This is a genomic window from Puniceibacterium sediminis (assembly GCF_900188035.1).
GTDB classification, from domain to species: Bacteria; Pseudomonadota; Alphaproteobacteria; order Rhodobacterales; family Rhodobacteraceae; genus Puniceibacterium; species Puniceibacterium sediminis.
On record NZ_FZNN01000003.1, the window covers coordinates 230,687 to 277,636 of the forward strand.

Genomic DNA, 46,950 nt, shown 5'->3' on the forward strand with positions numbered 1-46,950 from the left:
GCACGACGGTCAAGGACTACGGCCATATGTTCCGCAACGACCCGCTGGCCGCGGATGCCGCCCGCGTGTCGGGCATCGCCAAGGACATAAGCGAAGTGCTGATGGATCTCGACCTGCCCGAAGGCTCGGATCAGGGTCTGACGGTCGCTTATCATGCCGCCTGTTCTCTCCAGCACGGTCAGAAGATCAAGACCTTTCCCAAGGACCTGCTAAAGCGCGCCGGGTTCAAGATAGTCGAACCGTCCGACCCGCACCTATGCTGTGGGTCAGCGGGTACCTATAACCTGATGCAACCCGAAATCTCGAAACAGCTCAAGACGCGCAAGGTCCGTACCCTGGAAGCGAAAAAGCCGGATGTGATCGCTGCCGGGAACATCGGCTGCATGATGCAGATCGGATCAGGTACCGGCATTCCGGTGGTGCATACGGTTGAACTTCTTGACTGGGCGACAGGCGGGCCAAAACCGCCGGGGCTGCACCGCGACAGCTGAGACAGCGTTTGAACCTCTTCGGGATCGTCGCCTTCGCGGCGACCCCGAGGTCTTGAAACGCCTCATTCTCCTACCCATCTTATGTCCATCGGGATGCCGAATGTCGGGTCCCGAACGAACTGCGCCTGTCCCATGACGGGAAGGCGTGACATCGAAAATGGTATCGCTCACTGGAGGATGACCCATGAGAAGCTTTGATTTTGCACCCCTTTACCGTGCCACTGTCGGATTCGACCAAATCGCAGACATGATGGACCGGGTTCTGGCCAATGACGGCGCACAGCCGACATATCCCCCCTACAACATCGAAAAGACCGCCGATGACAGCTACCGCATCTCGATCGCGGTTGCCGGTTTCGCGGGCTCTGACCTTTCGGTCGAGATGAAAGAAAATGCGCTGGTCGTTTCTGCCCGCAAGGCGGATGAGGACGGTCCCCGCGCCTATCTGCATCGCGGCATCGCGACACGCGCGTTTGAACGCCGGTTCCAGCTGGCCGATCATGTGCGCGTCATCGGAGCGAGCCACGCCGACGGTATGCTGCACATCGACCTGACCCGCGAAATCCCCGAGGCGCTGAAACCCCGCCGGATCGAGATCGCGGCCGCCGGTCCGGTGGAAAAGGATGTCCTCGACGCGAAGGCCGTGAACTGATCACGCCTTTGACCGAGGTCAAACACTGATACGCAGCCCCCGGCAGTTTGTACTGCCGGGGGCTTTTGTTTGGAAGATCAGATGGGGCGCGAGCCTCAGAACGCTTCAGCAACGTCCTGATGCAGTTTTCAGGCAGCTTCCAAAAGGCCGCGTCCGCCAACGGAAATACTAATTCCGCCCCTCGCGCAGCCAGGCACCTACAATCATCGCAGTGGCAAGCAACAGCACCAGCCAGGCCGGGAGCATCGGGGTCTGCGTGACATCCCGAGTCTCATAGGCATTGCGCGGTGTCAGACCAATCCAGCCACGCCCGGCAGCAGGCCGACCCATGCCAACTTCGCGGATTGACGGGATGCCATCTTCCAGAGGCAGTACACCGCCACGCAGGGTATCGATGACCGGTTCCAGCAACTCGCCAGTCGCGATGGTCTGCTCAAATTCGCGCGGGGCGGCGGGGCCCAGACCAATGACCGCGGTCTGATCACCCTCGGAAAGCCGGTAGAGCCCGATGTCGGGGCCGTCAAACAGGGCTTCGAACCGTCCCGGGCTGACCTCTTTCAGCTCCACCTCTTCGGTGGATCCATCGGGCCGGGTGACTGTCACCGCGCCGACCTTATCGGACAGAGTCCGGCGGATGATGCGCATGGTTTGGCCGGTGGCCTCAGCGAACAGCGCTTCCTCCTCAAGCTCGGGCTCTTTCATCATCCAGTGCGCCAGCCTGCGCAGCAGATCAAGCTGGGGGCCGCCGCCCTCGAACCCGCGTGACCAGAGCCAGGCCTGATCCGACGCCATCAGCGCAACGCGCCCCTCGCCCACGCGGTCGAGGATCAGCAGCGGGCGGTCGTCGGCACCGGACATCACCACTTCGCTTTCAGGGGTCGGCGTCACCTCGATCTGGCGCATCCAGCGGCCCCAGGTGTCTGCGCCCAGAAGGCCAGAGGTGACCGGATGGCGCTGGCCAAGATCGGTGATCGCGGGGCGATAGCCTTCGTCAACGACACGGGCGGTCGGTTCGGCCGGCAGGATCGATGACAGGGGCGAGCGATAAAGGCTGTCGGCGCTGGCATAGTCGGGACCGGCGGCGATCAGCAGGGCACCACCCTGTTCGACATAGTTGCGTACATTGTCCAGATAGATCGACGGCAGGATCCCGCGCCGCTTGTAGCGATCAAAGATGATCAGGTCGAAATCCTCGATCTTTTCAAGGAAAAGCTCGCGGGTCGGAAAGGCGATCAGCGACAGTTCGGTGACCGGCACGCCATCCTGCTTTTCCGGGGGTCTGAGGATCGTGAAATGGACCAGATCCACGGAGCTGTCGGATTTCAACAGGTTGCGCCAGGTTCGCCCGCCCGCGTGCGGTTCACCCGACACCAGCAGCACGCGCAGCCTGTCGCGCACACCGTTGATCTGCACAAGGGCGGTGTTGTTGCGGTCGGTCAACTCGCCGTCTGCTTCGGGCACGGAGAACTGGATCACGTTGCGCCCGCCATGCGGCAGGGTGACCGGCAGTTCAAAAGCTTCGCCCGTGGGGATGTTGAACACCTGCGGCTCGCCGCCATCGACCGAGATTTCCAGCGGAGTCACTCCGGCGGTCGGTCCGGCGCCTTCATGCTCGACCATCACAGTCAGGGTCACAGGCTCGCCCAGAATGGCAAAGGCCGGGGCATTGCGAACGATCAGGCGACGATCCCAGTCGGTTTCGCGGCCCGTCATCAGCAGGTGCATGGGCGCGGGCAGGTTGGGCGCGCGTTCCAGATCATGCAGGCGGCCATCCGACAGCAGCAGGATGCCGGCGATCCTTGCGCGTGGCTCTTCGGCAAGCGCTGCATTCAGCGCCGACATGAGCAGGGTACCGGCGTCCTCCTCGCCGTCGCCCACATTGATGCGCCGTACTTCGGTGTTGGGGCGGCCCGCCAGACGCGCCTCTAGCGTGGTGGCGGCGTCTTCGGTGACACCGGCGCGTTCGGCCAGTGTCTGGCTCGCGCTTTGGTCGACGAGCATAAGAACAATGTCTGAAAGCGGCGTGCGATCCTCGACCTGATAGGACGGCTGGGTCAGCGCCCCGATCAACACGACCCCCGCCAGCGCGCGCAGCGCCCAGCCGGACAGCCCCCGCCACAGGGCCAGAACAACGCCGGTCAGCGCACCCACGCCAAGAACGGCGATCACCGCCCAGGGCAGCAGCGGATCAAAGACGATACTTCCGGTCATTGGCCCAGCCTGTCGAGTAGTGCAGGCACGTGGACCTGATCGGATTTATAGTTCCCGGTCAGCACGTGCATGACCAGATTGACGCCGAAACGATAAGCGATCTCGCGCTGGCGTTCGCCGGAAAATCCACGCCCGACAGGGGCCAGAGGATTGCCGCGTTCATCCATCGCCCAGGCTGCGGCCCAGTCGTTGCCCCCGATCACCACCGGCGTCACATTGTCGTTGAGGTTACGAAACGGCATGCCATCGATCAGTTCGGCGTCTGGCGGCGCCGCTTCGACCCAGACATCGCGGGCGTCGTAGCGGCCGGGGAAATCCTGCAAAAGATAGAAGGTCCGGGTCAGGACATGATCCGCCGGGATCGGTTCCAGCGGCGGGATGTCCAGCGGCGCGGCAAGCTGTTGCAGCTTGCGGCCATTGACGCTTGATGTGCCAAAGCTTGCCACATCGGCGTCGCGCGTGTCGAAAAGGATCATCCCGCCAGAACGCAGATAGGTATTGAGCTTGGCATAGGCGGCGTCCGACGGGGTCGGCTGGCTGGGCGTGACGGGCCAGTAAAGCAGCGGAAAAAAGGCCAGTTCATCGGTTTCAAGGTTCACGCCCATCGGATCGGACGGCTCGACCGAGGTGCGAAAAAACAGCGTTTCCGACAAGCCCACAAGGCCGGCGTGGGCAAGGTCGTCAAGCTGTGCATCGCCCGTGATGACATGGGCCAGGGTGACCTCGGCTGTTGCGGCGATGGCAAAGGCGTCGGAGGACGCGCTCCCCTGCGCCTGCAAGGTGTGGGGATACAGGGACGCGAACATCAGCGCCGCAATCAGTGCGGTGGCGGGACGGGCACCGCGCAACCGGCCCGACAGGGCAAGCGACGCGATGACATCGGCCAGAAGCATGGCAATCGCCAGCGCCAGCAGCCACCCCGCCAGCGGTGTTTCCTGCGGTCGGCTCAGCCCCTCGACCACGATGCGATCAGGCCAGTTGACCGCTGTCAGTTCCGTCTCGGAGGTCACCACGTTGCGGGCCAGACTGCGGTCCTCCCCCTGATACAGGCCGGGGCGCAGATCGGGGCCAAGAGGATCACCGGCTAGCAAAGCGCCGTCCACACCGGGCAGGTTTCCGGCATCCCGCGGGCTGCCAAAGGCGTCCAGAACGACCTCGGGCTGCCAGACTGTGCCTTCCAGATCAGCGGCTTCGGGCTGCGTCGGTGTTGAGGAGACGGCGAGCCGCTCGAGCATCTGCACGAACAGGCCTGACAGCGGCAGCGCGGACCATTCCGCATTGGCGGTGACGTGGAACAGTACGACCTGCCCCTGACCAATGCGTTTGCGGGTCACCAGCGGGGTGCCATCGTCAAGCTGAGCAACGACGCGGTCGGCAAGGTTCGGATCGGGTTGCGCCATGACCTGCGCGGTGACGGTCACGTCGGGCGGGATATCTAGGCCAAAGAACGGGCTTTCGGGGCTGAAAGCCGCAAGCGATTTCGGTTCACCCCAGCTCATGGCGCCGCCAACGGTGCGGCCCCCGGCGCGCAGGCGGACGGGCATCAGGGGGTCTTCGCTGTCGCGGCTCACATCGCTGGCAGCCAGACGCGGCCCGGCAAAGCGCAGCAACATGCCGCCCTTTTCGACCCACTCCATCGTTGCCTGCTCTTCCGCAGGACCGAGCGTGGCAACATCGGCCAGGATAATCACGTCGGGATTGGCCGGAAGAATGTCCAGAAGCACCCCGTCCAGAAGATCTGCATTGGGTTCCAAGGCGCGGGTCAGGTAATAGAGCGGTGAAAGCAGTTCCAGCCCTTCGCGGTTTTCATTCCCGGCGATCAGGGCGACTTCGCGACGGCGCAGGGAATCGTCGGGCAGGGTGACGGCCCCGGCGCTTCTCTGGCCTTCGACCTCAAACCTTGTGACGCGTGCGCGCAGTTCGGCAGGCAGCGAGAGTTCGGTTTCACCCGTCACGGCGTCGGCGGCAAAGGTCACCGGAACGCGCGCCAGAGTGGCGGGATTGCCAGCGGGGTCAAGTCCTTGAGCAACCACCGAAACCTCTGTCTCGGGGCCGGGCCGCAGGCGGCGCAGGCTCAGCGCGACATTACCGTCGCTGAAGCGCGCGGGTTCGATGGCATACAGGCTGCGCGGGCTTTCAAACACTGTCACACGCCCGCGATTTTCCAGTGCCTCCAGCAGACCGGCGCGGGTGTCGCGGGCCAGCCCGTCGGACAGCCAATAAGTATCGAATGCGCTGTCGGGCAAGACGGACATCAGGCGCGCGGTCTGCGCGGCTTGGGGTTCCCAGGGTTCGGGCAGGATGCCGGGCAGTCGGCTGCGCCAGACGTCGGCGGCCTGAAATCGGGGTTCCTCCGGGTCGGTCAGACGCACCATTGCAACGGGGCGGTTGTCGCGACCCGCGCGGGTCAGCAGCGCCTCGATCGCCTCTTGCCGGGCGCGCCAGTCGGCGGCGCTGGCCCAGCTGGCGTCCATCAGAACCATAAGCGGGGCCGTGCCCGCAGCCTCGGATTCGTTCCTCGGGTTCAGGACAGGACCAGCGAGGGCGACAATCACCGCTGCCACGGCCAGCATCCGCAGCAAAAGCAGCCACCATGGTGTGCGATCGCTGACCTGTTCATCATCCTTGAGGCCACGCAACAGGATGACGCCCGGGAACAACCGACGGATGGGCGCGGGCGGGACGGCACGCAGGATCAGCCACAGGATCGGCAGGGCAAACAGACCCAGCAAGAGCCAGGGCGCAGAAAAACCGAGCGCGCCGAAAAGGGTCATCCGTGACCTCCGTCCATCGCGCGATAGACCCACAGAAGGGCAGATTGCGCGGATGTGTTGGTATGATGGCAGTTGTACTGCCAGCCGGTGACACGGCAAAGCTGTTCCAGCCGCGCTTTGCGTTCAGCAAGGCGGGCAAGGTATCGGCCTCGCATATCGTCAGCCTTCAGTGTCTCATGCGCCATCGATTTGCCGACGCTTTCAAAGATCGTTCGCCCGTGAAAGGGGAACGCCTCTTCGGTCGGGTCCAGCACTTGCAGCAGCACGCCGCGCACGCCACGGTCGGCGGCCTTGGTCAGGGCGGCCTCGACCGGCGCCAGATCGGCAAGGAAATCCGAAATGAACATGGCGCGGGCGTGGGGCAACATGCCACGCGCTTCGGGTTCGGCGTAGTCTTCGGTGGAATCGGTGGTAAAGGCCTCGGCAAGCCGCAGGATCTGTTCGTTGCCGCGCCGGGGCGGCAGGGTCCAGCCGGTCAGGCCAACACGCTCACCGCCGCGCACCAGTAGGATTGAGGCGGCAAGGGTCAGAAGGCGCGCGCGGTCGGCCTTGGTCGGAAGATCCTTTGACGAGGCAAACCGCATCGACGCACCCTGATCAAGCCAGACGATGACGCTTTGTGCGATCTGCCATTCGTGTTCGCGAACAAACTGGCCATCGCTGCGGGCAGACCGCCGCCAGTCGATACTGCGCAGGGAATCGCCCTGTTGCAGTGGACGGTATTGCCAGAAATCATCGCCCAGCCCCGCACGCCGCCGCCCGTGTTCCCCCAGAAGAACCGTGCCTGCCAGCTTTTCCGCCCGCGCCAGAAGGGCGGGCAGACGGGCGGCTTCTTCTTCCGCTGTTTGCCGGAGGGCGAGCGCTGATTTCACGCGGCGGCCTCGGACCGCATCATGCCGACGGCGACGTCGTCGATCAGCGCGCCAAGGTCTTCGCCCCGCGCGCGGGCCGAGAAAGTCAGCGCCATGCGGTGGGTCAGGACCGGGCGGGCCATGTTCAAGACATCCTCGGGGGATGGGGCCAGACGCCCCTGCAAAAGCGCGCGGGCGCGGACGGTCATCATCAGCGCCTGTGCGGCACGCGGCCCGGGACCCCATGCGACAGTGTCGCGGACGCGTTCACCGGATGAGGGGTCCGATGGGCGGAAGGCGCGAACCAGATCAAGGATCATTTCGACCACAGCATCACCCACGGGCATGCGACGCAGCAGGCGCTGTGCGGCCACAAGTGAATCCGGATCAAAGACCTGATGCGCTTCTTCCTCGACCAGACCGGTGGTTGCCAAAAGGATGTCGCGTTCTGTCTTGCGGTCAGGGTAGGCGACGTCGATCTGCACAAGGAAACGGTCAAGCTGTGCTTCGGGCAGGGGATAGGTGCCCTCCTGCTCGATCGGGTTCTGCGTCGCAAGCACATGGAACGGCGCGCCAAGCGGTCGGTTTTCGCCGGCGACGGTCACGACCTTTTCCTGCATCGCCTGCAAAAGGGCCGACTGGGTGCGCGGGCTGGCGCGGTTGATTTCATCCGCCATCAGAAGCTGGCAGAAGATCGGCCCGGGGATGAATTTGAACGCGCGGCTGCCGTCCGCGCCGGTTTCCAGCACTTCGGACCCCAGAATATCCGCCGGCATCAGGTCAGGCGTGAACTGCACGCGGTTGCCGTTCAGGCCCATGACAGTGCTCAGCGTTTCCACCAGACGCGTCTTGCCCAGACCGGGCAGGCCGATCAGGATGGCATGACCACCGCAGAGCATTGCCGACAGGGTCAGCTCAACCACACGCTCCTGTCCGATGAATCTTTTTGTAATCGCGGTCTTGGCCTGGGCCAGTTTCGCTTCCAGTGCCTCGATTTCGGCGACCAGATCCTTGGCCTCGGTCATGACATTACTCCCTGACATGCTAACATCTTGGTACGAGTGTATCGTGCGACATGGAAATGGCAAAAGTTATGAACACACAAAATATTGTGACCCCTTCGGCAGAAGGCATCGCCGCGTCCATCAGGGCCGCAAAAGGCCGGGGACTGCCGCCGGTAGAAAAATGGAATCCGCCGTTCTGCGGCGATCTGGACATGCGCATCGCGCGGGATGGAACATGGTTCTATCTGGGCACCCCCATCGGTCGCCCGGCGCTTGTCCGTTTGTTTTCAACGATCCTGAAGATGGAGGCCGGGAAATATTTTCTTGTGACCCCGGTCGAGAAGGTCGGGATCACGGTGGATGACGCGCCGTTTGTTGCGGTCGATTTTGAGGTCGAGGGGGAAGGCCGGGATCAGACGCTCAGTTTTCAGACAAGTGTAGGTGATACGGCCACTGCGGGACCAGAACATCCGATCCGCGTGGTCCGCGACGACGCGACTGGAGAACCGTCGCCCTATGTCATGATCCGCGCCGGACTCGAGGCGCTGATCGATCGCAAGAGCTTTTACCGGCTGGTTGAGCTGGGCACGCATGACGCCGTGGACGGGGATTCGTGGTTCGGGCTGTGGTCCGGTGGGATGTTTTATCCGATGATTCCGTCGTCGGAGCTGCCCGAGTGAGCGGACTGGTTTGACAACGGCGAATTTGACAAGCCTGCCGCGATGCGAAAGATCGCAGTCAACGCGGCGCGCACTGGCGAAAGCGCCGAAACCGATCACCTGTTTGCAGATTGAGGGGGCTCACATGGGCTATGTCTACGACGATCAGAATATCTTTGCGAAAATCCTGCGGGGCGAGATTCCCAGCAGCACAGTGCTTGAGACCGAGCACAGCCTGGCGTTTCGCGACCTCTATCCGCAGGCGCCGGTGCATGTTCTGGTGATCCCGAAGGGGCCGTACGTCTGCTACGATCACTTTGCGCTGGAAGCTTCGGATGCGGAAATGGTCGATTACACCCGCGCCATCGGCAAGGTCTGCGAGATGGAGGGCGTCGCGGAGGGCGGTTTCCGCATGATCTCGAACGCGGGAGAGGTCGGCGTGCAGGAGGTGCCACATCTGCATGTGCACATTCTGGCCGGACGTCCGCTGGGCCGGATGCTGCAAAAGGCCTGATCCGGCAGTTCTGATCCCGCGGGGCGCGCCTTTGGCGCGCGCTGGATGTGTCACCCCCCGCCTGTGGCAGGGGGCTCCGCGCCCGGCGGCATCCTGACACACCGTTGAGTCCGTGCGCGTGTTGCGCAGGATCCGGGTCGCGATGAGGCCCTGCGGTGCGATAATTTCGGACCACCAGCGACATGTCAGCGGAGGTTTGAAATGATTCAGTTTGCAGGAATGCCATCATCAGATGCGCGGGCCTATCAGAGCGGTGCGGCGGATGCCTATGGGCGGGCGCCAGAGCACAAGGTGAGTGACGGGCTAGGCAGTCCCTGTCGGCATTGCCTGCGCCATGTCCCCATCGGTGCGGCAATGCTGGTGCTGGCCTACCGGCCGTTCGGCGCGCTGCAGCCCTATGCCGAAACCGGGCCGGTGTTCCTGTGTGCAGATCGTTGCGAGGCGTATCGCGCAGAGGATGGTATGCCAACGGTGCTGTCCACCGCGCCGGACTATCTGATCAAGGGGTACAGCGCGGATGAGCGGATCGTCTATGGTACCGGCGGGGTCTTCCCGGCGGCTGCGATCCGGTCAGAGGTGGAGTCGCGGCTGAGGGACAATCGCCTAGCCTTTGTCGATATCCGTTCGGCGCGGAACAATTGCTGGCAGGCGCGGGCGGCGCGGGCTACGCCGCGCTCGACCGGGTGAGGTTGAGGAAGACTTCCTCCAAGTCGGCCTGTTCGGTGCGCACGTCGCGGATGCGGATGCCTGCGTCGCGGACCAGTTGCAGGACCTCTTCGGCCTGGGTTCTGGCGGCCTGGTAGGTGAAGGCAAGGCTTCCGTCGGGGCGTGACACGACGTCGATCCCCGGCGCGGTCGGTAGTATCGTGGGCGGGGTTTCCGGCGTGATGATCATGGTGCGCGTGTCGATCTGCCCCAGCAGGTTGTGAGTGGTGTCGCGCGCGATCACCGCACCTTGCGAGATGATGGCGATTTCATCGCACATCTCTTCTGCTTCTTCGAGGTAGTGGGTGGTGAGGATGATCGTCATGCCACGTTCGCGGTTCAGGCGGCGCACATTCTGCCAGAGCATCTGGCGCAGTTCGATGTCCACTCCGGCAGTCGGTTCATCGAGCACGAGGATATGCGGGTGATGCACCAGCGCCTTGCCCAGCAGCAGACGCCGCCGCATCCCGCCTGAGAGCGTGCGGGCATAGGCTTCCGCCTTATCCGTGAGCCCGATCATTTCGAGAATCTCTTCGGTCCGGCGCTGGGATTTCGGCACGCCATAGAGGCCGGCCTGCACATCCAAGGCGCCACGCGGGGTAAAAAACGGATCAAGGTTAAGCTCTTGCGGCATAACGCCGATGGCGGCGCGGGACTGGCGCGGGTTCACATCCTGATCAAATCCCCAGATCGTCACCTTGCCGGCAGTCTTCTTTACCAGACCGGCCAGAATGTTGATCAGGGTGGATTTTCCGGCACCGTTCGGCCCCAGCAGGCCAAAGACGGAACCCGCCGGCACGGTCAGGTCGATTCCGTTCAGGGCTTCCTTGGCCGGCTGTTTGCCGCCGCCCCCATAGGTTTTGCGCAGGCCGGTAATCTTGATCGCGTCCGTGGTCATGCTGTGGCTTGCTCCCGTTCGGTCCTTCGCTCATAACGCAGGTAGTGCAAAGGCAGCCAAAAGGGAATGTGCCCGATGACGACTCAAGCGCCGGAAACCAAGGTCGTGGACAAATACCGTATCGCCTGTGATGGCGGTGAAGGCGCGCTGGGACATCCGCGCGTCTGGCTGCAGATCCCCGAAGAGACCGGTTTTGTCGAGTGCGGCTATTGCGATGCCAAGTACGTCCATCGCGATTTCGTCGGCAAGGTCTGAGGCTTATCGGCCCGTGACAGCCCACCCCTAAGGGTTGTGACCACGGCAGGATGTCGGCCAAAGTCCCAAGTGGGCGCGCCTTTTCGCGTATTTCGAAAGAGAACAAGATGGGGTGGCGGAGCTTTTCGCTCCGTGGCACCCTGTGGTCGAATTGATAACGGAGGCGCGTCATGGCGTTCGGAAAAGGCCATCACCTGCACCTGATAGATGGGTCTGCCTTCATCTTTCGCGCCTATCACGCGCTGCCGCCACTGACCCGGAAATCCGATGGCCTGCCCATCGGCGCGGTTGCGGGCTTTTGCAACATGCTCCAGCGCTATGTCGAGGGGAACAACGGTTCGGACGTGACACATGTCGCGGTGATCTTTGACAAGGGCAGCCACACGTTCCGCAACGACATGTACGACCTCTACAAGGCCAATCGCGAGGCGATGCCCGAGGATCTGCGCCCGCAGATGCCGCTGACCCGGCGCGCGACCGAAGCGTTCAACATCGCCTGCAAGGAACTTGAGGGATACGAGGCCGATGACATTATCGCCACCCTGTCGTGCCAGGCGCGTGCTGCGGGCGGGCAGGTGACGATCATCAGTTCGGACAAGGATCTGATGCAGCTGGTCGGCGGCGGTGTCGAAATGCTGGATGCGATGAAGAATCGCCGCATCGACCGCGACGGCGTGTTCGAGAAGTTCGGCGTCTTTCCCGACCGCGTTGTCGATGTGCAGGCGCTGGCCGGGGATTCGGTCGACAACGTCCCCGGTGCGCCCGGCATCGGGATCAAGACGGCGGCGCTGCTGATCAACGAATTCGGCTCGCTCGAAGAACTGCTGGATCGCGCCGAAGAGATCAAGCAGCCCAAGCGGCGACAGACCCTGATCGAGAATCGCGATCAGATCGAATTGTCGAAAAAGCTGGTGCAGCTTGATTGCGATACACCGCTGGACTTTGGTCTGGATGATCTTGAGGTGAAAGACCCCGATCCCGAGGTACTGCTGGGTTTCCTTGCCGAGATGGAATTTCGCACGCTGACCAAACGGATTTCGGATGCCTTGCACGTTGAGGCGCCCGCCATCCCCGAACCCGAAGTGCAACAAGGCGACGCCAATGCGCCCGACGCACCGAAGATTGATCCTGAAAAATACGAATGCGTCAGCGACCTGGCGGCGCTCGATGCCTGGATCGCCAGAGCCTATGCCCGTGGCTGGATCGCGGTCGATACCGAGACGACAGGCCTGAACGAGATGATCGCCGATCTGGTCGGCGTCTCGCTGTGCGTCGAGGCCGGGGAGGCCTGTTATATCCCGCTGACCCATCGTGGCGGCGCGGCGCAGAAAGAAGGGACAGAGGATCTGTTCAGCGAAAAGGCCGACGACAGTCTGGCCCCGGGGCAGATTCCGCTGGAGGCCGCACTGGCGGCGCTGAAGCCGATGCTTGAGGATCCCAGTATCCTCAAGATCGGGCAGAACATGAAATACGATGCCAAGATACTGGCGCGCTACGGTATCAATCTCGCGCCCATCGATGACACGATGCTGATGTCCTATGCGATGCATGCGGGTGAACATACACACGGCATGGACACGCTGTCCGAGCGTTACCTTTCGCATACCCCGATCCCGATCAAGGAGCTGATTGGCTCGGGCAAAAGCCAGATCACGTTTGATCGGGTTCCGATCGAAACCGCCGTCAGATATGCCGCCGAGGATGCGGATGTCACCCTGCGCCTTTGGCAGCTGTTCAAGCCGCAGTTGCACGGCGCGAAAGTGACCCGCGTCTACGAGACGATGGAACGGCCGCTGGTGCCGGTTCTGGCAAAGATGGAGATGGCGGGCATCAAGGTCGACCGCCAGACGCTAAGCCGCATGTCGAGCGCCTTTGCCCAGAAGATGGCAGGGCTCGAGGCCGAGATCCACGAGTTGGCCGGGGAAAAGTTCAACGTCGGCAGCCCGGCCCAATTGGGCGAGATCCTGTTCGAAAAGATGTCGCTGGAAGGCGGTAAACGGGGCAAGAACGGGAAGTACTCGACCGGCGCGGATGTGCTCGAAGATCTGGCGACGGAACATGACTTGCCCCGGCGCGTGCTGGACTGGCGGCAGCTGAGCAAGCTGAAATCGACCTATACCGATGCCCTGCAGGAACATATCAACAAGGACACGGGGCGGGTGCACACCTCGTATTCCATCGCGGGGGCGAACACCGGGCGTCTGGCCTCGACCGATCCGAACCTGCAAAACATTCCGGTGCGTTCCGAAGAAGGCCGCCGCATCCGCGAGGCTTTCGTCGCGGAAGAGGGCAAGGTTCTGGTTTCGCTCGACTACAGCCAGATAGAACTGCGTATTCTGGCGCATGTCGCCGGGATCGAGGCGCTGAAACAGGCGTTCCGTGACGGGCAGGACATTCACGCGATGACCGCGTCCGAGATGTTCAACGTGCCGATGGACGAGATGACCCCGGATGTCCGGCGTCAGGCCAAGGCGATCAACTTTGGCGTAATCTACGGCATCTCCGGCTTTGGTCTGGCCCGGAACCTGCGGATTCCCCGAGCCGAGGCGCAGGGTTTCATCGACCGCTATTTCGAACGCTTTCCGGGCATCAAGACCTACATGGATGACACTATCGCGTTTGCAAAGGAACACGACCGGGTGGAAACGCTGTTCGGCCGGGTGATCCACACACCTGAAATCAACGCCAAGGGACCGCGCTCTGGCTTTGCCAAGCGTGCGGCGATCAACGCGCCGATTCAGGGCACGGCGGCGGATATCATCCGACGCGCCATGATCCGGATGCCGGCGGCAATTGCCGGGCTGGAAGGCCGCGCCGTAATGCTGTTGCAGGTCCACGACGAACTGCTGTTCGAGGTCGATGAGGGCTCGGTGGATCAGCTGATCGCCATCGCCAAGGAGGTGATGGAAGGTGCTGCTGCTCCGGTGGTGCATCTGGACGTGCCGCTGATCGTGGACGCCGGACAGGGGCGCAGCTGGGCCGAGGCGCACTGATACTGGCGCCGGGCACGGCGTTTGATACCGTGCTTGCGTATTTGGAAAGAGAAGACGCCAGGTTCCAGTGCCTGTCAGCTCGGACGTGCGCCAGGTGCCTGCGCCAGACCAAGGCCATAATCCGTCGGCCCGAACTCGGGCGCAAAGCGTGCCTTTGTTGCGCTGGCGCGCAGCTTCGCCTTGATCCCGTCGGCTGTGACGTATTGGCCAGTGGTGGCAAGGAATTCGGCCCAGAGCGCGGCAATTCCGGCGGCATGGGCGCAGGCCATTGATGTGCCGTTGAGCGCCCTCAATCCCCCGCCCGAGGCAGCCGAGATGATGCCGACACCGGGGGCCGCAAGTGTCGGCGCGATGTTGGAAAACGGTGCCACAGTCAGGCCAGTATCGCCATGCGCCACCGCGCCCACCGATATCACCCGACGGGCAGCGGCCGGGGCCGAGGCGCTGACCTCAAACTCTGGCGATACGGTGCGGCGGCTGTCATTTCCTGCGGCTGCCAGCAGCAGACAGCCCCCTTCGGTCGCGGTCTGAGCGCTGAGCATATCGCTGAGCATCGCGAACATCCGAAGGTTCATCCGGTAGCTTTCCAATGCCACCGAAGTCGCGAGCAGCACAGGGAAGCCGTGCTGTTGAACCAGCGTGTCGGCAAAGCCCGCAAAGTCGAGTTTCAGCGACATGGCGATCACCCGGGCCCGGTGCGCGCCTGCCCAGCACAGGGCGTTGAACAACATGTCGGTCGATCCGCGCCCGTCGTCGGTCAGCACCTTGGCAATCAGCGCATCGGTGATGCCGGGGGAAATGCCGATCCGTACGCCATCGACGCTTCGTCCGAAAATTGTCGCGGCGACATGAGTGCCGTGACCGTTTGCATCGTGGTTGCCCGAACCGGCAAAGTCGTGCCGCGTGAGGGTCACGCCGATGAATGCCGCGTGGTCCGCGTCGACGCCGGTGTCGAGAACGGCCACGCGCACGCCGGCGCCGGACAGCGGGCAACTGTCGGCGCCGGTTGCGGCGGCGCCCCAGCCGGGCAGTGCGTCATCGGGACGGGCTTCGTCCAGGGGTTCGGGTTCGATCAGGCGGGTGGGCATGGCGCGGGCGATGGCGCAGACTTCGGGGTCGCGGGCCGCGTCGCGCAGGTCCTTGGCCGAAAGCTCAACAGTCTCGACCTCTGGCGCGAAGGGGATGTCATCGACCTCCGCCTGGCTGCTTCGAAGTACCGGACCGGACCTGGACGCCCCCCTGCGCAAAACCGGTGACGGGGGCAAAAGCCCGGCATTTCGGTCCCGCAAGAGAATGTATTTCGCCATCGAAGGCTCCGTTCCATTGGGTAGCGCAATTGCGCAGGACCGGAGCCTGAAAACACCCCGCATCCCCATTTTCAGGGTACACGGGGGGGGAAAGGGTACAAAGAAGCATAGTGTGAATACCCCGTGAATTCGGCTGCTTGGCCAGCCGACGAGGGAATGTTTTCTGTGGCTACGTCACTACCGCCTGGGGTGGCTGTGGCCTGATCTCACGCCACAGTTGGGTCAGGCCACCGGCAGACCGGCCCCCCGGAACAGGTCAGGCAGTGACGCTTCGGGGCGGGGCCCCATATGGCTGATCACTTCTGCGGCGGCGACGCAGCCCATGCGCCCGGCCGTTTCCATGTCCTGCCCGGTGGCCAGACCATAGAGGAAACCGGCAGCGAACTGGTCGCCCGCACCCGTTGCATCGACCGGGACCACCTTGGTCACCGGCACATCGGTACGCACACCGTCGCGCATGATGCTGACCCCGTCGCCCGACCGCGTGCAGACCACCAGCGGGCAGATCGCAGCCACGGCGGCAAGGTCGGATTCAAGATCGTCGTTCTGGTAAAGGGCGCGGATTTCAGCCTCGTTTCCGATGACGTAATCCAGTTCATTCTCGATCAGTTTCAGGAAATCGGCGCGGTGCCGTTCAACACAGAACGGGTCGGAAATGGCGATGCCGGCCTTGCCCCCGGCAGCGCGGCAGGCACGTGCGGTGGCGATAAAGGCCTTTTTGCCCTTGTCCTTGTCAAACAGGTATCCTTCGAGAAAGACGATTTCGGCCTGCGCGGCCACATCTTCGGATACGTCATCAGGGCCAAGTTCGGCAGAGATCCCGAGGTAGGTGTTCATCGACCGCTCACCATCGGGCGAGACAAAGATCATGCTGCGCGATGTCGGCAGTTCGCCGCCCGCCACAGGCGCGTTGGCAAAGGTGGTGCCGATCTTCTCCATCTCAGCCGCGTAGAACTGCCCCAGCGCGTCATCGTGCACCCGGCCGATGAAACCGGTGCGCAGGCCCAGATTTCCCAGCCCGGCCAGAGTGTTGGCGACCGATCCGCCAGGTGCCTGAACGCGGCCTTCCATGGCACCATACAGCACCTCGGCGCGGTCGCGTTCGACCAGCTGCATGATGCCCTTGGTGATGCCCATATGTTCGAGAAAGCTGTCATCGGAGCGGGTCAGCACATCGACGATGGCGTTGCCGATGCCGACAACCTGATAGGTTTTCATAATGTCTTTTCCTCGAATGGGCAGAGATCGCGGATCAGGCAGGCCCCGCATTTCGGTTTGCGTGCGACACAGATATACCGTCCGTGCAGGATCATCCAGTGATGCGCATGTTGTTGGTAATCAACTGGTATATTGTCCTCGATCGCGCGTTCGACGGCGATCACATCCTTGCCCGGACAGATGCCGGTACGGTTGCCGATGCGAAAGATATGGGTGTCCACCGCCTGCGCGGGATAGTGCCACCACATGTTCAGCACGACATTCGCGGTCTTGCGCCCCACCCCCGGCAGGGATTGCAGCGCGGCACGGGAATTCGGGACTTCGCCGCCATATTCCTCGACCAGAATCTGGCTCAGCCTGAGCACATTCTTGGCCTTGTTACGATAAAGGCCGATGGTGCGGATATGTTCGGTTATGCCATCCAGCCCTAGGGCCACCATCTTTTCCGGCGTGTCGGCGATCTGGAACAGCTTGGCCGTCGCCTTGTTCACCCCGGCATCCGTCGCCTGCGCAGACAGGGCAACCGCCACCACAAGGGTAAAGGCGTTGACGTGGTTCAGCTCGCCCTTGGGTTCGGGTTCGGACGCGTGAAAGCGGTCAAAGATCTCGCGGATCGTGTGATAGTCGAGCTGTTTTACCATGCCCGCCTCTATGCCCGCCCCGGTCAGGATGCGCAATATTCGGGTCGCATGCCGGGCGTCGGTCGCACTACATGGGGGATAAAATGAAACGGTTGCATCTGTCCCGCCCCGCGGTATCCGCGACCCCCTTTCGGAGAAACGGAGCCCGCGCATGACCATCACCGAGATCGACACCGGATACCACTACAACGTCATGCGCCGCGCGATTAAGGCGATTGACGAAGGTGGCCCCGGGCAAACGCTGGAACAGATGGCCGCGCGCATGGACATGAGCCCGGCGCATTTCCAACGGCTGTTTTCCCGCTGGGCCGGGGTGTCGCCAAAGCGGTTCCAGCAGTACCTGACGCTGGGCCATGCCAAGGCCTTGCTGGCCGAACGCTTCACCATGATTGAAACCGCCGATTCCGTGGGTCTGTCCGGCACCGGGCGGCTGCATGACCTTTTCATCCGCTGGGAGGCGATGAGCCCCGGCGAATACGCCCGTCAGGGTGCGGGGCTGACAATCCGCTATGGTTGGTTCGAAACTCCCTTTGGCGAAGCCTTGGCCATGGGCACGGACAAGGGGCTGTGCGGTTTGGGCTTCCTGTCCGAAACAGGGCGCGAGGCGGCAATGGCGGACCTTACGGCGCGCTGGCCCACGGCTGACTATGTCGAAGATGCAGAGGCGATTCGCCCCTGGGTCGATGCCGCCTTTGCCCAGAAGGGCGACACGGCACTGCACCTCATGGGGGCGCCGTTTCAGATCAAGGTTTGGGAGGCGCTGCTGACCATCCCTTCGGGTCAGGTCACCACCTATTCAGAGATCGCGCAGGCGGTCGGCCACCCCCGCGCGATGCGTGCCGTGGGCACTGCGGTAGGGCGCAATCCCGTCAGTTTCCTCATTCCCTGTCACAGGGCCTTGCGCAAATCCGGCGGGCTGGGGGGCTATCACTGGGGCCTGCCGGTGAAACGCGCCATGCTGGCATGGGAAGCAGCCCGGGCCGAGGCCTAAGGTCATCTGAACGTGATCAAGATGCGCGGAATGATGCCGATTTACTGGTGACTCAATGTGGGCCACAGCGCATTCTGCGCTATATATCACGCGACCCGAGAACCGGGAGCAAACCACGAGGCCTATTATGATCCGAGCAAAATTTTCCCTTATGACCGCAACCGCCGCGCTGATGGCGCTGACGGCCTGTACCAGCCCCGGTGTGTACAATAACGGTGCGTACAACGACGGTGTCGACCCCAACGCCAAGGCCAAAACCGGCGCGGCCATCGGCGCCGGTGTCGGCGCACTGGCAGGCATGATTGCCGGCAACGACCCCAAAGAGCGTCGCAATAACGCCATCGCCGGCGCAATCGTCGGTGCAGCGGGCGGTGCCATCGTCGGCAACCAGCTGGACAAGCAAGAGGCCGACCTTCGTGCGCAGATGGGCAACAACAATGTCACCATCCAGAACACCGGTGACCGCCTGATCGTGACCCTGCCGCAGGACATCCTGTTCGCCACCGACAGCGCCAGCGTTCGCCCCGACCTGCAGCGCGACCTGCGCACCGTGGCGCAGAACCTGAACGCCTATCCCAACACCACCGTTCAGGTTATCGGCCATACCGACAACACCGGCGAAGCGGCCTATAACGCCAGCCTGTCCCAGCGCCGGGCACAGTCCGTTGCCGGCATCCTCGTTGCCGAAGGTGTGTCCTCGTCGCGCCTGCGCAGCATCGGCCGCGGCGAAGATGCCCCGATCGCGAGCAACCTGACGCCCGAAGGCCGCCAGCAGAACCGCCGGGTCGAGATCGTTATTCTGCCCAACGCCTGATCGCGTACTTCAGAAATGGACATTATGCAGCGCCGCGGTTTTCCGCGGCGCTGTTGCGTTGTACGTATTGGCGCAACGAAATGAATGGAGTCACCAATGCCTGACCTGAAACTTGTCGGTCTGTGTGGATCGATGCGCAAAGCGTCGACAAATCGGATGCTGCTGAACGAGGCAGCCCGCCTCTTTGGCCCGGCGTCGTACACCGAGGGTGACCTGAACCTGCCGCTCTACAACGGAGACATCGAAAATGGCCCCGGCATTCCGGCCGAGGTGCAGGCCCTGTCTGACCTCATCGGTGGCGCGGATGCTGTCATTCTGACGACGCCCGAATACAACAAGGGCGTATCCGGGGTGCTGAAAAATGCGCTGGACTGGATCAGCCGGACCAAAAATGCGCCCTGGAAGGACAAACCGATCGCGGTGATCTCAGCCGCGGCGGGGACGCAGGGCGGCGCCCGGGCCAACAGCATGTTGCGCACGCTGATGCTACCGTTCAATCCGCTGCTGATTCCGGGCCCCGAGGTGATGTTGGGCCAGTCGGCACAGCAGTTCGATGCGCAAGGAAGGCTTACCAGCGAGATGGGTGTAAAGCTTCTCACCGAACTGACGGGAAAACTGCGCGCGGAAGCGTTGCGGATGCGTCAGGGCTGATTGTGCGCGCTGCCCGGGGCTTTTTCGAACTTCGGGCAGCACACTTTCAAACTATTCCGCAGTGATCAGATCTGATTTGAAATCTCGATCAGGTTGCCATCGGGATCGCGCAGATAGATCGACAAGATCGGCCCCTGCGCTCCGGTCCGACGGATCGGGCCTTCCTCCACCAGCACGCCGTGAACCGCCAGAGTCGCCTGCCACGCGTCCAGTGGCGTATCGCTCAGAAAGCAAAGATCGGCAGAGCCTGCGCGTGGCATTTTCGCTTTCGGTTCAAATTCATGTCCGGCCCGGTGCAGGTTGATCTTTTGACACCCGAAGGTCAGCGCCCAACGGGCCGTTCCACCTGTCGGTGTAAAGCTTTGCGGGACCATGCCAAGAACGTCACGATAAAAGGCAAGCGTGGCGTCTACATCCGAAACCGTCAGAACAAGGTGATCAAGGCTCTGGAGTGTCGGCGGCATTCGGGCAATGTTCCTCTGGAAATGGCAGCGTGATCGGGGGGACGCTCTTATGTCTGACGCAGAATGGATGATCCGTCAAAGCGATGTGCTGGATCCCGCCCGCGCGCAGGCCCTTCAGGCGGCCCTTGGGTTAGAACCGGACGCCGAGGTTGGCACCCCCCTGCCGCCGTTCTTTCATCAGATCTATTTCTGGGAACCGCAACCGCCGGAACTACTGGGCCGGGATGGACATCCGCGGGTTGGTAGCGGCCTAATTCCCGACATGGGTCTGCCCCGGCGGATGTGGGCAGGTGGGCGGTTGCGCTTTGACGCGCCGCTGTTGGCAGGGATCCCGGCGGTGCGGCGTTCACGGGTGCTGCGGGCAGAGCACAAGACCGGACGCAGCGGGCCACTGGCCTTTGTAACGTTGCGCCATGAAATCGTGCAGGATCGGGTGGTTGTGGTGCAAGAGGATCAGGATCTCGTCTATCGCACAGACCCCGAACCAGGCGCGCCCCGCCCGCAGCCGCCCCGCCCGCAGCCGCCACAGGCGCGGCGGGATGAGGCGGAGGCGCGTGAAGTGGCCTTCGATGCAACGCTGCTGTTCCGCTATTCCGCGCTCACCTTCAACGGGCACCGCATCCATTATGATGAAACCTATGCCCGCGATGTCGAGGGGTACACCGGGTTGGTGGTCCACGGGCCGCTGCTGGCGCAAATGCTGATGCTGATGGCGGACAGCAGCGACGCACCGCTACGCGGTTTTGAATTCCGCGCTACCGCGCCGTTGATGCATACAGAGCGCGCCACCCTTTGCCGCAGCGGACTGGACGCCTGGGTGCGGGGCCCGGATGGTCGCCAGTGTCTGGTGGCAGCCATCACGACATGAAAAAGCCCCGCTCAGTGGTGGGGCCTTTCAGACGTAGAAACTGATTTTTCAGCGGCAGTGCTGCTTAGCAGCCAGTACCGGTGACGACCACCTTAACCGTCCGCAGCAGAACCAGAAGATCGGTCTGGAGCGATACGCGGCGCAGATAGGCTGTGTCAAAGCGGGCGCGCTCGGCAAAGCTGGATGTGTTGCGCACGGATGTCTGCCAAAGGCCGGTGATGCCGGGACGCAGATCATAATAGGCGGTGCCGGGGTACATGGCGCGCTGCTCGGGCAGCATCGGACGCGGGCCTACCAGCGACATGTCACCGATCGCGACATTCCAGAGCTGCGGCAGCTCATCAAGCGAAGTCTTGCGCAGCAGGCGGCCGACAAAAGTGATCCGCGGATCGTTGCGCAGCTTCTGAGTGCGGTCCCATTCGGCGCGGGCCGCAGGATTGGCAGCAAGATGCGCTTCCAGAAGTGAATCAGCGTTGACGACCATGGTGCGCAGCTTCCACATCATGAAAGTGCGGCCATTCCGGCCAACGCGCTTTTGCAGATAGACCGGCGATTTGCCGTCCATCAGGATCAAGGCAGAGAGCACAGCCAGCAGCAGCACAACGGGTGCGGCAGCGATGGCAACGATGCAGATGTCGAGAATGCGTTTGAAGAAATCGCCGTACACGTTCTTCCGCGGAGCGGCCTGAAATGCTTTGTCGATCAGTTCTTCGAAAATCGGGTTGTGCGCAGCTTGGCGTAGATGAAGGGTCAAAGTAACCTCCTAAAGGCAAATCGTTAAAAGAGGTATCAGGAATGCCGGAAGGCCATGGGTTCACCTCAACACGACCCTTTCCCTTGGCTTGTCGTCCTAAGAAGAACTTGAAGCGCGCCTATCCAACCTTTCGGCTTTAAGGCGGGGAAGTGGTCATCGGCGATCCGATGTAGGCAGACTTGGTACTACTCCTGTTTCAATGCACCAGCCCCCCAGTGCGCGTACTCAAATTTCGCCCGAATTGTGGTAACATTCGGTCATTGGAGCCCTTATGACCGCCTGCCTTATTTTAGTCAATATTCTCTACGCGAAACAACCAAAAAGGGAGTGTGGTGTAGTGCCATACCCGTTCACCTGCGCCCAGCCCCGTCTCTGCGACCCGCCCTGTCAGGCGGTCAGCGCCAGTCTTGCAGCACAGGATATGCCGAGGCTCACTGATTCTATTTATGCGAAAGTGGAAACAAAAACCCTATAATCGTGTCAAAGTTTAGGTGTAATTTAAATTTGCCGATCGGTGGGCATTGTAAATACGCAGAAAAATCGTGTTTCGAGCAATCCATAAACTTTAAAAGCAGCGCTTTGGAAACATTTCAGGGCGCCGCGTTCGCCGCTGACTGATGTCGTGCGGGCGACTCCGATGGTCAAGGGAAAGCTAGATGATCCTCCTTATCGGACCGGATGCCCTACACGCCTTGGTAGAATGGCTGACCTCACGGAATGTTTCAACCCGGGGGGAAACACCAATTTCGCGGCGATCGCGGGCGGTGTTGGCGACCAAATTTCGCCACATTCCTTTCCGAATCGTTTCCGTTTGCCTGCGCGCAATTGAGGCACGAGTAAGGCCACGCAGAGTTGCAAGCGCCGGATGCGGGGGCTATGTGCCAGCGTGACCGGAGCAGAGCGCAACGCAGAGGTAGCGGACCCATGGCCATTCAACTCTATCAGGGCGATCTTCCGAATGACCTGGATCTGGGCACCGCCCTGGCGATCGATTGCGAAACCATGGGCCTGCAGCCGCGCCGCGACAGGCTTTGCGTGGTACAGCTTTCGGGCGGCGACGGAAATGCGCATCTCGTCCAGATCGCAAAGGGCCAGACCGAGGCGCCGAACCTGTGCCGTCTTCTGACCGATCCCGCAGTGCTCAAGATGTTCCATTATGGTCGCTTCGATATCGCTGCCATGTATAATGCCTTTGGCGCACTGGCGGCGCCGGTCTATTGCACCAAGATCGCAAGCCGATTGATCCGCACCTATACCGACCGGCACGGACTCAGGAACCTGACGCAGGACCTGCTGGGCGTCGATCTGTCCAAGCAGCAGCAATCCAGCGATTGGGGCGCGGCAGAGCTGACCAAGGCACAGCTGGAGTATGCCGCGTCCGATGTCCTGCATTTGCACAACCTGCGCGCTGCACTGGATGTGATGCTGGAACGCGAGGGCCGAACAGAAATCGCGCAGGCCTGCTTTGACTTTCTGCCCATGCGTGCGCAACTGGATCTGGCGGGCTGGCAGGAAACAGATATCTTCGCACACAGTTAGGATCGGGCCAAAAGAGACATGCGCCAGCAGGGCAGCAAATATTCACGGATGATTGCCTGGCTCAAGATCCTCTTGCCGCTGGCGGCGCTAGCGCTTTTGTCCACGACTTTTCTATTGTCGCGCGATGTCGATCCGGCGGTCAACGTGCCAATCGCAGGTAGCACCGATCCGGACGGAGTATTGCGTGAACAGGCGACCGATCCTTATTTCGCCGGAACCACAAATTCGGGCGGGGCCCTGACCATGACCGCCAAGACGGCCCGCCCTGTGCCGGGCAGCGACGAAGTTGAGGCAGACACCCTTGACGCCACCATCGTCCTGAAGGATGGCAGCGAAATCCTGCTGAAGGCGCCGCTCGCCAATCTAAGCGACAAACGTGACGATGCGCAGCTGAGCGGCGGTGTCATTATAATTAGCTCGACCGGTTACACCCTGAACACCGACAGCCTGAATGCCATGCTAAGCAAGGTTGAGGCCGAAAGTCTGGGCGCGGTCGAGGGCAATGGGCCGGCGGGTCATTTGACGGCGGGCAGAATGCGCATCACCAGCGGCGACACCGGCGAAGACGTCCAATTGCTTTTCACCGACGGGGTAAGAATGATATATGACCCGAAAACAGAATGAGTATTTTCACATGTTGCGAAACCTGACCCTTGTCCTGGCGCTGTTGGTGCCCGGTTCCGTACTGGCACAGGGGGCCCAGGTCGCTTTTGGCGGCATGAAACAGGACACCTCGGCCCCGGTCGAAGTCACCGCTGATCAGCTCGCGGTAAATCAGACCGACGGCACCGCACTCTATACCGGTAACGTTGTAATCGGTCAGGGAGAGATGCGCCTCGCCGCGCCCCGCGTTCTTGTGGTTTATGCCGAGGCTGCGGGCCGCATCGAACGGCTTGAGGCGACGGGCGGTGTGACGCTGGTCAATGGCCAGGACGCAGCAGAGGCCGAGCGCGCAGATTACAACATCGATGCGGGCACCGTGGTCATGACCGGAAACGTGCTGCTGACACAGGGCGATAACGCCCTGACCTCGGAACACATGACCGTCAACCTGGATGACGGAACGGCGCAGATGTCCGGCCGGGTCAAATCCGTCCTGCAGCAGCAGCCAAAGACGAGCAATCCCTGATGGTCCCGCCTGAATTGACCGTGACGACAGGCTCCAGTGGTCTGCGCATACAACATCTGCGCAAGAGCTATCGCAAGCGCGTGGTCATCCGCGACTTTTCCATGGAGCTGAACCGGGGCGAAGTCGTGGCTCTGCTGGGGCCGAACGGATCCGGAAAGACGACAACTTTTTACGCCATTGCGGGCCTCGTGAACCCCGAAGGCGGTCAGGTTCTGATCGACGGCACGGATGCGACTTATCTGCCGATGTATCGTCGTGCCCGGCTCGGCATCGGCTATCTGCCACAGGAAATGTCGATCTTCCGCGGCCTGTCGGTCGAAGACAACATTGCCGCGATTCTCGACATCAGCCAGCCGGACCGCCACAGGCGTCGCGAGCGGCTCGAGGAATTGCTGGGCGATTTTTCCATCGAACATTTACGTCGCGCGCCGGCTTTGGCACTGTCCGGGGGCGAACGCCGCCGGGTCGAAATTGCCCGCTGTCTGGCCGCTGATCCGAAATACCTGTTGCTGGACGAACCCTTTGCCGGCGTCGATCCGATCAGCGTCGGCGATATCCGGCATCTGGTCTCGGATCTCAAGAAACGGGGAATCGGTGTGCTGATCACCGATCATAATGTGCGCGAAACACTCGAAATCGTCGACCGCGCCTATATTCTGCATGAGGGCACCGTTCTGATGTCGGGCACCCCGGACGAAGTTGTGCGCAACGAGAACGTACGCCGCGTCTATCTGGGCGACAACTTCCGCATCGGTTGAGCCGGGCGGTGGTTAAGGTTAAAATCCCGATAATATAATTCTCCGATATTTATGCTGGATTCGATTGACAGGGCAGGCCCTTCTCAACTCAAATGAGCGGTATGACGCTATCGTGGACCGCATGTCTGACCGGCGAAACTCCCTTCTCAGGGCGCTTCAAGGCAGGCCGAACTACGGAGCGTCTCCTTCCCCCCAGACGCGGCACCATGCCGGGCGGCTTCGCCCTGCGCTGCTTTCTGGGTTGATTATGAAAAGGAAAAAATAATGCGCTATCAGATCACGGGAAAGCAGATTGACGTAGGAGAGGCACTTCAGACGCATGTTCAGACCGAACTGGGCACGGTGGTTCAAAAGTATGCCGGACGCCCGACCGATGTGGCGGTCGTCTTTTCCAAAAGTGCGCACGAATTCGTCTGCGAGGCCAACGTACACCTCTCCACCGGCCTGACCGCAACGGCCAAGGCCCACGCGACCGAGATCTATGCCGCCTTCGACGCTTGCGCCGAAAAACTGGGCAAGCAATTGCGCCGATACAAGCGCCGGTTGAAAGATCACCACAAGGAGCGTCCGGAACCCGTTGAACTCTTCGGCGCGTCCTCGTATATCCTCGCGCGTGAATCCGATGTCGAGGACTCGGAGCCCGAAACGCTTGCGCCCGTGATCGTGGCCGAAATGCAAACGCAGATCCCGTCGCTCTCTGTGGGCGAGGCGGTGATGCAGATGGAGTTGGCAGGGGCACCGGTATTGGTGTTCCGGAACGAAAAGAAGAACGGCGTCAATGTCGTGTACCGCAGAGATGACGGCAATATCGGGTGGATTGACCCATGACATTGCCGTTCTGCGCGTGACGCGTTAGGGCACAGCAGAAACAAGAACAGGCAGCTCATGAAATTCGCGCAGCTTATTAAGCCAACGGCCGTCAAGGTCATCTCAGCCGCGTCAAGCAAGAAGCGGCTGATGTATGATCTGGCAGACTTGGCACGTTCGGCGCATGGGATCCATGCGCCGACAGCAGTCGAGGCATTGATGGAACGCGAAAGCCTCGGGCCGACCGGGGTGGGTCACGGAGTGGCCCTGCCACACGCGCGCATCCCGAATCTTGCCGATGTGGTAGGTGTGTTCATCCTGCTGGAAAAACCCATCGATTTCGAAGCCGTGGATCGCCAGCCGGTGGATGTGATCTTCGCCCTCTTTGCGCCCGAAGAGGCAGGCGTCGAGCACCTCAAGGCATTGGCGCTGGTGTCGCGCACGCTGCGCGAGGATTCGGTTTGTGCCAAGCTGCGCGCCAATCACGACCCCAGCACGCTCTATACGATCCTGACCGAACCACCCACTTCAAAGGCGGCCTGACAGTCGGGCCTTATCCGCCCCCGGCCAATTTTGCCAAGGCAAAACTCGCAGTCAGTGTTCCGGGGAGTGTGAGGGGCCGCCCCCTTGCTCCGACAGCGCAATCGGCCGATCCGATCCCGCCTCATCCGCGTCAGGACCGGCAGCCAAACTCCCGGTCCCAACGTCTGTTCATATCACTTTTCGAAATGGCCGGTCTGATGCCAGCGCCAGGCGTCGGCAATCATCTGGTCCATGGTCGACCGGTTCGGGGTCCAGCCCAACTCATTCTCTGCCCGGGTCGAACCTGAAACCAGCGCGGTGCAGTCGCCGGCGCGGCGTGGTCCTTCGCTGGCCGGTACTGCCATATTGGTGACGGTGCGGCTTGCTTCCATGACTTCGCGCACGGAAAAACCCTTGCCCGTGCCAAGGTTGAACACCCGGCTGCCCTTATCGTCCTTCAGCCATTTCAGCCCAAGAACATGGGCATCCACCAGATCGCAGACATGAACATAATCGCGGATGCAGGTGCCGTCGGGGGTGTCGTAGTCGGTACCATGGATGGTCAGTGCTGCGCGTTTGCCCTGAATGGCGTCCAGCATCACCGGGATCAGATGCGTTTCGGGGCGGTGATGTTCGCCCACTTCGGCATCGGGGTCGGCACCAGCCACGTTGAAGTAGCGAAAGATCACGTGGCGCAGCGCATAGGCCGCCTCGAAATCGCGGAGAATATCCTCGATCGCGCGCTTTGACGCCCCATAGGCGTTCAGCGGCATCTGCGCACTGTTTTCATCCAGCACCACATTGTCCTGCTCGCCATAGGTTGCGCAGGTCGAGCTGAATACAAAATTCAGGCAGCCCGCCGCCACCGCCGCCTCGATCAGAGTCAGCGACCCGGTGACATTGTTGCGCCAGTATTTGCCCGGTTCCGACATCGCCTCGCCAACCTGGCTCAGGGCGGCGAAATGCATCACCGCCACCGGCTTCCAGGTTGCGAAAACCTCATCCAGACGGGCGCGATCCAATAAATCGCCCTGCTCAAACGGGCCGAATTTCACGGCATCCTGCCAACCCGTCGAAAGATTGTCGAACGTGACGGGGATGAAACCCGCGCGCGCCAATGCCTTGCAGGCATGGGCGCCGATATAACCGGCCCCGCCTGTCACCAAAACATGTTCCAAAATTATTACTCCGCGGCTTTGTCGACCGAGAGCACTTCGTGCAAGAAGCGGCGCAGATCGTCCTTCAATTCATCGCGGGCAAGACCAAAGGCGACGGTGGCCTGAAGGAAGCCTGCCTTGGAACCGCAGTCAAAACGCTGGCCACGGAAACGCATACCGTAAACGCCTTCCTTGCCGCCGATTTCCTGCGCGATGGCGTCGGTCAGCTGGATCTCTCCACCTGCACCGGCCTTCATCTTGTTGAGATTCTTCAGAACCTGCGGCGACAGGATATAACGTCCGATCACGGCCAGATTGGACGGCGCGGTGCCTTTTTCCGGCTTTTCGACCATGCCTTTGACAGACACGATGCTGCCCATGTCTTCCTGAACGTCAAGAATGCCGTAGGATGACGCCTTGTCGGCGGGAACTTCCATCGTTGCGACCATGTTGCCGCCGGTTTCCTGGTAGGCTTCGATCATCTGCTGCAGGCAAGGTTTCTCAGCTGCGATCACATCGTCGGGCAGCATCACGGCAAAGGGTTCATCGCCGATCAAATGGCGCGCGCACCATACGGCGTGGCCCAGACCCAGCGCCTTGTGCTGGCGCATATAGGCGACTTCACCGGAATCCATGTTGGTGGATTTCAGGATCTCGAGAAGTTCGTCCTTGCCCTTGCGCAGCAGTTCCTGCTCCAGCTGCGGCGCGTGATCAAAGTAGTCCTCAAGCGCTCCCTTGCCGCGCGAGGTAATGAATAGAAACTCCTTGATGCCTGCGGCGCGCGCCTCATCAATTGCGTACTGTACGAGCGGCCGATCCACCAAAGTCATGATTTCCTTGGGGACCGATTTGGTAGCCGGAAGAAAGCGTGTCCCGAGACCGGCGACCGGAAAAATCGCTTTCGTTACCTTGTGACGCATCGAGCAGCTCCTTGCATTTTGCAGATCATCTTATATTTCGTTTTGATCAATTTCGTTACAACATTGTAAGATGGTAAATAAATTCAAATGTAAAGCATTTGACACCTGGGTTTGAAATGTTCCTGATTTGGTTAATTATTGTTAATAAATCTTAATGATGGCCAATCCTAACGCACCCGAATGAACTGTCAAAAGCCTAAGATGTGGCAGCTGCACGTTTTTAGCCTGTCGGCGCCAGATTGTATGATTGTTCCGACAGGCTAAAATTAGAGAATTCTGTGGCGCCGCCACCGGCAGACATACCTCTTACGCTAACGCCGCGCCCCGTAGGGCCATGACGAAATCGGCAGATGTCAGTGTCGCTTTCACGATGCCTTAGCCGTCCTTGAGCGTCACGCCGGGGGCGTAGGCGATGAAAAACGGGTTGGCGAAGCCGGTTTTGCCATAGCTCAGCGCGGTGTGGTCATCGAATCGCACCACCCGTCCGCCGGCACCGGCAAGCACGGCATGACCGGCAGCTGTGTCCCATTCCATCGTGCGGCCCAGACGCGGATAAATGTCGGCTTCGCCCGTCGCCACAAGGCAGAACTTGAGAGAAGAGCCCGCGCTGGTCATATCCTTGACGCCGTATTTGCCGATATAGTCGTCTGTCGCCTGATCGCGGTGCGATTTGGACGCGACCACCATCAGCGCATCATTGTTGGGTGTCGATACCTGCAACGGCTTGGTTTCGCCTACGGTTTCCTTGTCAAAAGGACCCATTTCTTCGACCGTCTTGCCGACGCTGTCGGTGTAGAACATCCGGCCCTTGGCGGGGGCATAGACCACGCCGCGTGTCGGGCGGCCGTCTTCGACCAGCGCGATATTCACGGTGAAATCGCCGCGCCGGTTGATGAATTCCTTGGTGCCATCCAGCGGGTCGACGATAAGAAATGTTGACGCCTGTTCGCCGTGGCTGTCTGCCTGTTCTTCGGTCACCAGCGCAACATCGGGAAATGCTTCGCGCAGTCCGATCGAGATCAGGGCGTCCGCCGCTTCATCCGCTGCCGTCACGGGGCTTTCGTCGGACTTTGTCTTGATCGCGAAATCGTCGGATTCGTAAATTTCCATAATCTTGTCGCCGGCTTCAAGCGCGAGACGGCGCATCACCTGCGTGAGTGTCTGATAGTTCAAAGGTCTTCTCCTTGGTTCCGCTTCGGCGCGCGGAGTCAGTGGTTTCAAAATTCACGGTCTTTATGGTGTGCCCTGTCAGGAACGGCAAGAAAACCCTGCCCGGGCTGGGCGTTTGCGACGATTTTCGTAAACAGCGCCTAAACGTGCGCCTTCGCGACCGGTGTCATCAATATTCACTCTGCGTGTCTGCCCGCGCGCGCGGGCGGTCTGCTCTGGTTTCAGGTTACCACCCGCAGCGTCAGATTGATCCGCCCGCCACGGGGCAAAAGGGTCGAGGACCCGAACCGGATCCGATCCACCCCGTGATGACACAGGCGTGCCGCGCCCCCCATCACCACCACATCCCCGGATTCGAGCCAGACCGACTCGGACGATCCGCCCCTCTCCACATTACCCATGCGGAACAACCCGGAATCGCCAAGCGATACCGAGACCACCGGCATCGTCAGGTCCGCCTCGTCCCGGTCCTGATGCAACCCCATGCGCGCGTCGGCCCCGTACCAGTTGATCAGACAGCATTCCGGCGCGCGCGCCACGGCGCTCACATCATTCCAGATCGCCAGGACCTGCTCTGGAATGGGGGGCCAGGGTACACCGCTCGGGTGCATTTCCGCATAGCGATACCCGTTCCGGTCACTGACCCAGCCGAACCGCCCGGCGGCGGACATGCGTACCGACATTGGTTTTCCGCGCGGTGTCACCGGCTGCACCAGCGGCGCCTGCGTCAGCAGATCCCGCAGGGTCGCCACCAGCGCCTCCTGCGCCTCGCGGTTCAGATAGTTGCGGTGGATCACAAAGCCGCGTTGATGCAAAATTTCTGTCATGGGTCGCAATTTCTGCCAGTCCGTATGCAATTTGCAAAGAAAAACCTGCCAATTCGTTGGAACAGCCGGATCGCGGTGCTTGCAGCACTCAATACCCCTCCTTATATACCCTGCGAAGCGCAACTCGGGGGCAACCCACGGGCCGCATCAAACCTATCGGGGCAGGATGCCGGAACGGGTCCCCGCCTCGTGACATCGCCTTGAAGCACTAGAAGGGATCGAAAAACATGGCCAAAGTGATTGGTATCGACCTCGGCACCACCAACAGCTGCATCGCCATCATGGATGGTGCGCAACCGCGTGTGATCGAAAACTCCGAAGGGGCACGCACCACGCCCTCCATCGTCGCGTTCACGGAAAACGAACGCCTTGTTGGTCAGCCTGCCAAGCGGCAAGCCGTCACCAACCCGGAAAACACCATTTTCGGTGTGAAGCGCCTTGTCGGTCGTCGCAATGACGACGAGCATCTGGCCAAGGACAAGAAAAACCTGCCGTTCGAAGTGATCGACGGCGGTAACGGCGACGCATGGGTGCGCGCTCGTGGCGAAAAGTATTCGCCCTCGCAGATTTCCGCCTTCATTCTGCAGAAGATGAAGGAAACAGCCGAGTCGTATCTCGGTGAGGAAGTGACCCAGGCCGTCATCACCGTCCCCGCCTACTTCAACGACGCCCAGCGTCAGGCAACCAAGGACGCGGGCAAGATCGCCGGCCTCGAAGTGCTGCGCATCATCAACGAACCGACTGCGGCCGCGCTGGCCTATGGCCTCGACAAGAAAGAATCGCGCACCATCGCGGTTTATGACCTTGGCGGCGGTACCTTCGACGTGACCATCCTCGAAATCGACGATGGCCTGTTCGAAGTGAAGTCGACCAACGGCGACACCTTCCTGGGTGGCGAAGATTTCGACATGCGGATCGTCAACTACCTTGCCGCCGAGTTCAAGAAAGAGAACAACGTCGACCTGACCAAGGACAAGATGGCCCTTCAGCGTCTGAAAGAGGCGGCTGAAAAGGCCAAGATCGAACTGTCCTCGGCTAGCCAGACCGAAATCAACCAGCCGTTCATCTCGATGAGCTCGAACGGCCAGCCGCTGCACATGGTCATGAAACTGACCCGTGCCAAGCTGGAATCGCTGGTTGGCGACCTGATCAAGGGCTCGATGAAGCCCTGTGCAGCTGCGCTCAAGGATGCCGGTCTCTCGACATCTGACATCGACGAAGTCGTCCTGGTCGGCGGTATGACCCGCATGCCCAAGGTGATTGAAGAAGTGACCAAATTCTTCGGGAAAGAGCCCCACAAGGGCGTGAACCCGGACGAAGTTGTCGCCATGGGCGCGGCCATTCAGGCCGGTGTTCTTCAGGGCGATGTCAAGGATGTGGTCCTGCTCGACGTCACTCCGCTGAGCCTCGGCATCGAAACGCTGGGTGGTGTCTTCACCCGCCTGATCGACCGCAACACGACCATCCCGACCAAGAAGAGCCAGATCTTCTCGACCGCCGAGGACAACCAGAACGCCGTGACGATCCGGGTGTTCCAGGGCGAGCGTGAGATGGCGGCAGACAACAAGATGCTGGGCCAGTTCAATCTGGAAAGCATCCCGCCCGCTCCGCGCGGCATGCCCCAGATCGAGGTGACCTTCGACATCGACGCCAACGGCATCGTTTCTGTTTCGGCCAAAGACAAAGGCACGAACAAAGAGCAGAAGATCACGATCCAGGCGTCCGGCGGTCTGTCCGACGCGGATATCGAAAAGATGGTCAAGGACGCCGAGGCGAATGCCGACGCGGACAAGGAACGTCGCGGTCTTGTCGAGGCCCGCAACCAGGCCGAAAGCCTCATCCATTCGACCGAAAAGTCGGTGGAAGAGCATGGCGACAAGGTCGATCCGTCGACCGTCGAAGCCATCGAACTGGCCATCGCAGCGCTGCGTGACGAGCTGGAAAACGACAATGCCGACAAGATCAAGTCCGGCATCCAGAACGTGACCGAAGCATCCATGCGTCTGGGCGAAGCCATCTACAAGGCACAGTCCGACGGTGGCGACGATGAACCCAAGGGTGCCGATCAGGGCGGCTCGGATGACGACATCGTTGATGCGGATTTCGAGGATCTTGACGACAGCAAGCGGGCGTAAGCCATACCTCGGAACCAATCAGGGGCCGGTCCGTACACCGGGCCGGCCCCTCGACGTTCCGTGCAAAAGGAGGGCTAGATGTCCAAACGCGATTATTACGACGTCCTGGGCCTGAAAAAGGGTGCCTCGCCGGAAGAAATCAAGAAGGCCTACCGCGGCAAGGCTAAGGAACTGCATCCGGACCGGAATTCCGACAATCCCAAATCCGAAGATCAGTTCAAAGAGGCGAACGAGGCCTACGAGGTTCTCAAGGACGAAAACAAGAAGGCGGCCTATGACCGCTACGGCCATGCCGCGTTCGAAGGTGGCATGGGTGCAAGCGCCGGTCGTCCCGGTGGTGCGGCCGGTCAGGGTGACTTTGCCTCGGCCTTTTCCGATGTGTTCGACGACCTGTTCGGTGATTTCATGGGCGGTAACGGCCGTGGTGGCGGGCGTCAGCGCGCCGCACGCGGTGCTGACCTGCGCTATAATCTGCGCGTGACATTGGAAGAGGCCTATGGCGGTCTGCAAAAGACCATCAATGTGCCGACATCCGTGGCGTGCGGGCCCTGCTCGGGCTCTGGTGCCGAAGGCGGCGCTGAACCCACAGCCTGCCCGACCTGTTCGGGTATGGGCAAGGTCCGCGCGACTCAGGGTTTCTTTACCGTTGAACGCACTTGCCCGACCTGTTCGGGTCTGGGCCAGATCATCAAGAACCCCTGCCGCGCCTGTGGTGGCAACGGCCGCGTGCAAAAAGACCGGGCTTTGTCGATCAACGTCCCGGCTGGTGTTGAAACCGGCACCCGCATTCGTCTTGCCGGCGAAGGCGAGGCCGGAATGCGTGGTGGCCCTCCGGGCGATCTCTATATCTTTCTCGAGGTCGCACCCCACGAGCTGTTTGAACGCGATGGCCTGGCGCTCCACTGTCGGGTGCCCGTCTCGATGAGCTCTGCCGCACTGGGCGGTGATATCGAGGTGCCGACAATCGACGGCGGCCGTTCCCGGGTCAAGATCCCGGCGGGGTCGCAATCCGGTCGTCAGATGCGTCTGCGTGGCAAAGGTATGCCAGCGCTGCGTGGCGGCGGGGCAGGCGATATGTTCATCGAACTTGCGGTTGAAACTCCGGTCAACCTCACCTCGAAACAGCGCGATCTTCTGCGCGAATTCGAGGCGCTGTCGGAAGACAACAACCCTGAATCCAAGACGTTCTTTTCGTCCGTCAAAAGCTTCTGGGAATCAATGAAGGGATAACACCGCTACGGGTTGCGAAAGCATCCGACATGGTGACCCCGATCAGACGCGCTGCCCCACCGGGCGGCGCGTCTTGCTTTTCGCGCATCCGTTTGCGGCTCGCACGACCCTGAGTTGAAGTGCGATCCATACGATCAGCCATACGAAAACCATACGGTTTCCATACGCTTACCATACGGCATGATAGCGGCGCAGGGCTGGGAAAATTAATCCTTCTCTAACCCTGTCGGCGCAATTTGCCTCCATGAACAACAGCACCCATTTCTCCGACTCACAGGCCGCTCTTTTCGCTGTCGACGAGGCGCCGGTACACCCGCGGACTGACGCTCCGCAGCCGTCGTACATCCAGGATCACCGCGCGCGCCTGCGCGAACGGTTCCTGCAGGGCGGGGCAGATGCCCTCCCGGATTATGAGCTTTTGGAACTTGTGCTCTTCCGCGCCATTCCGCGTCAGGATGTCAAACCACTTGCCCGGCAACTGCTTGAGATATTTGGGGATTTCAACCGCATCCTGTCGGCTCCTGTCGCCCGCCTGAACAGGGTGCCGGGGGTGGGGCAGGCGGTTGTGACCGAGCTCAAGATTGTCGAGGCTGCGGCCCACCGTCTGTCACGCAGCCGTGTGATGCAACGCCATGTGGTCAGCAGCTGGGACGCACTTTTGGACTACTGCCACACCACCATGGCGCACCGCGAAACGGAACTGTTCCGGGTTCTCTTCCTCGACCGCAAGAACGTCCTGATCGCCGATGAGGCGCAGGCCCAGGGCACCGTCGATCACGTCCCGGTCTACCCGCGCGAAGTTGTCAAACGCGCGCTGGAACTGAACGCCAGTGCTTTGATATTAGTGCATAATCATCCGTCTGGTGATCCTACGCCTTCGGCTGCGGATATCGACGTTACGAACCAGATACAAAAGGCTGCCGAGGCTCTGGGCCTCACGCTGCACGACCATCTGGTTATCGGTAAATCCACAGAACTCAGCTTTCGCGCCCAGGGACTTCTCTGACCCAAATAGGCGCCAAAACCGAAACATGTCAGGCCAGAATCTGCGTTGGGCAGGCCATCTAAGACCCACCCAATAATAGCCTCAGGCCAAGCGCCCGTGGCAATGCTTGAACTTGTTTCCCGATCCGCAGGGGCAAAGATCGTTGCGCCCCGGATTGCCCCAGGTCTCTGGGTTGGTCTCATCAAAACCCTCTGCCAGCGGCGCGGGTGCTTGTCCGGCCGCCTCGGCCTGTGCGGCGGCGGGTGCCGCTGCTGCGGGGGTATTGGCAAGGCGCGCCTCAGCTTGCTGCGCGCGCACCTGCTCGACCAGCGCCGCCTGTTCCTCTTGTGTCATCGGGCGGATCTGGCCCAGCTTCTGCGTCACATCGGTGCGCAGGCTTTCAAGCATGGATTCAAACAGTTGGAAGGATTCAGTCTTGTATTCGTTTAGCGGATCGCGCTGCGCATAGCCGCGGAAACCAACGACTGAGCGCAGGTGTTCCAGTGTCAGCAGATGTTCACGCCACTTGCCGTCAATCGCCTGTAGCAGCACCTGCTTTTCGATCTGTCGCATGGTGTCCGGGCCAAAGGCGGCGGCCTTTTCGGCCATCTGCTTATCGGTCGCCTCTTCCAGACGCTCGGTGATGACTTCGGCATCAACACCTTCCTCGTCGCCCCAGGCGATGACAGGCAGGTCCATGCCAAGCTGTTCAAGCACAGCGGCGTATAGCCCATGCATGTCCCACTGGTCGGCATATGTCTTGGGCGGCACAAACTGTGTGACCAGATCGTCGATCACCTGATGGCGCATGTCCTGAGCGATTTCGCCCAGATCCTCGGCCTCCATGATCTCGCGTCGCTGGCTGAATACCACCTTGCGTTGATCGTTCATCACGTCGTCGAATTTCAGCAGTTGCTTGCGGATGTCAAAGTTGCGCCCTTCGACCTTGGCCTGAGCGCGTTCGAGCGACTTGTTGACCCAAGGGTGCACAATCGCCTCGCCCTCTTTCATGCCAAGCGAGGACAGCACCTTGTCGAGCCGTTCCGAGCCGAAGATGCGCATCAGGTCATCTTCCAGCGACAGGAAGAACGATGATTTGCCCGGGTCGCCCTGACGGCCCGAACGACCGCGCAACTGGTTGTCGATCCGGCGGGATTCGTGGCGTTCGGTGGCCAGAACAAACAATCCGCCCGCGTCCTTGACCGCCTGTTCGTCGGCGGCATGACCGTCTTCGATCTGCTTGCGGATCTCGTCGGGATGGGCGTCGGGGTTCGCCGCGATGGCGTCCAGCACTTTTAGCTCGACGTTGCCGCCCAGTTTGATGTCCGTACCACGACCGGCCATGTTGGTGGCGATGGTGATCGCCCCCAGCTTACCGGCGTCACCAACGATCTGCGCCTCTTGTTCGTGCTGGCGCGCGTTCAGCACGTTGTGCGGCAGCCCGGCTTTGGTCAGCAGCGCGCTCAGCATCTCGGACTTTTCGATCGAGGTTGTACCGACAAGCGCCGGGGTGCCCTTGGCATGGGCTTCCTTGATCTCTTCGACGATGGCTTCGTATTTCTCGCGGGCGGTACGGTAGACCTTGTCGTCCTCGTCGATCCGCGCGATGGGCCGGTTTGTCGGTACCTCAACCACGCCAAGGCCGTAGATTTCGGCAAATTCATCGGCCTCGGTGGTGGCCGTGCCGGTCATGCCGGCCAGCTTGTTGTACAGACGGAAATAGTTCTGAAAGGTCACAGAGGCGAGCGTGACGTTCTCTGGCTGGATCTTGGTGCCTTCCTTGGCCTCGATCGCCTGGTGCAGGCCGTCGGACAGGCGGCGACCGGCCATCATGCGGCCGGTGAATTCGTCGATCAACACAACTTCGTCGTCGCGGACGATGTAATCCTTGTCCTTCTGGAACAGCTTGTGCGCGCGCAGGCCCTGATTGACGTGGTGAACGACGGTGGTCGATTCCGGATCATAAAGGGTTTGACCTTCGGCCAGCAGGCCACGGGCGTGCAACTGCTCTTCGAGGAACTCGTTGCCTTCGTCGGTGTAGGTGACGTTGCGGGTCTTCTCGTCCAGCGTGAAATGCGCCTCGGTCAGTTCGGGGATCAGCTTGTCGATGGCGACATACAGTTCCGAACGGTCCTGCGACGGGCCAGAGATGATCAGCGGTGTGCGCGCTTCGTCGATCAGGATCGAATCGACCTCGTCCACGATGGCGTAGTTGTGGTCGCGCTGGTACATCTGGCTCAGCTCGGACTTCATGTTGTCGCGCAGATAGTCGAAACCCAGCTCATTGTTGGTCGCATAGGTGATGTCGCAGGCGTAGGCTTGTTTCTTCTCTTCTTCGGGCTGGCGGGGGTAAACCACGCCGGTGGTCATGCCAAGCGCGCCAAAGACGTTGCTCATCCATTCCGCGTCGCGCCGGGCAAGATAGTCGTTGACCGTGACGACGTGCACGCCCTTGCCGGTCAGCGCGTTGAGGTAGGCAGGGAAGGTCGCGACAAGGGTCTTGCCCTCGCCTGTCTTCATTTCCGAGATATTGCCCTGATGCAGGAAAATGCCGCCCATCAGCTGCACGTCAAAGGCCCGCAGACCCAGCGCGCGGCGGGCAGCTTCGCGGCAGTTGGCAAAGGCTTCGGGCAGCAACTGGTCAAGGCTTTCGCCGCCCTCGATCCGCTTGCGGAACTCTTCGGTTTTGGCTTTCAGCCCCGCGTCGTCCAATGCCTGAAACTCGGGCTCCAGCGCGTTGATCTGGTCAACCAGCGGGCGCGTCGCCTTGACTTTGCGGTCGTTCGGGGTTCCGAACACCTTGCGCGCGATATTTCCGATACCCAGCATGGTCTCACTTTCGTGGTTTGACATCATCGTGTGCGGCATCTGCTTGCCGGCCACGCACTCAACCCATATGAAACAGGGGAACGGCTGGCCATATAGACGCCTCTAGGCGATGTAAGGGGCAGCATGTGCAGTGTCAACGTCACCCGCAATCCGGGTGGCCAGGGAAGGACGATAGCAATGTCGAAAAGCACCATGAAACTGTCAGCAGCGGCGCTGGCGATCACCTTCGCTCTGTCGGCCGGCATGCCGGTCCAGGCGCAGGACGCCCCCACGGCTGACACGGTGGTTGCAACTGTTAACGGGGTGGAAATCACGCTGGGTCATATGCTTGTGACCCGCGCCGGTCTGCCCGAACAATACAACGAACTGCCCTCGACCGTTCTTTGGGAGGGCGTGATGGATCAATTGATCCAGCAGTCCGTTCTGGCCCATTCCGACGGCACTACAGAATCCAAAGGCATCAAGCTTGCGCTGGAAAACCAGCGCCGCGCCATGCTTGCCTCTGAAGCGATCACCAAGATCGCAGAAGATTCAATCGATGAGGCCGCAATCAAGGCCGCCTATGAGGCCAACTATGCCCGTGCGAATATGGGCACAGAATTCGATGCCTCGCATATCCTCGTGGAAACCGAGGAAGAAGCGCAGGCCATCGAGGAAGAGCTGAAGGCCGGCGGCGATTTCGCCGTATTGGCCAAAGAAAAATCTACCGGCCCCTCAGGTCCAAACGGTGGCGCACTTGGCTGGTTCGGCGCGGGCATGATGGTCGAACCGTTCCAGAAAGCTGTCGAGGCGCTGAAGCCCGGCGAAGTCTCTGCACCGGTCCAGACCCAGTTTGGCTGGCACGTGATCAAGCTCAATGACGCGCGCACGAAATCCGCGCCCCCGCTGGAAGAGGTTCGCGACCAAATCGTTGAACAGCTGCAAAAGGCTGCTGTCGAAGATGCGATCAGTGGTTTGCTGGCCAAGGCCGACATAACCCGCACGGCGCCCGAAGCTATCGACACCGCAGTCATCGACGACCTCGAACTCGTGGGGAACTGACTTTGGCCAAAATCACCACGCGTTCGCCGCTGGCACCCGACAGCTTTCCTGAACTGCCGGTAATCAAGGGGGTGCGCTTTGCCTCCGTTGCCGCCGGCGTGCGCTACGCCGGGCGAACCGACGTGATGCTGGCACATCTGGCACCAGGATCCACAGTTGCGGGCGTGTTCACACGCTCGGCCACGCGGTCAGCTCCGGTGTTGGATTGTCAGGCCAAGATCGGCATGCACACCGACGACGGCGCGGCGATCATCGTGAATTCGGGTAACTCCAACGCCTTCACAGGCCGCAACGGCATCGAATCCACCCGCGCTGTCACCTCGGCCGTGGCTCTGGCGATGGATCTGCCGGAAAGCCGGGTATTTTCGTCGTCGACCGGGGTCATCGGTGAACCGCTGCCCCATGGCCGCATCACCGCCAAGATCGACGAACTTGTCGCCGCACTGGACGAAGGCGGGATCAGTGGCGCGGCTCAGGCGATCATGACCACCGACACCTTTCCCAAGGGTGCAATGGCTTCGGTCGATTTGCCCGGTGGAACAGTCAAGATTGCCGGCATGGCTAAGGGGTCGGGCATGATCGCACCGGATATGGCGACAATGCTCGTCTATATCTTTACCGATGCCGCGATCTCGGCCGGTGACCTTCAGACGCTGGTCAGCAGGCTGAATCACAAGACCTTCAACTGCATCACTGTCGACAGTGACACATCCACTTCGGACACGCTGCTGATGGGCGCGACGGGCGCATCGGGCGTTACCGTCACCGCAGAGGAAGACGCCTTTTCCGACGCTCTCCACGGCGTTATGCTCGACCTCGCGCATCAGGTGGTAAAGGACGGCGAAGGGGCGACCAAGTTCGTCACCGTCAACGTGACTGGCGCAAAGACTGCTGCCGATGCCCGCACTCACGCGCTGTCGATCGCCAATTCGCCGCTGGTAAAGACTGCACTGGCGGGCGAGGATCCCAACTGGGGGCGTATCGTCATGGCCGTGGGCAAATCCGGCGCCGCTGCTGACCGCGATGCGCTAAGCATTCGTTTCGGTGACATCCTTGTGGCGGAAAACGGCTGGGTCTCGCCCGATTACAAAGAGGACTTGGGTGCAGCGCATATGAAGCAGCCAGAGATCACGATCAATGTCGACATCGGCCTTGGCGACGGGGCCGCTACGATCTGGACCTGTGACCTGACCCATGGATACATCTCGATCAATGCGGATTATCGGTCCTGATCCCGTGAAGATTGTTCTGGTTTCGGCAGTTGCCCTGATCGATCCTGATGGCCGTGTGCTTTTGGCGCAGCGGCCTGAGGGGAAATCCATGGCTGGTCTTTGGGAGTTCCCCGGCGGAAAAGTGGAAATGGGTGAAACACCCGAAGCGGCACTGATTCGGGAATTGCACGAAGAGCTGGGAATCGAAACCTGGCAGAGTTGTCTCGCTCCTTTGACGTTTGCATCTCACGGCTATGAAGATTTCCATCTTCTGATGCCACTTTTTGCCTGCCGTAAGTGGGGTGGAATCGTGCAGCCCTTGGAGAATCAGAGACTTAAGTGGGTTTTGGCGAGCGACTTGTCATCATATCCAATGCCGCCAGCTGATGTGCCTTTAATTCCGATTCTACGTGACTGGCTATAAATACGGCAGGCTTGTCTGTTAATTTGGCGTGCTGCGGTGCAGAATGTGTCACAATTTGGATGTTTATTGAACAATTGTTTCGTTTAGAATGCAACTAACACTAGTTTCCTCGATCATTTCTCACTATTTATGAATTAGAGTTGACATCGGGGAGCCACGAAATGTTGAAAACTATTATCTTGGGTAGCTGTGTTTCCGTTCAAGGCATTTTGGAGCAGATCCTGCCTGACGGTCGCATGATCGTTCGTGTCGGAAAGCGGGTCTATACCGGCCTGCCAGTCTGACGTTGGCCATTTCGTCCGAAACCGCATCAGCCGGAGCGTGAAAACACCGGAGGGAGTTGGGGCAGTTTTCGGACACGTTGTATTGCAGGCTGTTGGGGGCCAGCGAACATCTAAAGTGAATGACCACGAAACAAGAAAAAGGGGAGGCAAAATTGCCTCCCCTTTTTTGTCTTCTGTATGAGGTGACCGGAACTCAGAGGTTCCGTTCGACCTCTTCACGCTCGAAAATTTCGATGACATCACCGGGGCGAACGTCCTCGTAGTTCTCGAACGCCATCCCGCATTCCTGGCCAGAGATAACCTCAGGCACTTCGTCCTTGAAACGCTTGAGCGTCTTGAGGGTGCCTTCGTGAATGACCACGTCGTCGCGCAGAAGGCGCACACCGGCAGACCGGCGGGCGACGCCTTCGGTGACGAGACAGCCAGCGACCTTGCCAACGTGAGAGACCTTGAAGACCTCCTTGATCGACGCGTAGCCGATAAACTTTTCACGGATCTCGTTGGACAGCAGGCCAGAGGCCGCCGCCTTCACATCGTCCACGAGGTCATAGATCACGCTGTAATAGCGAATCTCGACACCCTTCTGGTTCGCCGTTTGACGGGCCGATGCATTGGCCCGAACGTTGAAGCCGAACACCGGTGCACCCGACGCTTCGGCCAGGCCGATGTCGGTTTCGGTGATCGCGCCGACACCCGAATGCAGTACGCGAACGCGGACCTCATCGTTGCCGATCTTCTCCATCGCCTGAACGATTGCCTCCGCGGAACCCTGCACATCGGCTTTGACGACGATCGGCAGCTCAGAGACGCTCTCGTTCGCCTTGGCATTGGCCATAAGCTGTTCCAGCGTGGTCGCTGCACCAGCAGCGGCGCGCTTGGCCTTGGCTTTGTTGGCGCGGTATTCGGCGATTTCACGCGCCTGCGCTTCTGTCTCTGTCACGTTCAGAACGTCGCCCGCTTCGGGTGTACCGTTCAGGCCGAGCACTTCGACAGGAACCGAAGGACCGGCTTCCGCGATTCGCTCACCCTTGTCGTTGATCAGTGCACGAACCTTGCCGTACTGCTCGCCGACAACAAAGATATCGCCCTGACGCAATGTTCCGTTCTGAATCAGAACAGTCGCAACCGGGCCGCGGCCCACGTCAAGCTGCGCCTCGATCACCGCGCCTTGTGCAGCGCGATTCGGGTTTGCCTTGAGTTCGAGAAGTTCCGCCTGAAGCGCAATCGCTTCGAGCAGTTCGTCCAGACCCTGACCTGTGTGCGCCGACACTTCCACGTCCTGCACTTCACCGGACATCTGTTCGACAACCACTTCGTGCTGCAGAAGATCCGTGCGCACCTTGGTCGGGTTCGCGTCGTGCTTGTCGATCTTGTTGATGGCGACAATCATCGGCACATCGGCCGCTTTGGCATGGTGGATCGCTTCAATCGTTTGCGGCATTACAGCGTCGTCTGCGGCAACCACCAGCACCACGATGTCGGTCACCTGAGCCCCGCGAGAACGCATGGAGGTAAAGGCCGCGTGGCCGGGTGTGTCGAGGAAGGACAGCACAGCGCCCGAGTCGGTCGTGACCTGATAGGCTCCGATATGCTGAGTGATCCCGCCGGCTTCGCCCGACACGACCTTGGTTTTGCGAATCGCGTCCAGAAGCGACGTCTTTCCGTGGTCGACGTGGCCCATGATCGTGATGACAGGGGGGCGCGTGACCAGATCTTCCGGTTTGTCGTCGACTTTCGTGATGACATCCTCGACATCCGAATCCGACACACGCACCACGCGGTGGCCAAATTCTTCAATGATCAGCTCTGCGGTATCCGCATCGATGGTTTCGTTCTGCGTCACCATCATGCCGCTCTGCATGAGAGACTTGACCACATCACCGACACGTTCCGCCATACGGTTGGCCAGCTCGGAAACGACGATGGCTTCGGGCAGTTGAACGTCCCGCACAACCTTTTCGCGCGAAACCTGACCGCCCATCGCCTTTTGACGCGCACGCTCTTGCTTGCGCTTCATCGCGGCCATGGATTTCTGACGACCGCCCTCACCGGACAGTGCCTGGTTGAGCGTCAGCTTGCCTGCGCGGCGACCACCTGCGTCGTCGCGTGCTTTAACGCCACGGCCACGCTCTTCGCGTTCGCGTTCCGCCTTGCGGGGACCTGCGGCCGCCGGGGCGGCTTTGTTGGTTGCGCCAGTGCGGGCAGCAGCATCGGGCGCCGAAACAGGAGCAGACGCAGTAGGTGCCGGTGCGGAGGCCGCCTTGGCGTCCTCTGCAGCTAGGCGCTTCTTGCGTTCTTCTTCTTCTGCCTTGGCTTTGATGGCTTCTGCCGCTTCGCGCTGTTCGCGCTCTTTGGTCTCTTGCTCGGCCCGGCGGCGGTCACGCTCTTCTGCGCGCTCGCGCTCGTTGGCTTCGCGTTGGGCAATCTCATCGGCTTCGCGGGCCTTTGCGGCCTGCAATGCCTTGAGACGGCGTTCCATCTCGGCGTCGGAAATGCCTGCAGGACGCTTGGCTGTCACGCCTGGGGATGCGTTTGCCGCACCCGGGGCGGCGCCAGGCTTCGGGGCGCCCGTCTTGGGCACCACGACGCGCTTGCGTTTGGTTTCCACCACGACGTTCTTGGTGCGCCCATGGCTAAAGCTCTGCTTTACGTTCCCGGACCGGGGACCACCACCGCGCAAACCCAATGTCTTCTTACCGTCGTTATCGCTCATAAAGCTCTCTTATCCTTTCGTGCGGCCGTTGCCGCCGACATCAGCATTGACAGTTCCAATGCGTATGCCCTTCAATCGCTGGGCTTCCTCTACAACACGTTTCGTGAGTCCGCCAGCGCCAAGCGCTGCGTGTATTACAGATTGTCGTCCAAAGGCCAACCCCAACTCCTGCGCCGTGAGCCAGCCGATGTAACTTCCGAAGTGTGGCGTGCTCAGCTTGGTCTTGCCACGGGCAGATCCGTCACTCGACTGGATCAGAACTTCGGCTTCTTCTTTGGACAGCCAATCCTTGACCCGTTCATAACCCGCAACCGCAGACCCGGAACGCCGGGCCAGGCTAATAAGGTCCACAACGCGCCGGGCCAGCATTGGTTCCAGCTGGTCCAGCATTTCTTCGTTCACCGTCACCGGTTTCTTGGCGGCGCGGGCAAACAGGCCCTTCTTTACCGCCTTGGCAAGCGCATCCTTATCCGCCGCAACCCAGATGCCCCGACCGGGCAATTTGCCCATGAGGTCGGGAACGATCTGGTTTTCTGGTCCGACAACGAACCGGATCAGCCCATGTTTTGGCTGGACCTCGCCGGTCGCGATACATTTGCGCTCGGCTCCGTCGTCCAGTTCTTTGGTCGCGCCGCCTCGGGACATGATCAGGCCTCTTCGCCGTCTTCAGCCGGTTCGGCGTCTTCGTCGGTCTCATTGGGCTCAAGTTCGGTTGGATCGACCCAACCCAGCAGAACCCGCGCGGTCATGACCATGTTCTGCGCCTCCTCCAGTGAGACGTCGAACTTTTCAAGCAGACCATCGTCCTTGTGACGTTGACCTTTCTCTGTGGTCCAGCCGCCGGCCAGTTCCCAGTCTGCGCAGGTCGCGAAGTCTTCGAGCGTCTTTACACCGTCCAAGGCCAGAGCCTCAAGCATTTGGGGTGTCAGGCCTTCGAATTCAACCAAGCTGTCCTCAACACCCAGTTCACGGGCGTGCTCCATTGCCTTACGGGCCAACTCTTCGAGCTGCTCTTTGGCACGGGTTTGCAGCTCTGCCGCAGTATCCGCATCGACGCCGTCGATCACCAGCAGTTCGTCCAGATCCACATAGGCGACTTCTTCGAGGTTGGTGAACCCTTCGGAAACCAGGAGCTGGGCAAAGAATTCATCAAGGTCCAGCGTGTCCATGAACAGCTGAGTCCGCTCTTCGAATTCCTTCTGACGGCGCTTGGATTCCTCTTCCTCAGTCATGATATCGATATCGAGACCGGTCAGCTGGGATGCCAGGCGAACGTTCTGGCCACGACGGCCAATTGCCAGTGAAAGCTGCTCGTCGGGCACTACAACCTCGATCCGCTCTGCGTCTTCGTCCAGAACCACCTTCGTGACTTCGGCCGGTTGAAGCGCGTTCACGAGGAATGTCGGGATATCCTCATTCCACGGGATGATGTCGATCTTTTCGCCCTGAAGCTCGTTCACCACGGCCTGAACACGGCTGCCGCGCATACCAACGCAAGCACCCACCGGGTCGATCGAGCTGTCATACGAGATGACGGCGATCTTGGCGCGCGAACCCGGGTCACGGGCGACGGCTTTGATCTCGATGATGCCGTCATAGATCTCGGGCACTTCCATCTTGAACAGCTCAGCCATGAACTGCGGGTCGGTGCGCGACAGGAAAATCTGCGGGCCGCGGGCCTCACGACGTACATCCTTGATGTAGCAGCGGATACGGTCGTTCGGGCGATAGCTTTCGCGTCCGATCTTTTCGTTGCGGCGCAGGATTGCTTCGCCACGGCCCACATCGACGATGACGTTGCCGTACTCCTCGCGCTTGACCTGACCGTTGATGATTGTCCCGGCGCGATCCTTGAATTCCTCGTACTGACGGTCACGCTCTGCTTCGCGGACCTTTTGCAGAATCACCTGCTTGGCCGACTGGGCGGCGATCCGGCCCATGTCGACGGGGGGGACTTCCTCGATGAACTCGTCACCCACTTTGGGGTCGGCCATGTATTGCTTGGCCTGCTGAACCGTGAACTCTGCCTGATAGTTCTCAAGCAGGTCGTCTTCGACCACGGTACGTACCCGTGTGAACGAGGCACGGCCGGTCTTGCGATCAATCTTGACGCGAATATCCATCTCGGCGCCGTAACGAGACTTGGCCGCACGCGAGAGCGACTCTTCCATCGCTTCGACGACCAGACCGGGGTCGATCATCTTTTCGCGCGCAACGGCTTCGGCAGTTTGCAACAGCTCAAGCTGGTTGGCAGAGGTAATCGCCATTTCTCTTACTCCTCGTGCGGGCCGTCTTCGGCCTCGATCTCGTCAAAAATGGTGGGGTCGGGTGCCGCCGCCTTGCGGGCTCGCAGCATTTCCTTGATCAGGTCATCGGTCAGGACAAGCTTGGCCTCGGCCAGCCAGTCGAATTTCAGTCCGACAGTGCCCTCATCGATATTTATCAGCACCTCGTCACCCTCGACCCCGGCTATGATACCGCGCCAGCGTTTGCGCCCGTCGATCAGCTCCGAAGTCTCGATCTTGGCCTCATAGCCCTCAAAGGTGTCGAAGTCTTTGAGGCGGGTAAGCGGGCGGTCGATGCCGGGGCTCGAGACCTCGAGTGTAAAGGCGTCCAAGATCGGGTCCTCGACATCAAGCACCGCGCTCACAGCCGTGCTGATCCGGGCGCATTCATCAACCTCGATACCGCCTTCAGGGCGTTCCGCCATGATTTGCAATGTTGGGGTGTTACCGCCCATTAGACGAATTCGGACCAGCTCGAACCCCATGTCCTCGATGACGGGGGTCAGAATCTCGGCCAGACGTTTGTCCATGGCGGCTTTGGCGATCATATCGGTCATAGGTCTTGGGTATCCATGTGTTTTGAACACAAAAAAACGGGCGCGCGGCCCGTTGCTCTTTCCCGGTGGAGCGTTCGGGGTGGAGACCGACGCGCCGCTATTGAAGCTCATATACGCGCCGCTCGCCCAAACTGCAAGGGAGAACGCGACCCTGTTTTCCTGGCTATGTGATGGCTCAGAAGGCACGCTTCGGGAGAGCGAGAGGTGCTGACAGAAATCCGCGCCTATACAGTATATATAGCTGGCCCTGATGCGGGCCATCGAAAAGCGGGTTAAAGCGGCGCGCAAAGCGCCATCCAGAAGGTCGGCTGTCTGCGGGATTATCGGGCAGGGCGCTCTAGCAGAGCGAAGTCTAAATGTGATTCTGCGCCATCCATCGAGAATCGCGCCGAATTTTGGTGAGTCCGTCATATTTTTGAAGATAATTTCTGCAAGCATGAAGGCGACTCGCCATGGAGCGACAATTTCCGACTCGATTTTCCTACGGAGATTGCCTGCCTGACGAAGGAATTTGGCCGAACTACGTGCCTTCGGCCCCATATTGACTGTTCGTCGGCCCATGAAACGCCAAGTTTCAGGGCTGAATCGAAGAAAATCGGCCTGATGTGCGATTTTTTGAAAAAAGCGCTTGCGGGTTTTGTGTAGTAACCGTAGAACCCCCCTCACCGGCGGCGCTGAGGCGCTAACGGGACGCCAGACGGGGCGAACGGGA

At 60.7% G+C, this 46,950-nt stretch carries 42 protein-coding genes (1 of these 42 running past the window's edge); 23 read left to right on the forward strand and 19 right to left on the reverse strand.

Annotation, left to right across the window (positions count from 1 at the left end):
• A protein-coding gene (glcF, locus tag CHB75_RS05480; protein WP_089269524.1) for a glycolate oxidase subunit GlcF crosses the window boundary here: on the forward strand, positions 1-491 show its end. Its footprint begins 802 nt before the window's first position; 491 of the gene's 1,293 nt are visible here — the last part of the coding sequence; its start codon lies off the left edge, out of view; the stop codon is at positions 489-491.
• 184 nt (positions 492-675) lie between these two features.
• Positions 676-1,143: an Hsp20 family protein gene (locus CHB75_RS05485; RefSeq protein WP_089269525.1), complete on the forward strand. Its 468-nt coding sequence runs from the start codon at positions 676-678 to the stop codon at positions 1,141-1,143.
• 168 nt (positions 1,144-1,311) lie between these two features.
• Here the strand turns inward: CHB75_RS05485 and CHB75_RS05490 are convergent, their stop codons facing one another.
• The 4 genes from CHB75_RS05490 to CHB75_RS05505 are packed head-to-tail and all read right to left on the reverse strand — an operon-like array spanning position 1,312 to position 8,004.
• Entirely contained in the window at positions 1,312-3,354 is a 2,043-nt protein-coding gene (locus CHB75_RS05490) for a glutamine amidotransferase (RefSeq protein WP_089269526.1), read from the reverse strand.
• Positions 3,351-6,128, reverse strand: coding sequence for a DUF4159 domain-containing protein (locus tag CHB75_RS05495; RefSeq protein ID WP_089269527.1), 2,778 nt, complete (start codon positions 6,126-6,128; stop codon positions 3,351-3,353). The genes CHB75_RS05490 and CHB75_RS05495 overlap by 4 nt, the downstream gene beginning before the upstream one ends.
• Positions 6,125-7,000: a DUF58 domain-containing protein gene (locus tag CHB75_RS05500; RefSeq protein ID WP_089269528.1), complete on the reverse strand. Its 876-nt coding sequence runs from the start codon at positions 6,998-7,000 to the stop codon at positions 6,125-6,127. Before CHB75_RS05500 ends, CHB75_RS05495 begins: the two co-directional genes overlap by 4 nt.
• Positions 6,997-8,004 (reverse strand): AAA family ATPase, encoded by a 1,008-nt coding sequence (locus CHB75_RS05505; protein ID WP_089269529.1) that lies wholly within the window; start codon positions 8,002-8,004, stop codon positions 6,997-6,999. Before CHB75_RS05505 ends, CHB75_RS05500 begins: the two co-directional genes overlap by 4 nt.
• A gap of 68 nt (positions 8,005-8,072) precedes the next feature.
• On the opposite strand from CHB75_RS05505, the gene CHB75_RS05510 reads away from it, so the two are divergent.
• From CHB75_RS05510 to CHB75_RS05520, 3 genes are all read left to right on the forward strand, one after another.
• Positions 8,073-8,663: a DUF1285 domain-containing protein gene (locus tag CHB75_RS05510; protein WP_089269530.1), complete on the forward strand. Its 591-nt coding sequence runs from the start codon at positions 8,073-8,075 to the stop codon at positions 8,661-8,663.
• A 124-nt stretch (positions 8,664-8,787) separates the two neighbouring features.
• Positions 8,788-9,156: a histidine triad nucleotide-binding protein gene (locus CHB75_RS05515; protein ID WP_089269531.1), complete on the forward strand. Its 369-nt coding sequence runs from the start codon at positions 8,788-8,790 to the stop codon at positions 9,154-9,156.
• A gap of 201 nt (positions 9,157-9,357) precedes the next feature.
• Positions 9,358-9,843, forward strand: coding sequence for a DUF1203 domain-containing protein (locus tag CHB75_RS05520; RefSeq protein ID WP_089269532.1), 486 nt, complete (start codon positions 9,358-9,360; stop codon positions 9,841-9,843).
• Here CHB75_RS05520 and CHB75_RS05525 read toward each other — a convergent pair.
• The gene (locus tag CHB75_RS05525; protein WP_089269533.1) at positions 9,821-10,759 is read right to left on the reverse strand and encodes an ABC transporter ATP-binding protein; all 939 of its coding nucleotides are present in this window, start codon (positions 10,757-10,759) and stop codon (positions 9,821-9,823) included. The two genes, CHB75_RS05520 and CHB75_RS05525, sit on opposite strands and share 23 nt — an antisense overlap.
• A gap of 75 nt (positions 10,760-10,834) precedes the next feature.
• Here CHB75_RS05525 and CHB75_RS05530 point away from each other — a divergent pair, with 75 nt between their 5' ends.
• The gene (locus CHB75_RS05530) at positions 10,835-11,014 is read left to right on the forward strand and encodes a zinc-finger domain-containing protein (protein ID WP_089269534.1); all 180 of its coding nucleotides are present in this window, start codon (positions 10,835-10,837) and stop codon (positions 11,012-11,014) included.
• 170 nt (positions 11,015-11,184) lie between these two features.
• Positions 11,185-14,007, forward strand: a complete 2,823-nt coding sequence (polA, locus tag CHB75_RS05535) for a DNA polymerase I (RefSeq protein WP_089269535.1) — start codon at positions 11,185-11,187, stop codon at positions 14,005-14,007.
• Positions 14,008-14,081: 74 nt separating this feature from the next.
• Here polA and CHB75_RS05540 read toward each other — a convergent pair whose 3' ends face one another.
• From CHB75_RS05540 to nth, 3 genes are all read right to left on the reverse strand, one after another.
• The gene (locus CHB75_RS05540; protein ID WP_089269536.1) at positions 14,082-15,314 is read right to left on the reverse strand and encodes a S8 family serine peptidase; all 1,233 of its coding nucleotides are present in this window, start codon (positions 15,312-15,314) and stop codon (positions 14,082-14,084) included.
• Between the two features lie 222 nt (positions 15,315-15,536).
• Complete coding sequence (locus CHB75_RS05545) at positions 15,537-16,532, reverse strand: adenosine kinase (protein WP_089269537.1); 996 nt, start codon at positions 16,530-16,532, stop codon at positions 15,537-15,539.
• A complete protein-coding gene (gene nth, locus CHB75_RS05550) occupies positions 16,529-17,173 on the reverse strand; it encodes an endonuclease III (protein WP_089269577.1) in 645 nt (214 codons plus the stop codon). Before nth ends, CHB75_RS05545 begins: the two co-directional genes overlap by 4 nt.
• A gap of 151 nt (positions 17,174-17,324) precedes the next feature.
• Between nth and CHB75_RS05555 the strand changes: the two genes are divergently transcribed.
• The 3 genes from CHB75_RS05555 (at position 17,325) to CHB75_RS05565 (ending at position 19,629) form a co-directional block, all read left to right on the forward strand.
• The gene (locus CHB75_RS05555) at positions 17,325-18,164 is read left to right on the forward strand and encodes a methylated-DNA--[protein]-cysteine S-methyltransferase (RefSeq protein ID WP_089269538.1); all 840 of its coding nucleotides are present in this window, start codon (positions 17,325-17,327) and stop codon (positions 18,162-18,164) included.
• A 127-nt stretch (positions 18,165-18,291) separates the two neighbouring features.
• Entirely contained in the window at positions 18,292-18,978 is a 687-nt protein-coding gene (locus CHB75_RS05560; RefSeq protein WP_089269539.1) for a YiaD family glycine zipper/OmpA-like lipoprotein, read from the forward strand.
• A gap of 96 nt (positions 18,979-19,074) precedes the next feature.
• On the forward strand, positions 19,075-19,629 hold the full coding sequence (locus CHB75_RS05565) for an NADPH-dependent FMN reductase (RefSeq protein ID WP_089269540.1): 555 nt from the start codon (positions 19,075-19,077) through the stop codon (positions 19,627-19,629).
• 65 nt (positions 19,630-19,694) lie between these two features.
• On the opposite strand, the gene CHB75_RS05570 is transcribed toward CHB75_RS05565, so the two are convergent.
• Positions 19,695-20,093, reverse strand: coding sequence for a VOC family protein (locus CHB75_RS05570; RefSeq protein ID WP_089269541.1), 399 nt, complete (start codon positions 20,091-20,093; stop codon positions 19,695-19,697).
• A 49-nt stretch (positions 20,094-20,142) separates the two neighbouring features.
• On the opposite strand from CHB75_RS05570, the gene CHB75_RS05575 reads away from it, so the two are divergent.
• Complete coding sequence (locus CHB75_RS05575; protein WP_089269542.1) at positions 20,143-20,961, forward strand: HTD2 family dehydratase; 819 nt, start codon at positions 20,143-20,145, stop codon at positions 20,959-20,961.
• Between the two features lie 64 nt (positions 20,962-21,025).
• Here CHB75_RS05575 and CHB75_RS05580 read toward each other — a convergent pair whose 3' ends face one another.
• Positions 21,026-21,715, reverse strand: a complete 690-nt coding sequence (locus CHB75_RS05580) for a sugar transferase (protein WP_089269543.1) — start codon at positions 21,713-21,715, stop codon at positions 21,026-21,028.
• A 924-nt stretch (positions 21,716-22,639) separates the two neighbouring features.
• On the opposite strand from CHB75_RS05580, the gene CHB75_RS05585 reads away from it, so the two are divergent.
• From CHB75_RS05585 to CHB75_RS05610, 6 genes are all read left to right on the forward strand, one after another.
• Complete coding sequence (locus CHB75_RS05585; protein WP_089269544.1) at positions 22,640-23,254, forward strand: ribonuclease D; 615 nt, start codon at positions 22,640-22,642, stop codon at positions 23,252-23,254.
• Between the two features lie 18 nt (positions 23,255-23,272).
• Positions 23,273-23,878 (forward strand): LPS export ABC transporter periplasmic protein LptC, encoded by a 606-nt coding sequence (gene lptC / locus CHB75_RS05590; RefSeq protein WP_089269545.1) that lies wholly within the window; start codon positions 23,273-23,275, stop codon positions 23,876-23,878.
• 10 nt (positions 23,879-23,888) lie between these two features.
• Positions 23,889-24,383 (forward strand): lipopolysaccharide transport periplasmic protein LptA, encoded by a 495-nt coding sequence (gene lptA / locus CHB75_RS05595; RefSeq protein ID WP_089269546.1) that lies wholly within the window; start codon positions 23,889-23,891, stop codon positions 24,381-24,383.
• A complete protein-coding gene (lptB, locus tag CHB75_RS05600; protein WP_089269547.1) occupies positions 24,383-25,141 on the forward strand; it encodes an LPS export ABC transporter ATP-binding protein in 759 nt (252 codons plus the stop codon). Before lptA ends, lptB begins: the two co-directional genes overlap by 1 nt.
• Positions 25,142-25,405: 264 nt before the next feature.
• Positions 25,406-25,969: a ribosome hibernation-promoting factor, HPF/YfiA family gene (hpf, locus tag CHB75_RS05605; protein ID WP_089269548.1), complete on the forward strand. Its 564-nt coding sequence runs from the start codon at positions 25,406-25,408 to the stop codon at positions 25,967-25,969.
• Positions 25,970-26,026: 57 nt separating this feature from the next.
• Positions 26,027-26,491 (forward strand): PTS sugar transporter subunit IIA, encoded by a 465-nt coding sequence (locus CHB75_RS05610; RefSeq protein ID WP_089269549.1) that lies wholly within the window; start codon positions 26,027-26,029, stop codon positions 26,489-26,491.
• Between the two features lie 173 nt (positions 26,492-26,664).
• Here the strand turns inward: CHB75_RS05610 and galE are convergent, their stop codons facing one another.
• From galE to CHB75_RS05630, 4 genes are all read right to left on the reverse strand, one after another.
• Positions 26,665-27,648, reverse strand: coding sequence for a UDP-glucose 4-epimerase GalE (galE, locus tag CHB75_RS05615; RefSeq protein ID WP_089269550.1), 984 nt, complete (start codon positions 27,646-27,648; stop codon positions 26,665-26,667).
• A gap of 5 nt (positions 27,649-27,653) precedes the next feature.
• Positions 27,654-28,547, reverse strand: coding sequence for a UTP--glucose-1-phosphate uridylyltransferase GalU (gene galU / locus CHB75_RS05620; protein WP_089269551.1), 894 nt, complete (start codon positions 28,545-28,547; stop codon positions 27,654-27,656).
• Between the two features lie 375 nt (positions 28,548-28,922).
• Positions 28,923-29,720 carry a 3'(2'),5'-bisphosphate nucleotidase CysQ gene (gene cysQ, locus CHB75_RS05625; RefSeq protein ID WP_089269552.1) on the reverse strand — a complete coding sequence of 266 codons (798 nt, stop codon included), beginning with the start codon at positions 29,718-29,720 and terminating at the stop codon, positions 28,923-28,925.
• A gap of 218 nt (positions 29,721-29,938) precedes the next feature.
• Positions 29,939-30,544 carry an alpha-ketoglutarate-dependent dioxygenase AlkB family protein gene (locus CHB75_RS05630; RefSeq protein ID WP_089269553.1) on the reverse strand — a complete coding sequence of 202 codons (606 nt, stop codon included), beginning with the start codon at positions 30,542-30,544 and terminating at the stop codon, positions 29,939-29,941.
• Positions 30,545-30,771: 227 nt separating this feature from the next.
• Here CHB75_RS05630 and dnaK point away from each other — a divergent pair, with 227 nt between their 5' ends.
• From dnaK to radC, 3 genes are all read left to right on the forward strand, one after another.
• Positions 30,772-32,679, forward strand: a complete 1,908-nt coding sequence (gene dnaK, locus CHB75_RS05635) for a molecular chaperone DnaK (RefSeq protein WP_089269554.1) — start codon at positions 30,772-30,774, stop codon at positions 32,677-32,679.
• Between the two features lie 78 nt (positions 32,680-32,757).
• Complete coding sequence (gene dnaJ / locus CHB75_RS05640) at positions 32,758-33,909, forward strand: molecular chaperone DnaJ (RefSeq protein WP_089269555.1); 1,152 nt, start codon at positions 32,758-32,760, stop codon at positions 33,907-33,909.
• 244 nt (positions 33,910-34,153) lie between these two features.
• Positions 34,154-34,915 carry a RadC family protein gene (radC, locus tag CHB75_RS05645; protein ID WP_089269556.1) on the forward strand — a complete coding sequence of 254 codons (762 nt, stop codon included), beginning with the start codon at positions 34,154-34,156 and terminating at the stop codon, positions 34,913-34,915.
• A gap of 81 nt (positions 34,916-34,996) precedes the next feature.
• Here the strand turns inward: radC and secA are convergent, their stop codons facing one another.
• Positions 34,997-37,723, reverse strand: a complete 2,727-nt coding sequence (gene secA, locus CHB75_RS05650) for a preprotein translocase subunit SecA (RefSeq protein ID WP_089269578.1) — start codon at positions 37,721-37,723, stop codon at positions 34,997-34,999.
• Positions 37,724-37,900: 177 nt separating this feature from the next.
• Between secA and CHB75_RS05655 the strand changes: the two genes are divergently transcribed.
• From CHB75_RS05655 to CHB75_RS05665, 3 genes are read left to right on the forward strand one after another with little or no spacing between them, the layout of a single operon-like run.
• Complete coding sequence (locus tag CHB75_RS05655) at positions 37,901-38,764, forward strand: peptidylprolyl isomerase (protein ID WP_089269557.1); 864 nt, start codon at positions 37,901-37,903, stop codon at positions 38,762-38,764.
• A gap of 2 nt (positions 38,765-38,766) precedes the next feature.
• Positions 38,767-39,996, forward strand: a complete 1,230-nt coding sequence (gene argJ / locus CHB75_RS05660) for a bifunctional glutamate N-acetyltransferase/amino-acid acetyltransferase ArgJ (RefSeq protein WP_089269558.1) — start codon at positions 38,767-38,769, stop codon at positions 39,994-39,996.
• A gap of 4 nt (positions 39,997-40,000) precedes the next feature.
• Positions 40,001-40,399 (forward strand): (deoxy)nucleoside triphosphate pyrophosphohydrolase, encoded by a 399-nt coding sequence (locus tag CHB75_RS05665; RefSeq protein ID WP_089269579.1) that lies wholly within the window; start codon positions 40,001-40,003, stop codon positions 40,397-40,399.
• A 477-nt stretch (positions 40,400-40,876) separates the two neighbouring features.
• On the opposite strand, the gene infB is transcribed toward CHB75_RS05665, so the two are convergent.
• From infB to rimP, 4 genes are read right to left on the reverse strand one after another with little or no spacing between them, the layout of a single operon-like run.
• A complete protein-coding gene (gene infB, locus CHB75_RS05675; protein WP_089269560.1) occupies positions 40,877-43,396 on the reverse strand; it encodes a translation initiation factor IF-2 in 2,520 nt (839 codons plus the stop codon).
• Positions 43,397-43,405: 9 nt separating this feature from the next.
• Positions 43,406-44,041, reverse strand: coding sequence for an RNA-binding protein (locus tag CHB75_RS05680; protein ID WP_089269561.1), 636 nt, complete (start codon positions 44,039-44,041; stop codon positions 43,406-43,408).
• Positions 44,042-44,043: 2 nt separating this feature from the next.
• Positions 44,044-45,663 carry a transcription termination factor NusA gene (nusA, locus tag CHB75_RS05685; RefSeq protein ID WP_089269562.1) on the reverse strand — a complete coding sequence of 540 codons (1,620 nt, stop codon included), beginning with the start codon at positions 45,661-45,663 and terminating at the stop codon, positions 44,044-44,046.
• A 5-nt stretch (positions 45,664-45,668) separates the two neighbouring features.
• Complete coding sequence (gene rimP / locus CHB75_RS05690) at positions 45,669-46,238, reverse strand: ribosome maturation factor RimP (protein ID WP_176439064.1); 570 nt, start codon at positions 46,236-46,238, stop codon at positions 45,669-45,671.
• Positions 46,239-46,950 lie beyond the last annotated feature (712 nt).

What these genes read in the sequence shown, in the direction of transcription:
- CHB75_RS05510 (WP_089269530.1), top strand. Translation starts at nt 8,073, where the DNA reads ATGAACACACAAAATATTGTGACCCCTTCGGCAGAAGGCATCGCCGCG.
- CHB75_RS05520 (WP_089269532.1), top strand. Translation starts at nt 9,358, where the DNA reads ATGATTCAGTTTGCAGGAATGCCATCATCAGATGCGCGGGCCTATCAG.
- dnaJ (WP_089269555.1), top strand. Translation starts at nt 32,758, where the DNA reads ATGTCCAAACGCGATTATTACGACGTCCTGGGCCTGAAAAAGGGTGCC.
- nth (WP_089269577.1), bottom strand. Translation starts at nt 17,173, where the DNA reads ATGGTAAAACAGCTCGACTATCACACGATCCGCGAGATCTTTGACCGC.
- lptC (WP_089269545.1), top strand. Translation starts at nt 23,273, where the DNA reads ATGCGCCAGCAGGGCAGCAAATATTCACGGATGATTGCCTGGCTCAAG.
- CHB75_RS05485 (WP_089269525.1), top strand. Translation starts at nt 676, where the DNA reads ATGAGAAGCTTTGATTTTGCACCCCTTTACCGTGCCACTGTCGGATTC.
- CHB75_RS05565 (WP_089269540.1), top strand. Translation starts at nt 19,075, where the DNA reads ATGCCTGACCTGAAACTTGTCGGTCTGTGTGGATCGATGCGCAAAGCG.
- galU (WP_089269551.1), bottom strand. Translation starts at nt 28,547, where the DNA reads ATGCGTCACAAGGTAACGAAAGCGATTTTTCCGGTCGCCGGTCTCGGG.
- CHB75_RS05530 (WP_089269534.1), top strand. Translation starts at nt 10,835, where the DNA reads ATGACGACTCAAGCGCCGGAAACCAAGGTCGTGGACAAATACCGTATC.
- CHB75_RS05585 (WP_089269544.1), top strand. Translation starts at nt 22,640, where the DNA reads ATGGCCATTCAACTCTATCAGGGCGATCTTCCGAATGACCTGGATCTG.
- nusA (WP_089269562.1), bottom strand. Translation starts at nt 45,663, where the DNA reads ATGGCGATTACCTCTGCCAACCAGCTTGAGCTGTTGCAAACTGCCGAA.
- infB (WP_089269560.1), bottom strand. Translation starts at nt 43,396, where the DNA reads ATGAGCGATAACGACGGTAAGAAGACATTGGGTTTGCGCGGTGGTGGT.
- CHB75_RS05610 (WP_089269549.1), top strand. Translation starts at nt 26,027, where the DNA reads ATGAAATTCGCGCAGCTTATTAAGCCAACGGCCGTCAAGGTCATCTCA.
- CHB75_RS05555 (WP_089269538.1), top strand. Translation starts at nt 17,325, where the DNA reads ATGACCATCACCGAGATCGACACCGGATACCACTACAACGTCATGCGC.
- CHB75_RS05545 (WP_089269537.1), bottom strand. Translation starts at nt 16,532, where the DNA reads ATGAAAACCTATCAGGTTGTCGGCATCGGCAACGCCATCGTCGATGTG.
- CHB75_RS05505 (WP_089269529.1), bottom strand. Translation starts at nt 8,004, where the DNA reads ATGACCGAGGCCAAGGATCTGGTCGCCGAAATCGAGGCACTGGAAGCG.
- CHB75_RS05540 (WP_089269536.1), bottom strand. Translation starts at nt 15,314, where the DNA reads ATGGCGAAATACATTCTCTTGCGGGACCGAAATGCCGGGCTTTTGCCC.
- CHB75_RS05560 (WP_089269539.1), top strand. Translation starts at nt 18,292, where the DNA reads ATGATCCGAGCAAAATTTTCCCTTATGACCGCAACCGCCGCGCTGATG.
- CHB75_RS05515 (WP_089269531.1), top strand. Translation starts at nt 8,788, where the DNA reads ATGGGCTATGTCTACGACGATCAGAATATCTTTGCGAAAATCCTGCGG.
- lptA (WP_089269546.1), top strand. Translation starts at nt 23,889, where the DNA reads ATGTTGCGAAACCTGACCCTTGTCCTGGCGCTGTTGGTGCCCGGTTCC.
- CHB75_RS05630 (WP_089269553.1), bottom strand. Translation starts at nt 30,544, where the DNA reads ATGACAGAAATTTTGCATCAACGCGGCTTTGTGATCCACCGCAACTAT.
- CHB75_RS05680 (WP_089269561.1), bottom strand. Translation starts at nt 44,041, where the DNA reads ATGTCCCGAGGCGGCGCGACCAAAGAACTGGACGACGGAGCCGAGCGC.
- rimP (WP_176439064.1), bottom strand. Translation starts at nt 46,238, where the DNA reads ATGACCGATATGATCGCCAAAGCCGCCATGGACAAACGTCTGGCCGAG.
- secA (WP_089269578.1), bottom strand. Translation starts at nt 37,723, where the DNA reads ATGCTGGGTATCGGAAATATCGCGCGCAAGGTGTTCGGAACCCCGAAC.
- dnaK (WP_089269554.1), top strand. Translation starts at nt 30,772, where the DNA reads ATGGCCAAAGTGATTGGTATCGACCTCGGCACCACCAACAGCTGCATC.
- hpf (WP_089269548.1), top strand. Translation starts at nt 25,406, where the DNA reads ATGCGCTATCAGATCACGGGAAAGCAGATTGACGTAGGAGAGGCACTT.
- CHB75_RS05490 (WP_089269526.1), bottom strand. Translation starts at nt 3,354, where the DNA reads ATGACCGGAAGTATCGTCTTTGATCCGCTGCTGCCCTGGGCGGTGATC.
- polA (WP_089269535.1), top strand. Translation starts at nt 11,185, where the DNA reads ATGGCGTTCGGAAAAGGCCATCACCTGCACCTGATAGATGGGTCTGCC.
- CHB75_RS05655 (WP_089269557.1), top strand. Translation starts at nt 37,901, where the DNA reads ATGTCGAAAAGCACCATGAAACTGTCAGCAGCGGCGCTGGCGATCACC.
- CHB75_RS05495 (WP_089269527.1), bottom strand. Translation starts at nt 6,128, where the DNA reads ATGACCCTTTTCGGCGCGCTCGGTTTTTCTGCGCCCTGGCTCTTGCTG.
- CHB75_RS05525 (WP_089269533.1), bottom strand. Translation starts at nt 10,759, where the DNA reads ATGACCACGGACGCGATCAAGATTACCGGCCTGCGCAAAACCTATGGG.
- lptB (WP_089269547.1), top strand. Translation starts at nt 24,383, where the DNA reads ATGGTCCCGCCTGAATTGACCGTGACGACAGGCTCCAGTGGTCTGCGC.
- radC (WP_089269556.1), top strand. Translation starts at nt 34,154, where the DNA reads ATGAACAACAGCACCCATTTCTCCGACTCACAGGCCGCTCTTTTCGCT.
- CHB75_RS05570 (WP_089269541.1), bottom strand. Translation starts at nt 20,093, where the DNA reads ATGCCGCCGACACTCCAGAGCCTTGATCACCTTGTTCTGACGGTTTCG.
- CHB75_RS05575 (WP_089269542.1), top strand. Translation starts at nt 20,143, where the DNA reads ATGTCTGACGCAGAATGGATGATCCGTCAAAGCGATGTGCTGGATCCC.